General features: G+C 74.0%; 43 protein-coding genes and 1 tRNA gene (1 of these 44 only partly in view). 13 read left to right on the top strand and 31 right to left on the bottom strand.

The genetic code is table 11. From position 1 onward, the window contains the following. Window positions 1-225: 225 nt before the first annotated feature. A complete protein-coding gene (locus ACZ4K2_RS27945) occupies window positions 226-1881 on the top strand; it encodes a threonine/serine exporter family protein (protein ID WP_467467877.1) in 1656 nt (551 codons plus the stop codon). Between the two features lie 28 nt (window positions 1882-1909). Here the strand turns inward: ACZ4K2_RS27945 and ACZ4K2_RS27940 are convergent, their stop codons facing one another. Continuing rightward, a complete protein-coding gene (locus ACZ4K2_RS27940) occupies window positions 1910-3010 on the bottom strand; it encodes a DedA family protein (RefSeq protein ID WP_467467880.1) in 1101 nt (366 codons plus the stop codon). Window positions 3011-3156: 146 nt separating this feature from the next. On the opposite strand from ACZ4K2_RS27940, the gene ACZ4K2_RS27935 reads away from it, so the two are divergent. Beyond that, window positions 3157-3522 carry a YbjQ family protein gene (locus tag ACZ4K2_RS27935; RefSeq protein ID WP_467467882.1) on the top strand — a complete coding sequence of 122 codons (366 nt, stop codon included), beginning with the start codon at window positions 3157-3159 and terminating at the stop codon, window positions 3520-3522. A gap of 27 nt (window positions 3523-3549) precedes the next feature. Here the strand turns inward: ACZ4K2_RS27935 and ACZ4K2_RS27930 are convergent, their stop codons facing one another. Beyond that, on the bottom strand, window positions 3550-4314 hold the full coding sequence (locus ACZ4K2_RS27930; protein ID WP_467467885.1) for a MerR family transcriptional regulator: 765 nt from the start codon (window positions 4312-4314) through the stop codon (window positions 3550-3552). Window positions 4315-4425: 111 nt separating this feature from the next. Here ACZ4K2_RS27930 and ACZ4K2_RS27925 point away from each other — a divergent pair, with 111 nt between their 5' ends. Together ACZ4K2_RS27925 and ACZ4K2_RS27920 are read left to right on the top strand one after the other, a co-directional pair. Then, complete coding sequence (locus tag ACZ4K2_RS27925) at window positions 4426-5712, top strand: ion channel protein (protein WP_467467887.1); 1287 nt, start codon at window positions 4426-4428, stop codon at window positions 5710-5712. 28 nt (window positions 5713-5740) lie between these two features. Then, window positions 5741-7147 carry a glutamate decarboxylase gene (locus tag ACZ4K2_RS27920; RefSeq protein WP_467467889.1) on the top strand — a complete coding sequence of 469 codons (1407 nt, stop codon included), beginning with the start codon at window positions 5741-5743 and terminating at the stop codon, window positions 7145-7147. A gap of 33 nt (window positions 7148-7180) precedes the next feature. On the opposite strand, the gene ACZ4K2_RS27915 is transcribed toward ACZ4K2_RS27920, so the two are convergent. From ACZ4K2_RS27915 to ACZ4K2_RS27905, 3 genes are all read right to left on the bottom strand, one after another. Further along, complete coding sequence (locus ACZ4K2_RS27915; RefSeq protein ID WP_467467891.1) at window positions 7181-7822, bottom strand: PadR family transcriptional regulator; 642 nt, start codon at window positions 7820-7822, stop codon at window positions 7181-7183. A gap of 135 nt (window positions 7823-7957) precedes the next feature. Then, on the bottom strand, window positions 7958-9418 hold the full coding sequence (locus ACZ4K2_RS27910) for an aldehyde dehydrogenase family protein (protein WP_467467893.1): 1461 nt from the start codon (window positions 9416-9418) through the stop codon (window positions 7958-7960). Between the two features lie 95 nt (window positions 9419-9513). Then, a complete protein-coding gene (locus tag ACZ4K2_RS27905) occupies window positions 9514-10338 on the bottom strand; it encodes a helix-turn-helix domain-containing protein (protein ID WP_467468804.1) in 825 nt (274 codons plus the stop codon). 346 nt (window positions 10339-10684) lie between these two features. Between ACZ4K2_RS27905 and ACZ4K2_RS27900 the strand changes: the two genes are divergently transcribed. Continuing rightward, window positions 10685-11182 carry an ATP-binding protein gene (locus ACZ4K2_RS27900; protein WP_467769976.1) on the top strand — a complete coding sequence of 166 codons (498 nt, stop codon included), beginning with the start codon at window positions 10685-10687 and terminating at the stop codon, window positions 11180-11182. Window positions 11183-11311: 129 nt separating this feature from the next. Here ACZ4K2_RS27900 and ACZ4K2_RS27895 read toward each other — a convergent pair whose 3' ends face one another. Next, complete coding sequence (locus tag ACZ4K2_RS27895; RefSeq protein ID WP_467467897.1) at window positions 11312-11581, bottom strand: DUF397 domain-containing protein; 270 nt, start codon at window positions 11579-11581, stop codon at window positions 11312-11314. A gap of 594 nt (window positions 11582-12175) precedes the next feature. On the opposite strand from ACZ4K2_RS27895, the gene ACZ4K2_RS27890 reads away from it, so the two are divergent. Further along, window positions 12176-12628, top strand: a complete 453-nt coding sequence (locus ACZ4K2_RS27890; protein WP_467467899.1) for a hypothetical protein — start codon at window positions 12176-12178, stop codon at window positions 12626-12628. A 121-nt stretch (window positions 12629-12749) separates the two neighbouring features. Continuing rightward, on the top strand, window positions 12750-13265 hold the full coding sequence (locus tag ACZ4K2_RS27885) for a DUF4232 domain-containing protein (RefSeq protein WP_467467902.1): 516 nt from the start codon (window positions 12750-12752) through the stop codon (window positions 13263-13265). A gap of 13 nt (window positions 13266-13278) precedes the next feature. Here the strand turns inward: ACZ4K2_RS27885 and ACZ4K2_RS27880 are convergent, their stop codons facing one another. Further along, window positions 13279-14388, bottom strand: a complete 1110-nt coding sequence (locus tag ACZ4K2_RS27880) for a DUF2786 domain-containing protein (RefSeq protein ID WP_467467904.1) — start codon at window positions 14386-14388, stop codon at window positions 13279-13281. Between the two features lie 251 nt (window positions 14389-14639). Here ACZ4K2_RS27880 and ACZ4K2_RS27875 point away from each other — a divergent pair, with 251 nt between their 5' ends. Both ACZ4K2_RS27875 and ACZ4K2_RS27870 read left to right on the top strand, forming a co-directional pair. Further along, window positions 14640-15407 carry a Clp protease N-terminal domain-containing protein gene (locus tag ACZ4K2_RS27875; RefSeq protein ID WP_467467907.1) on the top strand — a complete coding sequence of 256 codons (768 nt, stop codon included), beginning with the start codon at window positions 14640-14642 and terminating at the stop codon, window positions 15405-15407. Between the two features lie 85 nt (window positions 15408-15492). Beyond that, window positions 15493-17181: a bifunctional 3'-5' exonuclease/DNA polymerase gene (locus tag ACZ4K2_RS27870; RefSeq protein WP_467467909.1), complete on the top strand. Its 1689-nt coding sequence runs from the start codon at window positions 15493-15495 to the stop codon at window positions 17179-17181. A 19-nt stretch (window positions 17182-17200) separates the two neighbouring features. On the opposite strand, the gene ACZ4K2_RS27865 is transcribed toward ACZ4K2_RS27870, so the two are convergent. From ACZ4K2_RS27865 to ACZ4K2_RS27815, 11 genes are all read right to left on the bottom strand, one after another. Then, window positions 17201-20773, bottom strand: a complete 3573-nt coding sequence (locus ACZ4K2_RS27865; protein ID WP_467468806.1) for an AfsR/SARP family transcriptional regulator — start codon at window positions 20771-20773, stop codon at window positions 17201-17203. Window positions 20774-21193: 420 nt separating this feature from the next. Then, on the bottom strand, window positions 21194-22087 hold the full coding sequence (locus ACZ4K2_RS27860) for a glycosyltransferase family 2 protein (protein ID WP_467467911.1): 894 nt from the start codon (window positions 22085-22087) through the stop codon (window positions 21194-21196). A 249-nt stretch (window positions 22088-22336) separates the two neighbouring features. Next, window positions 22337-23161, bottom strand: coding sequence for an aspartate racemase/maleate isomerase family protein (locus ACZ4K2_RS27855; RefSeq protein ID WP_467467913.1), 825 nt, complete (start codon window positions 23159-23161; stop codon window positions 22337-22339). Then, the gene (locus tag ACZ4K2_RS27850) at window positions 23161-24621 is read right to left on the bottom strand and encodes an MFS transporter (protein WP_467467915.1); all 1461 of its coding nucleotides are present in this window, start codon (window positions 24619-24621) and stop codon (window positions 23161-23163) included. Before ACZ4K2_RS27850 ends, ACZ4K2_RS27855 begins: the two co-directional genes overlap by 1 nt. Window positions 24622-24702: 81 nt before the next feature. Next, entirely contained in the window at window positions 24703-25401 is a 699-nt protein-coding gene (locus ACZ4K2_RS27845) for an HAD family hydrolase (protein WP_467467918.1), read from the bottom strand. Next, window positions 25398-26366, bottom strand: a complete 969-nt coding sequence (locus ACZ4K2_RS27840; RefSeq protein ID WP_467467921.1) for a pseudouridine-5'-phosphate glycosidase — start codon at window positions 26364-26366, stop codon at window positions 25398-25400. The genes ACZ4K2_RS27845 and ACZ4K2_RS27840 overlap by 4 nt, the downstream gene beginning before the upstream one ends. A gap of 73 nt (window positions 26367-26439) precedes the next feature. Continuing rightward, a complete protein-coding gene (locus tag ACZ4K2_RS27835; protein WP_467467923.1) occupies window positions 26440-27120 on the bottom strand; it encodes a transglutaminase-like domain-containing protein in 681 nt (226 codons plus the stop codon). Between the two features lie 15 nt (window positions 27121-27135). Continuing rightward, window positions 27136-28269: an acyl-CoA dehydrogenase family protein gene (locus tag ACZ4K2_RS27830; protein WP_467467926.1), complete on the bottom strand. Its 1134-nt coding sequence runs from the start codon at window positions 28267-28269 to the stop codon at window positions 27136-27138. Between the two features lie 47 nt (window positions 28270-28316). Further along, complete coding sequence (locus ACZ4K2_RS27825) at window positions 28317-28691, bottom strand: ectoine synthase (RefSeq protein ID WP_467467930.1); 375 nt, start codon at window positions 28689-28691, stop codon at window positions 28317-28319. Window positions 28692-28758: 67 nt separating this feature from the next. Next, window positions 28759-29025: an acyl carrier protein gene (locus ACZ4K2_RS27820; RefSeq protein ID WP_467467933.1), complete on the bottom strand. Its 267-nt coding sequence runs from the start codon at window positions 29023-29025 to the stop codon at window positions 28759-28761. Then, window positions 29022-30497 carry an AMP-binding protein gene (locus tag ACZ4K2_RS27815; RefSeq protein ID WP_467467935.1) on the bottom strand — a complete coding sequence of 492 codons (1476 nt, stop codon included), beginning with the start codon at window positions 30495-30497 and terminating at the stop codon, window positions 29022-29024. Before ACZ4K2_RS27815 ends, ACZ4K2_RS27820 begins: the two co-directional genes overlap by 4 nt. A gap of 394 nt (window positions 30498-30891) precedes the next feature. Between ACZ4K2_RS27815 and ACZ4K2_RS27810 the strand changes: the two genes are divergently transcribed. Further along, a complete protein-coding gene (locus ACZ4K2_RS27810) occupies window positions 30892-32100 on the top strand; it encodes an IS701 family transposase (protein ID WP_467467937.1) in 1209 nt (402 codons plus the stop codon). Here the strand turns inward: ACZ4K2_RS27810 and ACZ4K2_RS27805 are convergent. Continuing rightward, entirely contained in the window at window positions 32061-34070 is a 2010-nt protein-coding gene (locus tag ACZ4K2_RS27805) for a helix-turn-helix domain-containing protein (protein WP_467467940.1), read from the bottom strand. The genes ACZ4K2_RS27810 and ACZ4K2_RS27805 overlap by 40 nt on opposite strands. A gap of 252 nt (window positions 34071-34322) precedes the next feature. Here ACZ4K2_RS27805 and ACZ4K2_RS27800 point away from each other — a divergent pair, with 252 nt between their 5' ends. Then, window positions 34323-35054 (top strand): 50S ribosomal protein L11 methyltransferase, encoded by a 732-nt coding sequence (locus ACZ4K2_RS27800; protein ID WP_467467942.1) that lies wholly within the window; start codon window positions 34323-34325, stop codon window positions 35052-35054. Window positions 35055-35088: 34 nt separating this feature from the next. Then, on the top strand, window positions 35089-37224 hold the full coding sequence (gene pabB, locus ACZ4K2_RS27795; protein ID WP_467467944.1) for an aminodeoxychorismate synthase component I: 2136 nt from the start codon (window positions 35089-35091) through the stop codon (window positions 37222-37224). A 19-nt stretch (window positions 37225-37243) separates the two neighbouring features. Here pabB and ACZ4K2_RS27790 read toward each other — a convergent pair whose 3' ends face one another. The 12 genes from ACZ4K2_RS27790 to bldG form a co-directional block, all read right to left on the bottom strand. After that, the gene (locus ACZ4K2_RS27790; RefSeq protein WP_467467946.1) at window positions 37244-38146 is read right to left on the bottom strand and encodes a transaldolase family protein; all 903 of its coding nucleotides are present in this window, start codon (window positions 38144-38146) and stop codon (window positions 37244-37246) included. A 131-nt stretch (window positions 38147-38277) separates the two neighbouring features. Further along, window positions 38278-38351 (bottom strand) — tRNA-Thr (locus tag ACZ4K2_RS27785). Between the two features lie 106 nt (window positions 38352-38457). Further along, window positions 38458-40059 carry an alpha/beta hydrolase gene (locus ACZ4K2_RS27780; RefSeq protein ID WP_467467949.1) on the bottom strand — a complete coding sequence of 534 codons (1602 nt, stop codon included), beginning with the start codon at window positions 40057-40059 and terminating at the stop codon, window positions 38458-38460. A 98-nt stretch (window positions 40060-40157) separates the two neighbouring features. Next, window positions 40158-41363, bottom strand: a complete 1206-nt coding sequence (locus ACZ4K2_RS27775; protein WP_467467953.1) for a DNA polymerase III subunit delta' — start codon at window positions 41361-41363, stop codon at window positions 40158-40160. Window positions 41364-41531: 168 nt separating this feature from the next. Then, window positions 41532-44867, bottom strand: coding sequence for a dTMP kinase (tmk, locus tag ACZ4K2_RS27770; RefSeq protein ID WP_467467955.1), 3336 nt, complete (start codon window positions 44865-44867; stop codon window positions 41532-41534). 126 nt (window positions 44868-44993) lie between these two features. Next, window positions 44994-47852 carry a type I DNA topoisomerase gene (topA, locus tag ACZ4K2_RS27765; RefSeq protein WP_467467957.1) on the bottom strand — a complete coding sequence of 953 codons (2859 nt, stop codon included), beginning with the start codon at window positions 47850-47852 and terminating at the stop codon, window positions 44994-44996. 273 nt (window positions 47853-48125) lie between these two features. After that, window positions 48126-48323: a hypothetical protein gene (locus ACZ4K2_RS27760; RefSeq protein WP_467467960.1), complete on the bottom strand. Its 198-nt coding sequence runs from the start codon at window positions 48321-48323 to the stop codon at window positions 48126-48128. A gap of 488 nt (window positions 48324-48811) precedes the next feature. Further along, the gene (locus ACZ4K2_RS27755) at window positions 48812-50332 is read right to left on the bottom strand and encodes a DUF7059 domain-containing protein (protein WP_467467961.1); all 1521 of its coding nucleotides are present in this window, start codon (window positions 50330-50332) and stop codon (window positions 48812-48814) included. A 61-nt stretch (window positions 50333-50393) separates the two neighbouring features. Further along, entirely contained in the window at window positions 50394-51029 is a 636-nt protein-coding gene (locus tag ACZ4K2_RS27750) for a small secreted protein (RefSeq protein ID WP_467467963.1), read from the bottom strand. Between the two features lie 213 nt (window positions 51030-51242). Then, the gene (locus ACZ4K2_RS27745; protein ID WP_467467965.1) at window positions 51243-53651 is read right to left on the bottom strand and encodes a sodium-translocating pyrophosphatase; all 2409 of its coding nucleotides are present in this window, start codon (window positions 53649-53651) and stop codon (window positions 51243-51245) included. 380 nt (window positions 53652-54031) lie between these two features. After that, entirely contained in the window at window positions 54032-54463 is a 432-nt protein-coding gene (locus tag ACZ4K2_RS27740) for an ATP-binding protein (protein WP_467467966.1), read from the bottom strand. 261 nt (window positions 54464-54724) lie between these two features. Next, the gene (bldG, locus tag ACZ4K2_RS27735; protein ID WP_358780164.1) at window positions 54725-55066 is read right to left on the bottom strand and encodes an anti-sigma factor antagonist BldG; all 342 of its coding nucleotides are present in this window, start codon (window positions 55064-55066) and stop codon (window positions 54725-54727) included. 81 nt (window positions 55067-55147) lie between these two features. Between bldG and ACZ4K2_RS27730 the strand changes: the two genes are divergently transcribed. Beyond that, window positions 55148-55167, top strand: partial view of a DEAD/DEAH box helicase gene (locus ACZ4K2_RS27730; protein WP_467467969.1) — the 5' portion only. 2560 nt of this gene lie beyond the right edge of the window; 20 of the gene's 2580 nt are visible here — the first part of the coding sequence; it begins with the start codon at window positions 55148-55150; its stop codon lies off the right edge, out of view.

The following is a 55167-nucleotide window of genomic DNA, read 5'->3' as shown; positions in this document are numbered from 1 at the left end:
CAAGTGGGGGGGCCGCACGCAGGCCGAGGCGGAGTCGGAGCGGTCCAAAAAGCGCTGCGTGGCCCGGGGGGCCCACCCCCCCCCCCCCCCCCGGCGGGCCCCCCCGCCCCCGGGGGCGCCCCGTCCGCATGTGCGCACGCTCACCCCAGGCACGATTGCCGCCCGCCCGGGTACGTGTGCGCATACTGAGGCTTACGGAAGGCGTCATTCAGGGAGCGGTGCGAGGTGACGGAGGCGGAGGACCGCAAGCCCCGGTCGGACGAGGCGCGGTACGACCCGGAGATCACGTCCGAGTTCGCCATTCCCGCGGGTCTGGGCGTCGTCAAGAGCCCCGGTGAGCCGGAGACGACGTCGGAGTTCGCGGTGCCGCGGGGGCTGGAGACGCTCCAGCCGGCGAGCGCCGAGCCGGAGGGTTCGGCGTTCAGCGTGCCGAGCACCTACAGCGCCCAGAGCGCGCCGACCGCGTTCACACCGGCCGCCGGGGTGCCGCTGGTCAGCCTGGTGAAGGACGCGCCGTGGCAGGACCGGATGCGCACGATGCTGCGCATGCCGGTGACCGAGCGGCCGGCCCCGGAGGCGGTGCAGCGCGAGGATGAGGGCGGCCCGGCCGTCCCGCGCGTGCTCGACCTGACGCTGCGCATCGGCGAGCTGCTGCTGGCCGGCGGCGAGGGCGCGGAGGACGTGGAGGCCGCGATGTTCGCGGTGTGCCGGTCCTACGGCCTGGACCGGTGCGAGCCGAACGTCACCTTCACACTGCTGTCGATCTCGCACCAGCCGTCCCTGGTGGAGGACCCGGTGACGGCGTCCCGGACGGTCCGGCGGCGCGGCACCGACTACACGCGCCTCGCGGCCGTCTTCCGGCTCGTGGACGACCTGACCGATCCGGAGACCCACGTCTCCCTGGAGGAGGCGTACCGGCGGCTGGCGGAGATACGCCGCAACCGGCACCCCTACCCGGGCTGGGCGCTCTCCCTGGCCAGCGGGCTGCTGGCCGGCGCGGCCTCCGTGCTGGTCGGCGGCGACCTGATCGTGTTCTTCGCGGCGGCCGTCGGCGCGATGCTCGGCGACCGGCTGGCCTGGCTGTGCGCGGGGCGGGGGCTGCCGGAGTTCTACCAGTTCACGGTGGCCGCGATGCCGCCCGCCGCGATCGGGGTGGCGTTCGCGCTGGCACACGTCGACGTGAAGGCGTCGGCCGTCGTCACCGGTGGCCTGTTCGCCCTGCTGCCCGGGCGGGCGCTGGTGGCGGGCGTCCAGGACGGGCTGACGGGCTTCTACATCACGGCCTCGGCGCGCCTGCTGGAGGTCATGTACTTCTTCGTCGGCATCGTCACCGGAGTCCTGATCGTCCTGTACTTCGGCGTGAAGGTCGGCGGCAAGCTGAACCCGGACGCGGCGCTGATCTCCAGCGACCGGCCGGTGGTGCAGATCGCCGCGTCGATGCTGCTGTCCCTGACGTTCGCGGTGCTGCTCCAGCAGGAGCGGTCGACCGTGCTGTGGGTGACCCTCAACGGGGGCGTGGCCTGGACGGTGTACGGCGCGATGCAGAACGTCGCCGACCTCTCGCCGGTGGCGTCCACCGCCGTGGCGGCGGGGCTGGTGGGCCTCTTCGGGCAGCTCCTGTCGCGGTACCGGTTCGCGTCGGCGCTGCCCTACACGACGGCGGCGATCGGACCGCTGCTGCCCGGTTCGGCGACGTACTTCGGGCTGCTCAGGATGGCGCAGAACGAGGTGGACAAGGGGCTGGTGGGGCTGGCGAACGCGGCGTCGCTGGCCATGGCCATCGCGATCGGGGTCAATCTGGGCTCGGAGGTCTTCCGGCTGTTCCTGCGGGTCGGCTCCGCCGGGAAGCGCCGGGCCGCCAAGCGGACCCGGGGTTTCTAGGCGTCACCGGCCCGGTGCCCGGCGGCGGCTACTGCCCGCGCTGGTCGTAGGGGTACGCGTTCGGGTCGTACTGGCCCTGGCCGTACTGGTCCTGGGGGTACTGCTCCTGGCGGTACTGCTCCTGGGGGTACTGCTCCTGGGGGTACTGCTCCTGGCCGTACGGGTTCTCGCCGTGCGGGTGCCGGCCGGGCTGGTTCTGGCCGGGCTGGTTGTGGGCGGGCGGGTGCTGGCCGTACTGGTCCTGGGGGTACTGCTGCCGGTCGTAGCCCTGGTCCTGCCGGTCGTAGCCCTGGTTCCAGTCCTGCTGGTGCTGCTGGGGCCGGCCGCCCCCGTACCCGTGCCGGCCGTACCCCTCGCCGTACTGCTGCTCGTAGGGCTGCTCCGGGTCGATGCGGCGGAGCTGGGTCGTCGAGGTGTCCATGGCCGGCGGCTGCTGGAACCGGGGTGCCCGGGGCTGCTGCGGGGCCTGCGCGGCGGCCGGGGCGGGCGGCGCGGCCTGGGCGGCCTTCTTCTCCTTGCCGCGGGCCCGGAGGAACTCGATCGCGATCGGGATCACGGAGACCAGGACGATCAGGATGAGGATCGCCTCGATGTTCTTCGTGACGAACTCGATGTTGCCGAGCCAGGAGCCGAGCAGGGTGACGCCCGCGCCCCACACGACGCCGCCGATGACGTTGAAGAGAAGGAACGAGCGGTACTTCATGCCGCTGACGCCCGCGATGATCGGCGTGAACGTGCGCACGACCGGCACGAAGCGGGCCAGGACCAGGGACTTCGGGCCGTACTTCTCGAAGAACTCGTGCGCCTTGGTGACGTTCTCCTGCTTGAACAGGCGCGAGTCGGGCCGGTTGAACAGGGACGGGCCGACCTTCTTGCCGAACATGTAGCCCGCCTGGTCGCCGAGGACCGCGGCGAGGCAGATCAGGCCGATGGCGCCCCACAGCGGGAAGTCGAGCTGGTGCGAGGTGATCAGCAGGCCGCAGGTGAACAGCAGCGAGTCGCCCGGCAGGAAGAAGCCGATGAGCAGGCCCGACTCGGCGAAGACGATGAGCAGCAGGCCCCAGATGCTGTAGGTGTCGAGCAGGTAGTTCGGGTCCAGCCAGCTCGGGCCGAGGGCGAGTGTCATCACGGGTCCGGGCTCCTGAGGGGTGAGGCGGCTACGGCGGCTGCTCCGCGTGGAGGGCCGCCCCAAGCTATCAACGTGACGCGGCCGCCCCGGGTTCCACCGGTGGCTCCAGGATGCACTGCGGGACGACTGGGAGAAAGCTGTGACCCATGGGACTCGATGACTACGGCGGCGGCCAGGGGCCCCGGTCGGACGTGCTGGTCGTGACGACGAACGACGTACCCGGGTACCGGGTGCAGTCGGTGGTGGGCGAGGTGTTCGGGCTCACCGTGCGTTCGCGGCACCTGGGCAGCCAGCTCGGCGCCGGGCTGAAGTCGATGATCGGCGGTGAGCTGAAGGGCCTCACCAAGACGCTCGTGCAGACCCGCCACCAGGCCATGGAGCGCCTGGTGGAGCAGGCACGCGCGCGTGGCGCCAACGGGGTGCTGGCCTTCCGGTTCGACGTGACCGAGGCCGCGGACACCGGCACCGAGGTGTGCGCCTACGGCACGGCCGTGGTCCTGGCCCGGGAGTGAACCCCGCGCGCTCCCGGGCCAGGGGGGTCAGGCCGCGGTGTGCCGCGCCCTGTTAGCCATGATCGCGTCCCGCAGGTACACGGCCAGTCCGGGCCGGACGGCCTCGTACGTCGCGGTGAAGCGCTCGTCGGCGACGTACATCTCGCCCAGGCATGCGTGCATCTCGTGCCCGCAGTCGTAGTACGCGCCCGTGATGAAGCGGCGGTGCTCCTCGGCGACGTCCATGGCCGCCGCCGACGCGGCGGGCACGCCGTCGGCGGCCAGGGCGGCCATGCGCCGGTGGATCGCGTCCAGCTCCCCGGTCATCCGCTTCCAGTCCTCCTTGGTGTAGAAGGCGGTGCGCCGGCGCGACTGGCGGTAGGCCTCGGTGTCGCCCCAGCGCTCCACCACCTCGTCCGCGTACCGGTCCGGGTCGAAGTCCCCGAAGACCTCGAACTTCTCCTGCGGTGTCAGGTCGATGCCCATCGTGCGTGCCTCCATGGCGTGCTCCACGGCCGCGGCCATCCGCTGCAGCTTCTCGATCCGGGCGGTCAGCAGCGCGTGCTGGCGGCGCAGGTGCGCGCGCGGGTCCGCGTCCGGGTCGTCGAGCAGGGCCGCGACCTCGTCGAGCGGGAAGCCGAGCTCCCGGTGGAACAGGATCTGCTGGAGCCGGTCGAGGTCGGCGTCGCTGTAGCGCCGGTGCCCGGCGTGCGTGCGCTCGCCGGGCACGAGCAGCCCGATCCCGTCGTAGTGGTGCAGGGTGCGCACCGTGATCCCGGCGAACCCCGCGACCTGCCCCACGGAGTAGCTCACTTTCCGCTCCTTCGGTCGGTACGCCTCCACGGTGGCGCCTCACGTCACGTGAGGTGCAAGCCGGAATCCGCTCGGGATGTTGTGTGACTTTCGTCCGCTTATGGTGAGCCCGTGGCCCCGGAGACGACGCAGCAGGCGCCCCGCGGCGCCCCTACGGCGCCGGCGCGGGCCCTGCTGCCGTTCATCCTGCCCGCCGTCGCGGTGGGGGTGGCCGCGAGCCTGCTCTTCGTCGGCGTGAGCACGGCGGCCGAGCACCTCCAGCGGGTGCTGTGGGGGCCCCTGCCGGACGCGCTCGGTGTGGGCCGCTACTCGGTCCTGTGGATGTTCACCGTGCTCGTGGCGACCGGGATCGCCGTCGGGCTGGTGGTCTGGAAGGTCCCCGGTCACGCCGGCCCCGACCCGGCCACCCTGGGCCTGGAGGCACCCGTCCTGCCGCCGGCCGTGCTGCCCGGCCTGGTGCTGGCCACCGCGCTGATGCTGGCCGGCGGGCCGAGCCTCGGCCCGGAGAACCCGGTGATCGCCGTGAACGTGGCCCTGGCGGTCCGGCTCGGCGGCCGGCTCCTGCCCCGCACGCCGGGCGCCCTGTGGCCGGTGCTGGCCGAGTCGGCCACGATCGGCGCGCTCTTCGGCACGCCGGTGGCGGCGGCGCTGGTCATCTCGGAGGCGCTGGCGGCACAGCCGACGGCGGGCCGGCTGTGGGACAACCTGTTCGCCCCGCTGACCGCCGGGGCGTGCGGGGCGATCACGACGTCCCTGGTGGCCCGCCCGAGCTTCGACCTGGGCCTGCCGCCGCTGGGCCACCCCCGCGCCGGGGACCTGCTGGCGGCGCTGGTGATCGCCCCGGCGGCCGCGCTGCTCGGCATGGTCGCCGTCCTCGCCTTCCCGTACGTCCACGCCGTCTTCCGCCGGCTGCGGCACCCGATGCTCATGCTGCCGGCCGGCGGCGTCGTCCTGGGCGCGCTGGGGGCCCTGGGCGGTCATCTGACGCTGTTCAAGGGGCTGTCCGAAGTCGGTGAGCTGTCCCGCGATCCGGAGGGCTGGACGGCGGGCCGGTTCGCCGTGATGTCGGTGGTGAAGCTGGCCGCCCTGGTCGTCGCCGCGTCGTGCGGATTCCGGGGCGGCCGGATCTTCCCCGCGGTCTTCGCGGGCAGTTCCCTGGGGCTCGCCGCCCACGCGCTCGTGCCGGCCGTCCACCCCTCGCTGGGGGTGGCGACGGGGGTCCTGGGCATGCTCCTGGCGATCACCCGGCAGGGCTGGGTGAGCCTGTTCACCGCCGCCGTCCTCGTCTCCTCGCCCGGCGTCCTCGCCCTCCTGTGCGTCGCCTCGCTCCCGGCCTGGCTGCTGGTGACGGGCCGGCGGCAGATGCAGCTGCGCGAGGACGGCACACCGCTCCGCTGATCCGCCCGATCCCCCTGGAGGAAACACCATGGCGCTGCACAAAGGTCCCGCGAGGCACGAGGAGCGGACGGTGTCGGTCAACCCGTTCTTCGGGGAGGCCAACCCGGTCGGCGGCATGACCGAGGCCCCGCCCACGCACCGGCTCCCGGACGCCCCGATGCCCCCGTCCACCGCCTACCAGCTGGTCCACGACGAGCTGATGCTGGACGGCAACTCCCGGCTGAACCTGGCCACCTTCGTCACCACCTGGATGGAGCCGCAGGCCGGGGTGCTGATGGGCGAGTGCCGGGACAAGAACATGATCGACAAGGACGAGTACCCGCGCACCGCCGAGCTGGAGCGGCGCTGCGTGGCGATGCTCGCCGACCTGTGGAACGCGCCGGACCCGGCGGCGGCCGTGGGCTGCTCGACGACCGGGTCGAGCGAGGCGTGCATGCTCGCCGGCATGGCGCTGAAGCGGCGCTGGGCGAAGCGGAACGCCGACCGGTACCCGGGCGCGCGCCCCAACCTGGTCATGGGCGTCAACGTCCAGGTGTGCTGGGAGAAGTTCTGCAACTTCTGGGAGGTGGAGGCCCGGCTGGTCCCGATGGACGGCGACCGCTTCCACCTGGACCCGCAGGCCGCCGTCGAGCTGTGCGACGAGAACACCATCGGGGTGGTCGGCATCCTCGGCTCCACCTTCGACGGCTCCTACGAGCCGGTCGCGGAGCTGTGCGCGGCCCTGGACGGCCTCCACGAGGTCACCGGCCTGGACATCCCGGTGCACGTGGACGGCGCCTCGGGCGGCATGGTGGCGCCGTTCCTGGACGAGGACCTGGTGTGGGACTTCCGCCTCCCGCGGGTGGCGTCGATCAACACCTCGGGGCACAAGTACGGGCTGGTCTACCCGGGCGTCGGCTGGGCCCTGTGGCGGGACCGGGAGGCGCTCCCGGACGAGCTGGTGTTCCGGGTCAACTACCTCGGCGGGGACATGCCCACCTTCGCCCTCAACTTCTCCCGGCCCGGCGCCCAGGTGGTGGCGCAGTACTACACCTTCCTGCGGCTGGGCCGGGAGGGCTACCGGGCGGTGCAGCAGTGCACCCGGGACGTGGCGACCTCGCTCGCCGGGAAGATCGAGGCGCTCGGCGACTTCCGGCTGCTCACGCGCGGGGACCAGTTGCCCGTGTTCGCGCTGACCACGAACGAGGGCATCACGTCGTACGACGTCTTCGACGTGTCCCGGCGGCTGCGCGAGAGCGGCTGGCTGGTGCCCGCCTACACCTTCCCGGCCAACCGCGAGGACCTGTCCGTGCTGCGGATCGTGTGCCGCAACGGCTTCTCGCACGACCTGGCCGACCTGTTCGTGGACGACCTGGCCCGGCTGCTGCCGGAGCTGCGCCGCCAGCCGCACCCGCTGACCCACGACAAGGACGCGGCCACGAGCTTCCACCACTAGAAGGTTTCGTCCGGGGTGAGGCCGGCGCCGTCGTCAGCGGTCGTCCTCCGGGTGCCGCTCCCCCGTCGCGTACGGGTTCTCCCGGCCGTCGGCGAGCACCCCGACGAAGGGCTCGCCCTCGCCCGCGAAGGTGTACGCGCCCGCCTCCACGCGGGCGATCAGGCCCCGGGTCCAGGACTCGTCGGAGTCGGCCGTGTGCAGCCACATGCCCATGATCTCGCCGATGTGGCCGAGCTGTCCGGGGCCGCCCTCGGGGACGTAGTGCTCGGTGACGGAGGCCCGCCGGCGCTCGATGCGGCGGATCCGCTCCCGCAGCAGGGCGAGGACCTCGGCGCGGGGCAGGTCGACCATGAAGCCGAGGGCCGCCGTCTGGACGTCCGCCTCCTGGTCGTAGGAGACGAGGGAGTCGCGCAGCAGCCGGAAGTACTCCTCGGTGCCGCGGTCCGTGATCTCGTACTCGGTCCGCGGCGGCCCGCCGGCCGTGGACGGCGCGGTCTCGTGCGCGTGCAGCAGTCCCTGCCGGGCCATCTGCTTCAGGGCGTGGTAGACGGAGCCCGGCCGGGCGTGGGACCACTCGTGCGCGCCCCAGTACTCCAGGTCGCCGCGGACCTGGTAGCCGTGGGCCCGGCCGTGCTGGCGGACCGCGCCCAGCACGAGGAGACGGATCGCTGACATGCGGTCCAGGTTATGGCCGAGCCCGGCCCGGGCGGACGGCGGCGTCCGGGGCCGGGACCGCGGCGGTGCGCCGGGGACGCGACGGGCCCGGGCGGACGGCGGCCGTCCGCGCGGGCCCGGGCGGGGGCGGAGGGCTCAGAACGGGAATCCGCTGCGGCCGTGCTGCACCGAGATCCACTTGACCGTGGTGAACGCCTCCATCGTCGTCTCGCCGTTGAGGCGGCCGAGGCCGGAGTGCTTCTCGCCGCCGAAGGGCACGATCGGCTCGTCGTGGACGGTGCCGTCGTTCACGTGGAACATGCCGGTGTCGATCCGCTTGGCGAAGGCCACGCCCCGCTCGACGTCCCCGGTGTGCACGGCGCCGCTCAGGCCGTACGGGGTGCCGTTGACGATCCGGACCGCCTCCTCCTCGCCGTCGAACGGGACGAGGAAGACGACCGGGCCGAAGACCTCCTGCCGCAGCAGCGCGGAGTCGGCGGGCAGACCGGTCAGCACGCTGGGCTCGACGAGGTTGTTCGTCGTGGTGCCCCGCACCAGGGCGGTGGCGCCCTCGGCGACCGCCTGCTCGACGGTGCCGGAGACCGCGTGGGCCTGGGCGGAGTTGATCACCGGCCCGATCACGGTCTGCGGGTCGCGCGGGTCGCCCACCTTCAGGCTCCGCACCTTCGCCACGAACTTCTCGGTGAACTCCTCGGCGACCGAGCGGTCCACGAGGACGCGGTTGGCGGCCATGCAGACCTGCCCCTGGTGCACGAACCGGCTGAAGACCGCCGCGTCCACCGCGTAGTCGACGTCGGCGTCGTCCAGGACCACCAGCGCGCTGTTGCCGCCCAGTTCGAGGACGGAGCGCTTGAAGTGCCCGGCGCACACGGTGGCCACGTGCCGGCCGACCTTGTCGGAGCCGGTGAAGGAGATGACCTTCGGGACGGGGTGCTCGATGAACGCGTCGCCGATCTCGGCGATGTCGGTGACGACGACGTTGAGCAGGCCGCCGGGCAGCCCCGCCTCCTCGAAGATCTTCCCGATCAGGGTGCCGCCGGCGATCGGGGTGTTCTGGTGCGGCTTGAGCACCACGCCGTTGCCGAGGGCCAGGGCCGGGGCGACCGACTTCAGCGACAGCAGGAAGGGGAAGTTGAAGGGGCTGATCACGCCCACCACGCCGACCGGTACGCGGTAGACGCGGTTCTCCTTGCCCTCGGTCGGGGAGGGCAGGATCCTGCCCTCGGGCCGCAGCGCGAGGTGGACCGACTCGCGCAGGAACTCCTTGGCGAGGTGCAGTTCGAACCCCGCCTTCACGCGGGTGCCGCCGAGCTCCGCGATGATCAGGTCGGCTATCTCCTGCTCGTGGTCCTCCACCCACCGCAGCGCGCGCTCGAAGACGCCGCGCCGGGTGTAGGGGTTGGTCTCGGCCCACTTCCGCTGGGCGCGGGCCGCCGCCCGGTACGCCCGATCCACCTCGTCGACCGTGGCCACGGTGATGGAGGCCAGCTTCTCGTCGTCGTAGGGGTTGAAGTCGATGACGTCCCAGGAGCCCGTGCCCGGACGCCACTCGCCGTCGATGTACTGCTGGGCCAGGTCGGTGAACCAGGACGCCATGTCATCCCTCAATCGCTAGCGGACACCAGATCTACGCCAGGTCTGATCGGACGTCATGGTACGCGCGAGTAGGGCGAGTTGAGCGGGGATCCCGGTCAGAGGAGCTGCCGGAGACCGCGGAGCAGGTCCCGGCTCTCGTCCGGGCCCGGGCTGTCCTGCTGGAGCTCCTTCAGGGCCTGCTCGTACTGGGCGACGTCCTCGCGCTTGTCCAGGTAGAGCGCGCTGGTGAGCTGCTCCAGGTAGACCACGTCGGAGAGGTCCGACTCGGGGAAGCTGAGGATGGTGAAGGCGCCGCTCTCACCGGAGTGCCCGCCGAAGCCGAACGGCATGACCTGGAGCCGTACGTGGGGCTGCTCGGAGACGTCGATCAGGTGCTGGAGCTGTCCGCGCATCACCTCGCGGTCCCCGTAGGGGCGGCGCAGGGCGGCCTCGTCCAGGATGATGTGGAACTCCGGCGCGCTGTCGGAGCACAGGTGCTTCTGCCGCTCCAGGCGCAGGGCGACCCGGCGTTCGACGTCGGCGTCGCTCGCGCCCTTCATGCCGCGCCGGACCACCGCGCGGGCGTACTCCTCGGTCTGGAGCAGGCCGTGCACGAACTGCACCTCGTAGGCGCGGATCGAGGTGGCGGCGCCCTCCAGGCCCACGTAGGTGGGGAACCAGGTGGGCAGCACGTCGGTGTAACTGTGCCACCAGCCGGCCACGTTGGCCTCACGGGCGAGGGAGAGCAGCGCCTCGCGCTCGGCCTCGTCGGTGATGCCGTACAGCGTCAGCAGGTCCTCGACGTCTCTGGTCTTGAAGCCCACCCGGCCCAGCTCCATCCGGCTGATCTTCGACTCGGAGGCGCGGATCGAGTAACCCGCCGCCTCGCGCGTGATCCCCCGCGCCTCCCGCAGTCGCCTCAGTTGCGAGCCGAGCAGCATCCGCCGCACCACCGATCCGGGCTCTCCCGCGCTCACCTTCGCCAGCCTCCCCAACCGTCTCCAAGGGCCGAAGTCTGCCACTAAAACACTTCGAGCAGTACTCGTCCGGTTACGGAAACGGAAAGACCTCGGCCGATTCCGGCGGGTCCGGACCGGCCAGAGGTCCGGACCTCTGGCAAAGACCAGCGGGAAGATGGCAGAAAAAATGGCCAAGAAGCGGTACGGGAGGTGTCATTTCGGTCGCGTGCACGTGCATCTGCCCTTGCATCCGCTCTACGCATCCGAAACCATGGGAGTCGCGCCACCGCTGCATCGCAACGACCGCGAATTCCCGGGAGTGCCTCGCATGGGGACGAATGGATCGACCATGCTCAAGCCGTTACGGCAGGGCCTTCCGCCGCTGGATCCCGCGGCCGTGTCCGATGCCGCCTCCTGCGCCCTCCCCGCCCGCTACGAGGCGGTGCGCGAGGCCCGGCGCTTCACCCGGGACACCCTGGACGGCTGGAACGTCGGCGAGCGCTTCGACGACATCTGTCTGGTCGTCTCCGAACTCGTCACCAACGCCCTGCGCCACGCCGTGCCGTCCGAGCCGTGCCGCACCGACGCGCACCACGCGGCCGTGCGGCTGCACCTGCTGAGCTGGACCGGCCGGCTGGTCTGCGCGGTGCGCGACCCGAGCCACGAGACGCCCGTACCCCAGGACTCGGACGACTTCGCCGCCGAGTCCGGCCGCGGCCTGTTCCTGGTCGAGTCGTTCGCCGACAGCTGGGGCTGGCACCCGCTCCCGGGCCCGCTGGAAGGCAAGATGGTCTGGGCGCTGTTCCGGCTCAAGACCGTCGGCTGAGTGGTCTGCCGCGCCCGCGGCCGCCCGGGTCCTGAACGCGTACGCCCGTCTGCCGGCCGGATGGGCCGGACATGCCGCCGGGACGCCGTCCGACATCGTTGCCAACGGTCACGGGGCCGGCGCCGACGGTCAGCTCACGATCAGGTGGTCGAACTCGCCGTCCTTGACGCCGAGCAGCATGGCCTCGATCTCCGCGCGCGTGTAGACGAGCGCCGGACCGTCCGGGAAGCGCGAGTTGCGCACGGCGACCTCACCGCCCGGCAGTCGCGCGAACTCCACGCAGGAACCCTGCGAGTTGCTGTGCCTGCTCTTCTGCCAGGCCACGCCGTCCAGTTGCGTGGCAGCCATACCGTTGTACACGCCGTACCCCCTGTACACGTTGTCAACGTCGCGGTCCACAGGTCGCTCCCCGGTGGTGCACTGGCTGCTGAGGCCATGGATGCTGTGGTCAACTGACCCGGATCATAACTTGCTTCACGTGCAGGTACATGAGCAGATGCACGTGCACGGGGGGTGGTCCCGCGATTACAGCTTTGACGTGCCCTTTACCCGGTCCGCTCCAGCGCCTGCTCGAGAGCAGGCAGGACATGCGCCCGCCGGCCCTCGTCCATGATCATGCGCGCCGGCATCCGCGCCGGGGCGTCCGGGGTGAACCCCTCGTGTACTAGAGAGAGACGCGTACGACGCCGTTCCTGTTCCAGGGTTCGGGAGACCGTTCGCCTGGTGGGACCGGCCGGGCCGGCACCCGCCCGCCGGAGGGGCGGCTTCCGCCCGGTGCCGCGGTGCCGGACGGCTGCCGTACGGGGGCCGCCGCCGCCCGGAGGCGGCCGCGGGAGGCGGGTACCGCCGGTTCCGGCGTCACTCCTTCCGGTGGTCCCCGGGGTGACTGCTGGTAACTTGCGCTGCGGTGCCGCCCGGCCGGGCGGCCGGCCGCTACCGCTTGGGGGCTTTCCGGTGACGTGTGCGACGGCGAGAGCGCGGGGAGCGGCCCTGGTGGCCGCGGGACTGGCCGGCGCGCTGGCCCTGACGGCGTGCGGCGGTGGCGGCTCCGGGAAGGACGACGGTTCCCCGGTGGCGCCGAGCGCGCCCTCGGCCCCGCCGTCGGCCGCGGCCTCCGCGGCGGGGACCGGCGCCGCCGGGATCGAGGGGAGCTGGGTCAGCAGCGCCGGGGGCAAGATCCTGGCACTGGTGATCAACGGGGGCCGGGCCGGGCTGTTCGTGACCGGCGGGACCATGTGCAACGGGACCACGGACGCCGGGAACGGTACCTCGACCATCCGTCTGACCTGCGGCGACGGTAACGAGAGCCGGACCACCGGCACGCTCGAACCGGTCGGCGGCACGACCCTGCGGGTGACCTGGTCGGGCGCGGCCGGCCAGGAGACGTACACCAAGGCGGACGGCGGGAAGCTGCCCTCGGGCCTGCCGACGGCGCTCGGCCGCTGAGCCGCGGGCGGGGCCGGGACCCGCGCCGCGGCCGGCCGCCGAAGAGGGGTGCGCGAGCGGGGCCCGGGCGCACGCGCCATGATGCTGGGGCACCGACACCACCAGGACAGGGACACAGCTCATGCGCGTCATTCCGCTCACCGTCACCGCCCTCGCCGCCGCACTGCTGCTGACCGCCTGCGACGGTGGTGGCGGCAAGGCCGGGGACAAGGCCGGGTCGGCCTGCGAGATCGGCGGGGTCTCCGTGCAGATCGGCACGGCGAGCGTGGCCCCGGCCGCCGGGGACAGCGGCGAGATCCCGGTGAGCATCACCAACCAGAGCGCCCCCTGCACCCTGGACCACTTCCCCGCGGTCACGCTGGAGGCCGGCGGCGCCGGGAAGCCCGTGCCCGTGCTGAAGGGGGCGAAGGCGCAGTCCCTGAAGCTCGCCAAGGGCGACTCCGCGAGCTTCTCCATCGGCTACGTGCGCGGTAAGGACGGCGACCGGAACGCCGTGGCGGCCAAGACCGTGAAGATCAGCCTGCCGGGCTCGGACACCAGCCGGAGCTTCCCCTGGAGCTACGGCCCGGTCGCCGGCAAGGGCGACGGGAGCGGACCGGACGCCTCCGTGAGCGCCTTCCAGCAGGTCGGCGACTGACGCTCACCGGCGCTCACTCCAGTCCGGGACGGGCCCTGACCTGGGCACGGTCCGCCGCGCGCGCTCCTTCCGTCCAGCCCGCCGCGTCGCTGACGCCGCGCAGCCGGGTCGTGGTGGTCTCCGGGAACATGCGCTCCAGCCGCCCGGTGACGGCCGTCTCGCGCGTGGCCAGCACCGGCAGCAGGTCCCGGGTCACCTGGGTCTCGGCGGCGGCCGCGAGCCGGTCGCCGACGCGGTGGGCGTAGGCGGCGAGGAACGACTGCCGGAAGGTCTTGGTGCGCTTGCGCCCGCCGGCCCGCTGGGCCGCCTCGGCCCGGGTCATCGCGTGCGTGGCCTGGACCAGCAGCGAGGTGTGGAGCAGCTCGACCACCTCCAGGTCCGCCTCGAAGCCGACGACCGTGGAGAAGCCGAACGGTTCGTTCCACACCGCGCGGCAGTGGTTCGCCGTGGCCACCGCGTCCAGCAGGACCGCCTTGGCCTGCTCGTACGGCGGCTCGACCCCGATGCGGCAGGCGCCGGGCGCGTCCGGCGCGGGCGCTCCGGCGGCGAGCAGCGCCTCGTCGACGCTGTGCCGGGCCATCAGCTCCTGCGCCTTGGCGCTGAGCGCCTCCGCCTCCTCCGGGTAGCCGGTCGCCTCGGCCTTGGCGAGCAGGGCGCGGATGCGGGTGAGCGTGCGGGAGGCGGCCGGGCCGGGGGCGCGGCGCGGCTCCTCCTCCAAGGGCTCCAGGGCGGGCAGGCGCAACAGCAGGCGGTACAGCTCCAGGACGGCCGTGGCGTGCGAGAAGCGGTCGGCCGGGCGCCCGGGGGCGGGGGGCAGCGCCGCCAGCTGGCCGGCCCAGCGGCGCCCGCGCGGCCGGTCCCGCCCGGCCTGGGCCCGGATCAGCGCGGCGGCCAGAGCGGCGTGCGCGTCCTCCAGCTCGCGCCGCACCAGCCGTACGACGTCGGCGGGCTGCCAGCCGCGCCGCCAGGCCGTCGCCATGAAGTCCTCGCCGCGGCGGGCGAGTTCGCCGTCGGCGGCCGGGTCGGCGGCGAGCAGGGAGGCACCGGTGTCGAGGCCGGCGTCGGAGTCGTCGTAGAGGGCGGCCCGGAAGGCCTGCTCGACGGTGCTGGCGGTACTGGTCACACCGCCGATCGTGCCACGTGCCGCCGACACCGGGCGGCGGCCGTCCACAGCCTGTGGACAACCGGGGCCCGCGGCTCCTCCGACGCACGGGCGCGCGGCCCGTCCGAGAGGGGCGCGCGGCTCGTCAGCGGGTCGGTGTTCGCCGGGCTCGTGGTACGGCCGGCGGCCACGCCCGAGTAGGCGCCGAGGACACCTGGGGGGCATGTCAACCAGTGGTTGACAGAGGAGGGGTGGCAACCTACGGTTGACGCATGGCGAGCAACCGGAAGAGCACGGCATCCGTGCGCCTCGACGACCTCATCGAGGCCATCAAGAAGGTCCACCCCGAACCCCTCGACCAGCTCCAGGACGCGGTGATCGCCGCGGATCACCTCGGTGACGTGGCCGATCACCTGATCGGTCACTTCGTCGACCAGGCCCGCCGCTCGGGCGCGTCCTGGACCGACATCGGCCGCAGCATGGGGGTCACCCGGCAGGCGGCGCAGAAGCGGTTCGTCCCCAAGGAGTCCGCCGACCTCGACCCGAGCCAGGGCTTCAGCCGCTACACCCCCCGCGCCCGGAACGTGGTCATGAGCGCGCACAACGAGGCCGTGGCCGCCGGCGGCGCCGAGGGCCGCCCCGAGCACCTGGTCCTCGGCCTGCTGGCCGAGCCCGACGGCCTGGCCGCCAAGGCGATCACCGCGCAGGGCGTCACCCTGGACGCCGTGCGCCGGTCGGCCGCCGCCGCGCTGCCGCCCGCCGCGGACGACGCCCCCGAACTCGTCCCCTACGGCCCCGACGCCAAGAAGGTCCTGGAACTCACCTTCCGCGAGGCCCTCCGGCTCGGCCACAACTACATCGGTACCGAGCACATCCTGCTGGCCCTGCTGGAGCACGAGAACGGCGAGGGCGTCCTCAGCGGCCTCGGCATCGCCAAGGAGGCCACCGAGGAGAGGATCACCGAGATGCTCGCCCTGCTGCGGGACGTCGCGCCCGAGGGGGACGGCTCCCGGGAGCGGGCGGAGGGCACGGCTCCGTGACACCGTGCGAGCAGGCGGCAACGCAGGTGAGCGCGGGTGACCGCGGGCCGGAGCCGTTGTCGGACCCCCCTGCCACACTCGCACCATGACCGACCGGTGGGCGCTCGCACCGGCCGAGGACGCGGGCGTCGACGTCGCCCCCCTCGGCCGCGACGGGCTGCCCGCCGGACCGGTGCGGCGCGAGCGCGACGCCGCCGAGGCGGTGCGCGGCCGCCCGGAGGTGACGCGCTGGGTGTGGCGGTCGACCGCCGAGGTCTATCCGCGGCTGCTCGCCACGGGGGTGCGAGTGGAGCGGTGCTACGACGTCGAGGACGCCGAAACGCTCCTGCTGGGCCACGAGGGCCGGTACGGCGAGCCGCACTCGGCCGCCGCCGCCCTGGCCCGCCTGCGCGGCGGCCCCGTCCCGCCCGACCCGCCGCAGCGCGCGGCCGCGCCGGGCGCCCAGTCCCCGCTGTTCGAGCCGGCCGGCCACCACCTGCCCCTGCCGGACCTGCTCGCGGTCTACGCCGAGCAGTTGCGGCGGCACGAGAGGACCGCCCACCCCGAGCGGATGCGGCTGCTGACCGCGAGCGAGTCGGCCGGGATGCTGGTGGCCGCCGAGATGAACCGCGCGGGTCTGCCGTGGAGCGCCGGGGTCCACCGCGAGCTGCTGCACACGCTGCTCGGCGAGCGGTACGCGGGCGGCGGTGAGCCGCGCCGCCTCGCCGAACTGGCCGACGAGGTGTCCGCCGCCTTCGGCCGCCGGGTCCGCCCCGACCTGCCCGCCGACGTGATCAGGGCCTTCGCGCAGGCCGGGATCAAGGTGAAGTCCACCCGCCGCTGGGAGATCCGCTCCGTCGACCACCCGGCCGTCGCCCCCCTCCTGGAGTACAAGAAGCTGTACCGCATCTGGGTGGCGCACGGCTGGTCCTGGCTCCAGGACTGGGTGCGCGACGGCCGTTTCCGCCCCGAGTTCCTGGCCGCGGGCACGGTCACCGGACGCTGGGTGACGAACGGCGGGGGCGGCCTGCAGATCCCCAAGGTGATCCGCAGGGCCGTGGTCGCCGACCCCGGCTGGCGGCTGGTGGTGGCCGACGCCGACCAGATGGAGCCGCGCGTGCTGGCCGCGATCTCCCGCGACCCCGGCCTGATGGAGGTGGCCGGCCGCGAGGACGACCTCTACCAGTCCGTCTCCGACCGCGCCTTCTCCGGCGACCGGGACCAGGCCAAGATCGCCGTGCTCGGCGCGGTGTACGGCCAGACCTCCGGCGACGGCCTGAAGAACCTCGCCGCGCTCCGCCGCCGCTTCCCGAAGGCCGTCGCCTACGTCGACGACGCGGCCCGCGCGGGCGAGGAGGGCCGGCTGGTGCGCACCTGGCTGGGCCGCACCTGCCCGCCGGCCGCCGGTGCGGACGAGGACGCGACGGAGGAGGCGGGCATCCCGGGCGGCGAGGACGAGCCGGAGGGCCAGGCCGGCTGGGTCCCGGGGTACGCCTCCACGAACTTCCGCGCGCGAGGCCGCTTCGCGCGCAACTTCGTCGTGCAGGGCAGCGCCGCCGACTGGGCCCTGCTGCTGCTCGCCGCGCTGCGCCGGGCCTGCGCGGGCCTTGCGGCCGAGCTGGTCTTCTTCCAGCACGACGAGGTGATCGTGCACTGCCCCGCCGAGGAGGCCGACGCGGTCGTCCGGGCCGTCCGCGAGGCCGCCGACCTCGCCGGCCGGCTGTGCTTCGGCGAGACACCGGTGCGGTTCCCGTTCACCACGGCGGTGGTGGAGTGCTACGCCGACGCCAAGTGAGCGCCGCCCGCCACCCCGGTCAGCCGCCGAGGAGGTCGCGCAGCTCCGCCACGACCGCCTGCTCGTCCGTGCCGTCCAGGGCCGCGCGGGCCGCGCGCCAGGCGTCGTACGCCTCCGCCCGCCGCCCCTGCTCGCGCAGCAGGAGGCCGTGCTGGTGCAGGGCCAGCCCGCCGGTGTAGCGGTCGGCGCGGGCGTCGGCCCGGCGCAGCAGCTCGGCGCACTCGTCGGCCGCCCGGGCGGTCCGCCCCAGCTCCCGCAGCGCGCGGACCAGGCCGAGCCGGGTCTGGGACTCCCCGTGCCAGTCGCCGTGGCCGCCGAGGACGCGCAGGCTCTCCTCGAAGTGCCGGGCGGCCGCGTCCGGTTCGCCGAGGGTGAGGTGGGCGTACCCGATGTTGCAGAGCGCCGAGTGGCGCAGGATGACGGCGCCGATCCGGTCCCCGATCGCCAGTGAGCGCCGGTGCTGCTCGATGGCGGCGCGCGGGTCGGTGTGCTCGTAGAGGTTGCCGAGGTGGCTGCGGGTGACGGCCTCGCCGTAGGGGTCGTTCAGCAGCCGCGAGTAGGCGAGGCTGCGCCGCAGCGCCTCCCCCGACTCCTCGAACCGGCCGAGCCCCTCCAGCAGCAGCCCGCGGTTGTTCAGGCAGCGCCGGATCCGGGAGGCCGTGCCCAGCCGGGTCCAGATCTCCAGGGACCGGTCGGTCAGGGCGAGCGCGTCCTTGTGCCGGCCCGTCAGGAAGTGCAGGCCGGCGAGGTCGCCCAGCGCGTACGCCTCCGCCGCCGGGTCCCCGAGCAGCCGCGCGGTGCCGAGCGCGGCCCGTCCCAGCACCTCCATCTCGGCGACCCGGCCGCCGCGCTGCGCGTAGGGGAACAGCAGCCGTGCGAGCACCGAGAGGTGGGCGGCCGTGTCCGCGTCGGCGGTGCCCGCGTTCCGCGCCACCAGCGCGACGACGTTCTCCAGCTCGACCTCGCCCCAGGCGAACGCCTCCTCGGCCGACTCGAAGGGCGCGAGGGCGGCCACGTCCGCCGCGTGCCCGGCCGGCTGGGCGGCGGTCGGCCGCCGCCGGTCGTCCTGGTCGAGCCCCGGCCCCACGACCGCCACCAGCACCCGCTCGGCCACGGCGGCGTACCAGCGCAGCGCGACGAGATCGGCGGCGGCCGGGGTGACCGCGGGTGCCGGGGGCGTGGGCGGGGCGGCGGGGCGCGGTTCGGTCTCCGCGAGTTCGCGGGCGAAGTCACGGACCAGGTCGTGCGGTGTGTAGCGGCCGTACGCCGTCTCCTCCAGCAGGGCGACGTCCACCAGGCGGTCCAGGGCCGCCTCGGCCCGCCGCTCGTCGGTGCCGGTGAGGCGGGCGACCAGCGGGGCGCCGTAGGTGGGCAGGTCGAGCGCGCCGATGCGGCGCAGCGCCAGGGCCGCGTCCCGGTCGGCCTCGCGCGCGGCGGCGGCGAGCGCGTCGTGGGCCACGGCCAGGGAGCGGCGGACGCTCAGGTCGTCGTACTCCAGGTGGTGCAACCGCCCTCCGGTGGCCGCGAGCTGGCCGGCCAGGACGTCCGGGGTGAGGGCCCGGCGGGCGGCGAGCCGGGCGGCGACCACGCGCAGCGCCAGCGGGAGCCGGCCGGTCAGCTCGACCAGCGCGTGACCGGCGTCCAGCTCGTCGCGCCCGCTGACCGCGCGGAGCAGGGCGGCGCTGTCCGCGCCGGTCAGCGGGGAGAGCGGGAAGCGGCGGACGCCGTCGAGCGCCGTGAGCGGCGAGCGGCTGGTGACGATCACCGCGCAGCCGGGTCCGGCCGGCAGCAGGGGCCGTACCTGGGCCGCGTTCGCCGCGTCGTCCAGCACCAGCAGCAGGCGGGCGGGGGCGAGCAGGGTACGCAGCAGCGCCGACGCGGCGTCGGGGTGTTCGGGGATGTTCCGGGGGTCGGCGCCGAGGTCGCGCAGGAGCGCGGTGAGCGCCTGGGTGGCGGTCAGCGGTGCCATGCCGGGGGTGGCGCCGTGCAGGTTGACGTAGAGCTGACCGTCGGGGAAACGTTCCCTCATGGTGTGGGCGGCGTGCAGGGCCAGGGCGCTCTTGCCGACCCCGGCCATGCCGCTGATCACCGCGATCGCGGGTGCCGGGGCGGACGCTCCGGTCAGCGCCCGGCACAGCTCGCCGCAGACGTCGTCCCGGCCGGTGAAGTGGGCGGGCGGGGCCGGCAACTGGGCCGGCCGCGGGGTCTGCCGCGCGGCCGCCACGGCGGCGCCCGGCGGGGAGCCGGGAGGCTCGGGAGGAGGCGGAGCGGGAGCCGCCGGAACGCCGGGCACCTCGGAGACGGCCGGAACGCCGGGTGCCCCGGAAGCCGCCGGGACGCCGGAGCCCTTGGAAACCGCCGGGACGCCAGGTGCCCCGGAAACGGCCGGGACCTCAGGTGCCTCGGAAGCCGCCGGGACGCCAGGTGCCCCGGAAGCCGCCGGGACGCCGGGTGCCTCGGGAACTGTCGGTGCCACCTGGGCGGCGTGTGCCGTGGGCGCCGTGTGGGAAGCGTGAACCGTCCGCGCCGCGCGCGCCGCGTGCGCCAGGTGGGCCGCGTAGGCGGCGTAGGCCGCGTGGGACTCACGGGTCTCGTGAGCCGCCGCGTACGCGTCGGCCGTGGCCGGCGCACCGGACGCGGCGGGTGCGGCGGCCGGGCGGGGCGGGTCCGGCGCGGGGTCCGCGGTGGGCGGTGAAGGGGCCGTGCCGTCCCCGCCGCCGGCCGCCCACCCGGAACCGCCGTCCCCGGGTGCCGGGTGCGGAGCGCCGGGCGTCCCGTCCCGCTCCGGCCCCGCGCCGCTCCCCCGCAGCACCTCGACGTGCGCCTCCCGGACCGCCGCGCCGGGTTCGATGCCGAGCTCCTCCACCAGGCGGGCGCGCAGATCGCGGTGGACGGCGAGGGCCTCGGCCCGGCGCCCGCTGCGGTGCAGGGCGAGCATCAGCTGGCGGTGGAACGCCTCGCGCAGCGGATGCTCGGCGACCAGCGCCGCCAGCTCCGGGACGAGCGCGGCCGGCCGGGCGCCGCCGAGGGCGAGTTCGGCGTCGTGGCGCCACTCCAGCAGGAACAGCCTGGCCTGCTCCAGGCGCCGCACCAGGGCGTGGCCGCCGAGGTCGGCGGGGAGTCCGCTCAGCGGGGTGCCGCGCCACAGCGCCAGCGCCGAGGCGGCGGCCCGCACCACGCCGGCCCAGTCCCGCCGGGCGTGCGCGGCCCGCGCCTCGGCGACCCGGGTGTCGAAGACGTGCACGTCCAGCTCGCCGTGCTCGACGCGCAGCACGTAGCCCGGCGGCACGGCCCGGAGCCGCTCGGGGTCGTCCAGGAGCCGGCGCAGCCGGGTGACGTGGTTGTGCAGGGACGCCCGCGCGGAGACGGGCGGCGCACCGCCCCACAGCGCGTCCTTCAGCGCCTCGACCGACACCACCCGGCCGGGCTCCAGCAGCAGCGCGGCGAGCAGGGCGCGGACCTTGGGGCTGCCGATGGCCCGGACGCCGCCGCCGGGAACGTCGTCGGGGACGTCGTCGGGGCTGCCGTACGGCGCCCGGTCGTGGAGGACCGGCGGTCCCAGCAGTCCGAAGCGCAGCTCGCACCGCCGCATCACGCCGTTCCACAGCCTTCCCGCGCGGTCGGGGCCGACCGCGCTCCGCAGCGGGCGCGTACCCACCGTCGCCTGGCGGGAACCCGCCTTCTCCACGACGGTTTCCCGCCACCTTCCACCTGTCGGTCCGGTGGCGCGAACCGTTGCCACCGAGGGCCGTTGCCGTTACCTTCGGACGACTTCCGGCCAACCGGTGCCCGGTCCGCCGACGAACCGTTGGCCACATGTTAGCGATCCGTTGGCGCCTTCTGATGTGATCATCACATCGGATCCGGCTCGACGGCGCGCGCGGTCGCGCAACTCGGGGGAGTGTCGCCGCAGGCTGGATCCGGGGACGACAAGGGCCCCGGCCGGCGGAGGTGAACGACCGGGGCCCCGTCCCGTCCCCGCCTCCCGGGCCCGCCGCGCCGCGACCGCCGCTCAGATCACCGGCGGCCGCCCCAGCCGGGTGAGCCGCCACACCGTACGCCAGCGCATCGGCCGCCGCTCGCCGGCCGGTTCCCGCAGCCCCTCCGCGAACCCGCCGAACCACGCCCTGAGTCCCGCGCCGGACCGGGTCCGGGCGAGCGTGAGCAGCGTCCACACCGCGAGGTGCACCGGGACGAGCGGCAGCGGCAGCCGGCGCCGCGCGAGCCAGACGCGGTTGCGGGCGTTGACCCGGTGGTAGATGGCGTGCCGGGCCGGTGACGTCCAGGGGTGCCGCAGGAGCAGCTCGGGCGCGTAGAGGATCCGCCAGCCGGCGTCGGCGGCCCGCCAGGCGAGGTCGGTCTCCTCGTGCGCGAAGAAGAACTCGGCGGGCCAGTCCCCGGTCTCGGCCAGCATCGACATCCGCAGGGCGTGCCCGCCGCCGAGGAACCCGGTGACGTACCCGCCGCGCAGCGGATCGGACGCGCCCACCCGGGGGACGTGCCGCTGCTGGGTCCGGCCGCGCTCGTCGGCGATGCGGAAGCCGACGATGCCGAGGCGGGGGTCGGCGGCGTACAGGTCGCGCACCCGGCGCAGCACGTCGGGGTCGACGAGCAGGCCGTCGTCGTCCAGCTCCACCACCACGTCGACGTCCCCGAAGGCCCGCAGCCGGGCGAGGGCGACGTTCCGGCCGCCGGGGCAGCCGAGGTTCTCCTCGACCTCGACGGCCGTCACCTCGCCGGGCAGGGACAGCCGGCGGGCGAACTCGGGCAGCCGGCAGCCGTTGCCGACGATCACGATGCGCGCCGGGGCGAGGTCCTGCCCGGCCACGGATGAGAGCAGGGCGTCGACCTCGGCGGGACGGTTGCCCATCGTCACCACGGCGACGGCGATCCTCGGTTCCGTCACGTCCCTCACCCCGTTGCCCCGTTCCGCCGGCGGCGGCACCGCTCCCTGCCGCGCGCTGCCCACCGTTCACCAAGATGTCGCCTCGGGGCCGCGGGTTCATCCGACGCCGAGCCACTTTGCCGCCTCTTTGATCCGGTTTCACGGTCGCGTTCCCCGGGCGGCCCGGCCGGTGCGGCCCGCCGGACGGCGCGAGGCCACCCGGGAGGAGTTCCCGGGTGGCCTGGGCGGTGGAGCCGCTCGGGGCCGGCGTCACGGAAGCCGGCGGGTGAAGAGGCTCCCGTGGACGGCCGCCCCGGCGTCGGGCGCGGGGACGGCCGCCCCGGCGTCGGGCGCGGCGTGGCGCAGGCCGTACCAGAGGACGGCCTGGTTCGACGTGAGGACCGGAACGCCCAGTTCCTGCTCCAGGGGGACGACGGCGCCCCGGGCGGGGAAGCCGCTGCCCGGCACCAGGACGCCGTCCGGACGCGGGTGGTCCGGGTCGTGGAACGCCTTGACGACCTGCTGGTGCACCTCGGCGGGGTCGATCGTCCAGTGGGCGCCCTCGTCGAAGGCGTTGTAGCGGGCCACGCCGGACCAGTCCGGGCCCAGCTCGAACTGGACCAGCCGCGTCCGCTCGACGCCGACCACGCTCAGGTACTCCTCCGTGGCCCGGAACGTCGGCTCGGTGAACCACGGCGGCATGACCAGCAGCGGCCGCCGTACGCCGGACGCCCGCACGGCCGCCGTGATGGCCGTCGCCGCCGTGTACACCGGGACGCCGTGGGCGTGCGCGCCGGCCGCCGCGACGAACTCCGCGTCGAACGCGGGCCCCCCGAAGAAGCTGCTCGAACCGAAGCAGAGGGCGATGCTGTGCGCGCCCAGCCGGCCGAGCTGGTCCAGGCCGCGCACGACGTCGGGCGCGTTCGCGAGGGCGCCGGCGGGGCTGCCGACGTACTCCGTGTCGGCGGGCCGGGGGCACTCGAAGCGCGCGGTGTGCACCGAGACGCCTTCGGGGGCCATGCGCCAGATCTCGGTCTCGGGCACGGGGTCGTTGTGGATGACGAGGATGCCCAGCCGGGCCGCGGCCGCGGCCATCAGCACTCACCCGCCGCGGCCGTGGTCCGCACACCGTCCGCCGGCCCGGCGTCCCGGTCCGCGGCGACGGCGGCGGTCCGGCCGCCCGGCGCGAAGCCGAGCCACGCGAGTGCCGCGCCGGCCACCGCGATCCCGCCGGCCAGCAGGAAGCCGGTACGGAACGCCCCGTCGCCCGGGTCCGTGCCCAGGACGATGACCAGGGCCGCCACCCCGAGGGCGCCGCCCGCGTACTGGGTGGTGGTCATCAGCGCACCGGCCACGCCCTGGTTGCGGTCGTCCACGTCACGGGTGCCGCCGACGAACATCGAGGTGTAGATCATGCCGTGCCCGAGTCCGCTGACGACCAGGCCGGGCAGCAGCGCACCGGCGTAGTCGTGGTGGCGGGCGGAGAGGCCCAGCAGGACGAGCCCGGCCGCGCCGACCACGAAGGCCAGCGTCAGGCAGCGGCGCACGCCGATGCCCCCGACCAGCTTCCCGGCGATCATGTTGCCGAAGGTGATGCAGGCGGCGAGCGGGAGGAACGCGATCCCCGCGGCGAGCGGCGCGTACCCGCGGCCGTCCTGGAGGACCAGCGTCACCAGGTAGAACTCGACGCCGGCCACGCTCGCCATGTAGAGCGCGGAGGAGCAGCAGCCCATCACGAGGCTGCGGGTGCGCCGCAGCACCGGGTCGACCAGCGGCTGCCCGCTGCCGCGCTCCCGCAGCGCGAACAGCACCAGCAGGACGGCCCCGGCGAGGAAGCTGCCCAGCGTCAGCGGTTCGGTCCAGCCGATGTCGGCGGCCAGGGTGAGGCCGAGGACGGAGACCAGGACCATCGCGGTGCACAGCACGGCGTTGAGCACGTTGAGGGCGGCGTGCCGGCCCCGCTCCGTCTTCCCGGGCAGGAAGCGGGGGGCGGCCAGCGCGCAGACCACCGCGAACGGCAGGTTCACGAAGAACGTCCAGCGCCAGGACAGGGTGGTCAGCAGTCCGCTGACGACCACGCCCGCGGCCAGCCCGCTGGCGCCGACCGTGCCCCAGACGGCGAGCGCCCGGGTGCGCTCCCGGCCCGCCGGGAACGTGGTGTTCACCAGGGCCAGGATGGACGGCTGGAGGCAGGCCGCGGCCACGCCCTGGGCGCCGCGGGCGACCAGCAGCAGCGCGGCGTTCGCCGCGAGGCCGCCCAGCAGGGAGGCGACGCCGAAGAGCACCAGCGCGGCCATGAACAGCTTGCGGGCGCCGACCCGGTCGCCGACCCGGCCGCCGACGATCAGGAAGCCCGCGAAGAACACGGAGTAGGCGCTGACGACCCACTGCATGGCGCTGCCGGACAGCGACAGGTCGGAGCCCATGTCGGGCAGCGCGACGAAGATGACGGAGAAGTCCAGCGCGATGAGGAACTGGGCCGCGGAGAGGGTGATGAGGCCGCCGACGGGACTGCGGGACGCCGTCGGTGCGGAGGTTGCGGTCGGATGAGACATGGTGTGGATGACCACCTGATTCTTGTCGTCCCGTAGGGGGCTGAACCGTGCGGGGAGGGAGGGGCCGGGCGGGCGGACCGGTCAGGAGAGCGCCGGGGTCGTCGACGGGACGCGGCCCAGCGCGTGCCCCAGCGCGCCGACCGTGTCCGCCACCAGCCCGGCGCCCGCCTCTGTCAACTGCGACGCCGAGGCGACGCCGTAGGAGACGCCGATGGCGGGGATGCCGGCCGCCGCGGCCATCCGCATGTCGTCCACGGAGTCCCCGACGACCACGCACCGCTCCGGCGCGGTGCCGGCCGACCGGGCCGCGAGCAGCGCCAGGTCGGGGTGGGGCTTGCCGCGCGGTGCCATGCCGTGGCAGACGACGGCGTCGAACTCCCCGGCGAGACCGGCGGGTTCGAGGAGTTCCAGGGCGCTGGCCCGGATCTTGCTGGTGCAGATCGCGGTCCTGATCCCCGCGGCGCGCAGCTCGCGCAGCAGTTCCGGCACCCCGGGGAAGACCAGTGCGGCGGCCTGGGGCACGACCTCCCGGCGGAACCGTTCCCGGAAGAGGGCGACCGCGTCGGCCACCTCCGGGTGGTCCTCGGGCAGTCCGGTGAGCTCGGCGAAGACGGCCACGAGCGGCCTGCCGACGGTGGCGCGCACCCGGTCCGCCGGCACGTCCGGGCGGCCGGTGTGCTCCAGTACCCGGTGCAGGACGCCGGCGATGGCGCCCGGGGTGTCCAGCAGGGTGCCGTCGAGGTCGAACAGGACGGCGGCGGGCGCGTCGTGGGCCGTCATGCCCGGGCCCCCGCGTACTCGGCGAGTTCGAGGGAGAGCTGGACGGCGAACTCGCCGGCGAAGGCCGCGGTCGACAGCAGCACGGACCGGTTGGCGGCCGAGGTACGGCCCCGGGTCGCCTCGGCGATCGCCTTCAGCAGGTACGGCGTGATCGCGGGACCGGTGACGCCCGCGGCCTTCGCCCGGGCGGTGGCGCCCTCCAGCGCCGCCTCGATGTCGGCGGACGGGATGCCGTCCGCCTCCCGGATGGGCTGGGTGACCAGGGTCGAGGTGGCGTTCCCGGCCCGCCAGTGGGCGAGGGTGACGGCGGCGATCTCGCGCAGGTCGTCGATCCGGTGCGGGTTGGGCACGCCGCTGCTGACGCTCAGGTAGGCGGGGAAGTCGTCGCAGCGGTAGCCGATCACGGGGATGCCCGCCGTCTCCAGCCACTCCAGGGTCCACGCGGGGTGCAGCATCGACTTGGCCCCGGCGCACACCACGGCGACCCGGCTGCGGGTGAACTGCACGAGGTCGGCGGAGATGTCGAAGCTGTGCGGGGCGTCGCGGTGCACGCCGCCGATGCCCGCGACGGCGAACACCGGGATGCCCGCCAGCTCCGCCGCCACCAGCGAGGAGGACACGGTGGTGGCGCCGAGGCCGCCGCGGGCCAGGGTGACGGCCATGTCCCGGGTGCTGACCTTGGGCACGTCCGGGGAGGAGGCGAACAGCTCGATCTGCTCCTTGGTCATGCCCACCCGGATCCGGCCGTCCAGCAGCGCGACCCGGGCGGGGACCGCGCCGGCCGCGCGGACCTCGCCGTCGATGTCGAGCGCCAGGTCGAGGTTGGCCGGGTACGGGAGCCCGTGCGGGATGGCCGAGGACTCCAGCGCGACGACCGGCCGGCCCTCGTGCAGTGCCTCGCGCACCTCTTCGTCGATGTCCAGCAGGTCGGGGTCGGCGGCGAGTGCCGCGGTGGTGGCGTTCATGGAAGCTCCTCAGCGCATCGGCGGGTCGGTGGTTCGCCGGGTCGGCGGGTCGGCGGGTCGGCGGGTCGGCGGGTCAGCGGTTCAGGACGGGCGGGGGGACGGCCTCGGAGATGAGCGAGCCGCCGGAGACGGTGCCGGTCCCGTCGAGGAACCGCGGGTGCCGGCTGCGCATCGACTCCGTCACGAACTCGTACGGCAGGTCGTCGAAGGAGCCGTGGTCCCTGAGGAACTCCATGGCGCCCCCGCTGCCGTGCGGGTGGTAGAGGCTGTCGGTGCGCCCGTCGAACTCCAGGGGCCGCATGCCGTAGAGCCGGCACAGCAGTTGGTTGAAGACGGGGGTGGCCTTCACCCAGCGGCCCTCCAGGTGGACCTGGGTGAGGCCGTGGAAGAAGACGTCACCGCCGATGTGCTCGATCAGGCGGGGCGAGGCGAGGTGGTTGCGGACGTCGCCGTACACCAGCCGGGAGGGGATGCCCAGGGCGCGGACGGCGGCGGCGAACAGGACCGACTTGTGCAGGCAGAAGCCGGACTTGAGGGTGGCGGTGCGGGACGCCGTCAGGCCCTCGCGGGACAGGTCGGCGCCGTACACCTCGTAGTGGACGGTGTCGCGGACCGCGTAGTACAGCTTGACGGCGTTGGTGCGGCGGTCGGCGGAGCGGTCGTCGACGACGTCGTCGATGAAGGTCTGCACCGCCTCGGACTCGTAGTCGAGGAACTCGGTGGGGGCGGTGAGACTGCTGGGGACAGTGGTCATGGGCTCGTTCCCTGGTCAGAGGCCGAGGAGGCTGGCGATCCGGGTGCGCTGGATCTCGCTGGTCCCGGAGTAGATGGTTCCGGCGACGGAGTCGCGCAGCGCGCGCTCGACCCCGTGCGCGGTGAGCACCCCGCGACCGCCGTGGATGCGGACCGCGTCGAGGGCGTTCTGGACGTTCGCCTCGGACACGACGGTCTTGGTGGCGGCGAGGTCGACGGCGGCGTCCTCGCCGGACTCCACCTTCCTCCCGGTGTCGTGCAGCCACTTCCGGGCGGTCTCGGTGCGGATCTTCATGTCGGCGATCTGGTGGGAGATCGCCTGGTACTTGCCGATGGGCCGGCCGAACTGGGTGCGGTCCTTGGCGAACTGGACGGTCTCCGCCAGCCGGCGGGTCATCTCGCCGAGCGTGATGGAGAAGGAGAACAGCACCTCGCGCTTCATCACGTGGTCGAGGACCAGGAACCCGGCCCCGTCCCCGCCGACGCGGTGGGAGACGGGCACCCGCAGCTCCTCGAAGCGGAGCGTGCCGACCGGGCTGGTGCGCAGCCCGATCTTGTCCATGGCCGGGCCGACCACCAGGCCGGGGGTGCCGGCCTCGACCAGCAGGCAGGTGAGGCCGAACGGGCCGGGGGCGCCGGTGCGGACGTAGAGCAGGAAGAGGTCGGCGACCGGGGCGTTGGTGATGAACATCTTCCCGCCGTTGACCACGTAGTGGTCGCCGTCGCGGACGGCGGTGGTGGAGATGTTCATGGCGTCGGAGCCGCCGGACTCCTCCGTGATGGCGTGCGCGGTGATCAGGTCGCCGGAGACGATCTTCGGGAGGTAGCGCTCCTTCAGGTCGTCGCCGCCGAACCGCTGGAGCGGCACGCCCACGGACACGATCTGGGTGGAGGCGGAGAAGGACAGGCCGGAGTCGGTCGACACGCGGCCCAGTCCTTCCAGGGCCCGCATGGTGTCGGTCAGCGACCGGCCATGTCCGCCGTAGGCGGCGTCGAAGGGGATGCGCAGGATCCCGGACTCCTGGACCGCCGACCACTTGGACCGGGAGAACTCGGCCCGGCCGTCCAGTGCCTCGATGTCGGCGCTGAGCTGCTCGGCCCATGGGGTCATCAGGTGCAGGAGATCGTGCTGCGGTGGTTGCTCGGACATGGCTGTACTCCTCGAAGCGGGGCCGCTGCCGGTGGCTCGGTGCCGGGTCAGTACTGCGAGAAGCCGTCCTCGGACAGGGTGTGCCGCTCGGTGCCGGCGATCGGCGGGTTGAAGACCGACACCAGGTGCAGGTCCTCGTAGTCGGAGGCGACGAGGTAGTGGGGGTCGTGGTCGTCGAGGGCGTAGAGCGTGCCCGGGAGGATCTTGTGCCGGGTGCCGTCCTTCTCGACGACCTCGCCGGAGCCCGCGACGCAGAAGCACGCCTCCAGGTGGTTGCGGTACTGCAGGGCGCTCGAGGTGCCCTGGCGCACGAGGGTCACGGCGAAGGCGAAGCCCATGCGGTCGGCCTCGACCAGGAGCCGGTGGCTGGTGCCGTTGCCCCACTCGACGGGGACGACGTCGTCGACGCTGCGGGTGAACACAGTGCTGCTCCTTTGCGGAAAGGGGTGGGGAAGGGGTGGGGAGGGACGCGGGGTGGCCGGTGGCGCGTCAGGCCGTGACGGCGGCGGAGTGCTCGCCGATCAGGCCGACGATCGCGGCGATGGTGCGGAAGTTGTCCGGCGTGATGTCGATGGTGTCCATCGGCACCCGGTAGGCGGTCGCGATGTGCGAGACCAGCCGGACCAGGCCGAGGCTGTCGATCACTCCGGAGGAGACGAGGTCGTAGTCGTCGGTGAGGTCCGAGGCGTCCTCGCCCGCGAGGAACTCGGCGGCGATGAAGGCGCGGATCTCGTCTGCCGTGGCGTGGGCGGTCATGCGGTACGGGTCTCCTTCATGCGGTGGGCCTGGATGCGGTTGCGGTCGGGCTTGCCCGTGGAGGTGCGGGGCAGCGGCTGGTCGGTGATGTGGACGGACGCCGGGATGGCGTGCCGGGGCAGCCGGGCGCCGGCGTAGCTGCGCAGGCCGAGGCCGGTCAGCGCGGCGGCGGGGCGCCGGGTCACGGCGGCGTGCAGCCGGACCCCGGCCTGCTCGTCGGGCAGGGCGACGACCACCGCCTCGGCGACGTCCGGGTGGGTCGCGATGACGGCCTCGACCTCTTGCAGGTTGGTGCGGATGCCGCGCACCTTGACCTGCCAGTCGGCGCGCCCTTCGAGGCGGACCAGGCCGTCCGCGGACCGGGTCACGAGGTCACCGGTGCGGTAGTAGCGGCAGCCGTCGATCTCGGTGAACCGCTGCTCGTTCAGGGAGCTCTGGAGGTAGCCGTCGGTCTGGAACGGCGTCGACACCAGCAGCTCGCCGCCGCCCGCGCCCTCCAGCGGGGTGCCGTCGGCGCCGACGACCAGGGCGCGCACCCCGGGCAGGGGGCGGCCGATCGGCATCCGCTCCCCGGTCCCGTCGCGGGACACCTCGTGGACGAACGAGTCGTTGGTCTCGGTGCAGCCGAACACGTTGTGCAGCCGCGCCGCGGGATAGGCGGCGAGGACCGGGGCCAGCAGGCCGGCCGGCATCGCCTCACCGGTGAGGACGGCCCGGCGGACCGCGGGGTACACGCCGCCGGCGTCCTCGGCGAGCAGCCGGTGCAGCATGGGGACGCCCTGGACGAAGCTCACCTCCCGCCCGGCGACCAGTTCCCGCAGCCGGCCCGCGTCCGTGGCCTGCTCCTTGCCGACCAGGACGACGTGCGCGCCGAGCCGCAGGAACGTCCACACGTCCAGCAGCGCGAGGTCGAAGTTGAGCGGGGCGTAGGAGAGGGCGACGTCGTCGCCGGTGAGGCCGAAGGCGTCCACGGCCCAGTCGGCGAAGGCGGTGAAGCCGTCGACGGGGATGGGCACGATCTTCGGGGTGCCGGTGGAACCGGACGTGGTGAGCAGCAGGCGGGTGCGGGCCGGGTCGGGGACCGCGAACCCCGCCGCCTCGGCCTCGTCCGGCTCGATCGGCTCGGCCGACAGGCCGCCCCGCTCGTCCGCGCCGAGCAGGTGCGAGGCCCGGGCCCGGCTGCTCAGCCGGGCCAGCGCCTGCGCGCCGAGGTCGGGCGAGGGGACGAGCGCGACCAGCCCCTGCCGGAACACCGCGAGGAGCAGGGCGACGGTCTCCGGCGACTTGTGCGCCGGTACGCAGACGGTGGCGCCCGGCGCGAGGGGCAGCCGCGCCAGCCGGCCGGCGAACGCCTCGGTGAGGGCGTCCAGTTCGCGGTAGGTGACGCTGCGGTGGCAGCAGGACAGGGCCACCCGGTCGGCGTGTTTCTCGCGGTGTGCGCCGACTGCGTCGGCTAGGTGCGGTGACGGCATGCGACTACCCCCCGGACAGTGGGACGAGGACTCGGCTCGCTGCGGGGCTCCCGCTGTCGGGGCCCGGCGCCGAGCGCTGATCACGGGCATCACTGTGCGGAGCGGGCCGGGGGCGTCACAAGCGCCGCCCCGCATCCTCATCAGGTCCGGGACAGTCCGTCAGGTCGCCCCCGGACGAGCAGAGCCGTGGAGCCGGGTCGTGGGCCCGTGGTGGTGGCCGGCCCACCCCCCGGGGCCCGGTTCGACCTCCGAAAAGCGGTGATCCACGACCGCGGGTGATGGTCCGGCCACCATCGAGCGGCCCGACAGGGTTCCCGCACCACCTCCTCCGGGAGCCGGCGACTCGTCAGTGTGGAACGGGTCAGGAGTCAGCGGGCGAGAGGCAGGCGTGACCATGAGCAGAGCCGTCTTCGGCGGCCCCTGGGCGGACCCCGGGTGGGCGGCCGTCCACCAGTCGGCGGACATCGTCGCGGACCTGTCCGCCGCCCTGTTCCCCCGGGCCCTGCGCCGCAAGGACCAGCGCTGGTGGGCCGAGCAGTACGTACGCGGGCTGCTCGCCGCCGACGGCCGCAAGTCGGTGCGCCGGATCGCCTCCGCCGTCGGCGGCGGGGCGGCCGAGCAGAGCCTGCACCACCTCATCGCCGCCTCCACCTGGTCCTGGTCGCCGATGCGGGAGGAGCTGGCCCGCTACCTCCAGGACGCCGTGCCGCCGTCGGCCTGGGTGGTGCAGCCGATGGCCATCCCCAAGGTCGGCGAGCACTCGGTGGGCGTCGGCCGCCACCTCGCGCCGCGCCCCGGCGGGGCGGACCACGGGCAGCAGGCGTTCGGCCTCTGGTTCGCCTCCGAGCGGTCCAGCGCCCCGGTCAACTGGCGGCTGCACCTGCCGGGCGGCTGGATCCGCGACCCCGAGCGGCGGCGGCGGGCCGAGATCCCCGACGGCGCGGGCGAGGAGACGCTGGAGGAGTGCGCGGCCGCGGTGGTGCGGTCCACGCTCGCCTGGCGGGTGCCGCGCCGGCCCGTGGTGCTGGGGGCGGCGGGCCCCGACCTGGGCGCGACGACACGGCGGTACCGCGACGCCGGGGTGCCGCTGCTGGTGCGGGTCTCCGGCGCCACCTGCGTGACCGTGCGCGAGCCGGCGCTGCCCGGCTTCGGCGCGGGGCCGCTGAGCGTGGCGCGGATCGCCGACTCGGTCAGGGCGCTGCGCCGGCCCGTGCCGTGGGCCGATCCGCCGGCCGGTCCGGCGGCCGTGCGCCAGGCGCTGGTGGTGGGCGTCCCGGTGGCCCTGCCCCACGCCGGCCGGGGCGACGAGCGGTGGCTGCTGGTCGGCGAGTGGAGCGATCCCCGCCGGCCGCCGACGGAGTTCTGGCTGACCGACCTGGACCGCACGCCGGTGCCGGCCCTGCTGCGGCTGACCCGGCTGGCCCGGCGGGTCGCCCGGGACTGCGCCACCGCCGGGGAGCAGGCCGGGCTGCGGGACTTCGTGGGCCGCTCGTTCAAGGGCTGGCACCGGCACACCACGCTGGCGTCGGTCGCCTATGCCGCGCGGGCCCTGGCCGACGCGGACTACGACGCGTTCGACGCCCTGGAGGCACGCAGCGCCTGAGCGGGGGGCGGCACGCCGTCACCTTCCGCCAGCAGGTGCCGGGTGCGGTGCAGCCGGAGCGCCAGTTGCACTTCGAGGGCCTGGGCGGGCTCCTGCCAGTGCGGGCCCAGCAGGTCGGTGATCCGCTCCAGCCGCCGCGAGACGGTGTTCGGGTGGACGTGCAGCAGCTCGGCCGCCCGTGTGGGACTGCTGCCGGAGGCGAAGTACGACTCCAGTGTCCGCAGCAGCTCCGTCGACTGCTGGTGGTCGTACTCCAGCACCGGGCCGATCGCCGAGCCGACGAACCGTGTGACGTCCTGCCTCTCGGACAGCAGCAGTCCCAGGAAACCCAGTTCCCTCGGTGACGCCGTACCGCCCGTGCCGTCCAGCACGGTGAGCGCCTCCAGGCACCGCTGGGCCTCCCGGTAGATGTGCCTGACCTCCTCGGGAGCGCAGGCCGGTCCGGCGGCGCCCCCGGTCACCGGGTGCCCGAGCACGGCGGACAGCTCGCGCTGCACCGCCCGTGCGGCGCCGGCCGGATCGTCGCCCGGCAGCAGCAGCACGATGTGGCCGCCGTCGACGTACTTCAGCCCCGACAGCCGGTGCGCGTACGACGCCGACCAGGCGTTGGCCCGGCTCTGCGAACCGCCTTCGGGCCGGACCACGACGATGACGTGCGGTGCGCCGAGGTCGACCGCGAGCCGGCGGCCCCGCGCCGCGAGCTGACCCGGCGGAAGCTGGGAGACGTGGAGGAGGTCGTGCAGCAGTTCGTCCCTGACCTGGCCCTCGGCCACCGCCGTGCTGCGCTGCATCAGCAGGTGGACGGCGATGGCCTGGGCGGCCAGGCCCAGCAGTTGCCGCTGCTCCTGCGACGGGGCCCGCCCACCGCACCACACCAGGGTGCCGAGGTTCTCCGTGCCGCCGGTGACGGGGCTGGCCAGCAGCACGCCGTCCGCTCCGTCGTCGCACTGCGCGAGTCCGCCGGCGGCCTGCGCGTCCAGGCAGATCCGGTCGACCAGGGCAACCACGTCTACGCGGGTGGACTCCACGCCCGGAAAAAGCCCCGGGAAACCGTCCGTGTGCGCGAGGTCCTTGCTGACGGTGTCGCGGCACAGCAGGGGCCCGCCCAGTTCGGCGGCCGCCCGCTCCACCAGGGCGGCCAGATCGCCGCCGCGGAGCGCCAGGTCGAGCAGGCCGCGGTGGACCCCGTGCACCCGGCGCGCGGCGGCGGAGGCGTTCATGGCCTGCGACACGTCGTCCGCCAGCTCCGCGACCTCGGTACGGGTCCGCTCCAGCAACCGGGTGCGCTCGATGGCGACGGCCGCGAGGTCGGCCAGCGAGGTCATCAACGAGATCTCGTTGGGCAGGAAGTGACGGATGTTCCGGTCCGCGACGTAGAGCACGCCCAGCGTCGAGTGCTCGTGGCGCAGCGGTACGGCCATGACGGCGCGCAGCCCCTCGGAGCGCACGACGTGGTCGATGGCCTCGTCGTGGACGAACGTTTCGTCTTGCATGTAGTCGGGCGTCCAGAAGGGGGCGGACCGCTGGTGCGCCTGCCGGCCGACCCCGCCGTCGCCCGGCACCAGGAACCCCACGGTGATCGCCGAGGCGTGTCCGTCCGCGGCCCGGACACAGGACATCCCGTCGTCGCCGGGCAGGCTCACCCACGACATGTCCAGGCCCATCAGCAGGCGCGCCCGGCGGGTGATGACGGCCAGCAGGCTGTCCAGGTTGTACCGCTGGGTCAGGTCGCGGGCGGTGTCGACCAGCGCGGACAGCCCGGCCTCGCGCTGCTGGCGGCGGGCGAAAAGCTGCCTGACCTCCAGGGAGCGGTTCTTGGCCGCGACCACCGCGGCCAGCTCGGCCTCGGAGGCGCCCTCCTCGGCCGTCCGCCGGACCAGTTCCTCGAAGTGCTCGACGGGCGCCTCCCGCGCCAGCAGTTCGAGCATGGCAAGCGCGTATCCGTCGAGCGGTCCCCCACTGGTCGGCACCCTGCGGCTCCCCCCGAGCAAATGTGCGAGATCCAGGGAAAGCTAAATCACGTTCTTGTCACCGGTCAACAAGTCCCCGACCGGTGGTCGGATAAAAGGCCAGTTCACGACCCTTGACGGTGGCGCCGCCACCCTTCGGCAACCAAGCGTTGTTGTCGGAGCACCTTCCGTCACCACCGCACCGCCCGCCACGCTCGGTACCACGCGCATCGCACACCGCGACGCACCAGCCGATCGGAACAGGTGGGATCCATGCCGTACACATCGCAGGTACAGGACTACCGGCGTTCGCTGGAGCGCAGCCGCCGGTCCCTCGGCCGGGCGGACCGCCCCTCCGTCTTCCCCCTCGCCGGACGGCAGTGGGACCTCCTCGACGAGGTCTTCGCGCCGCTGTACTCGCCGTCGACCGGGGTCGCCCTCGACCTGCTCGGGCTCACCGGGACCGCCGACGCCCCCGCGCGCCGGGGCTCGTTCCTGGAGATCGGCTCCGGCACGGGCGTCATCGCGGTGACCGCCGCGCTGGCCGGCCACGGACCGGTCGTCGCCTCGGACATCAACCGCCAGGCGGTGCGGAACACGGCCGTCAACGCCGCCCGCCACGGGGTGACGGACCGGGTCAGACCCGTGCACGGCGACCTGTTCTCCGGGCTCGGCGACGGCGAGCGCTTCGACACCGTCTTCTGGAGCTCGAACTACGTCCTCGGACCCGACCACTACCGGTACGAGTCGGACCACGAGCGCGCCTACGTCGACGCCGGGTACCGGTCGCACCGCGGCTACCTGACGGAGGCACCGCACCGCACGACCCCCGGCGGGCGGGCCCTGCTGCACTTCAGCAGCCGCGGCGACTACCCGTACCTGGCCCGCATCGCCGCCGAGACCGGCCGCGAGCTGCACCCGCTGGGCCGTTGCACGGTCCGGGAGGGGGAGTACGGCGACGACCTCGTCGAGCACCTGCTCCTGCAGATCCTGCCCACCGCCTGACCGGCCCGGCCGGACGAGGAGAGACCAGACGTCCATGCGCACCCTGCTCGTCGACAACCACGACTCGTTCACCTACAACCTCGTGCACCAGATCGCGCGCGTCACCGGAGTGGAGCCGACGGTCGTCCGCAACGACGATCCGCACTGGCACCCCGCGCTGCTGGCGGACTTCGACGGTGTCGTCGTCTCACCGGGACCGGGCACCCCGGAGCGCGCCGCGGACTTCGGCATCTGCCGGGAGATCGTCGAACGCACCGGCCTCCCGCTGCTCGGCATCTGCCTCGGCCACCAGGGCATCGGGCTGGTGCACGGGGCGAGCGTCGGCCGCGCCCCGCGGCCGCGGCACGGACAGACCTCGCCGGTGCTGCACGAGGGCGACGGACTGTTCAGGGGGCTGCCGTCGCCGTTCTCGGCGGTGCGCTACCACTCACTGGCCGTGACCGGCCTCCCGGAGCATCTGGAGGTCACCGCCTGGACCCCGGACGGCGTGGTCATGGGGCTGCGGCACCGGACCCGGCCGCAGTGGGGCGTGCAGTTCCACCCGGAGTCGATCTGCTCCGAGTACGGCGACGAACTGCTGGCCAACTTCCGCGACCTGGCCCGCTCCGGCGCCGGCCGCCACCGGGAGACCGCCCGCCTCCGGCCGCCGTCCACCACGGCCACCGCGGCGGACCCGACCGCCCAGGCCACCCCGGCTCCCGCCCGCCGCCCCCTGCGGGTGCTGACCGCCCGGGTCCCCACCCCCTGCGACGACGAGACCCTCTTCGAACGGCTCTACTCGGGCGCGGACCACGCGTTCTGGCTGGACAGCAGCCGGCACGACGCCCAGGGCCGGTTCTCGGTCATGGGTGACGCCGGCGGGCCGCTGGCCCGCGTGGCGACGGCCGATGTCGCCACCCGCACCGTCACCGTACGGTCGGCGGCCTCCGAGGAGACCGTCGAGGGACCGTTCCTCCAGTGGCTCGAACGCGACCTCGCCTCCCTCGACGTCGACGTGCCCCCGCTCCCCTGCGACTTCGCCCTCGGCTGGACCGGCTACCTCGGCTACGGGCTCAAGGCCGAGTGCGGCGGCCGGGCCGGGCACCGCGCCGAGGAGCCCGACGCCGTGCTGGTCTTCGCGGACCGCGCCCTCGTCCTCGACCACGAGACGGGCACCACCCACCTGCTGGCCCTCGCCCCGGCCGACGAGAGCGCCGACGGGACCCGCGCCGCCCGCGACTGGCTCGACGGCACCGCCCGCCGGCTCACCGCACTCGCGGGCGCCCCCGCCGGCGGGCCGCCCGCACCGCACGCCGCGTTCGACGGGGTACGGCTGCGCCACGACCGCGCGGCCTACCTCCGCCTCGTCGAGGAGTGCCAGGAGGAGATCGCCGACGGCGAGAGCTACGAGATCTGCCTCACCAACATGGCCGAGGCCGCGGGCGACCTGGACCCCTGGCAGGGCTACCGCTTCCTGCGCCGCACCAGCCCCGCCCCGTTCGGCGCCCTGCTCCGGTTCGGCGGGCTGTCGGTGCTCTCCACCTCCCCCGAGCGGTTCCTGCGGGTCTCGGCCGACGGCGTCGCCGAGTCCCGGCCCATCAAGGGCACCCGCCCGCGCGGCGCCACCCCCGCGGAGGACGCCGCCCTCGCCGCCGACCTCGCCGGCCACGAGAAGGACCGCGCCGAGAACCTGATGATCGTCGACCTGGTCCGCAACGACCTCGGCCGGTGCGCCGAACCCGGCACCGTGCGCGCCGACCCGGTCTTCGCCGTGGAGAGCTACGCCACCGTGCACCAGCTCGTCAGCACGGTGACCGCCCGGCTGCGCCGCGACAGCAACCCGGTGGCCTGCCTGCGCGCGGCCTTCCCCCCGGGGTCGATGACCGGCGCGCCCAAACTGCGCACGATGGAGATCATCGACCGGCTGGAGAACGGCCCGCGCGGGGTGTACTCGGGCGCCGTCGGCTACTTCTCCCTGTCCGGCGCCGCCGACTTCAGCGTCGTCATCCGCACCGCCGTCGTCACCCCCGGCCGGCTGCGCTACGGGGTGGGCGGCGCGATCGTGGCGCTGTCCGAACCGGCGGCGGAGTTCGAGGAGACCGTCGTCAAGGCGGCCCCGCTGCTCGCGCTGACCGGAACCGGCCGCTCGGACCTCGTGGCACCCGCACCGGTACCGGTCTCCGCACGGTGACGCCGCGGGCCCGGCGCGGTCAGCCGTACCGGGCCCGCAGCAGTGCGGCGCCGACCGCCTCCACGTCCACGCTCCGCTCCGCGAGCAGCCCCAGGTCCCGTGTGGACTGCTCGTGCCGCCCCAGCAGCGTGTCGCCTTCGAGCGCGGCCCCGCGGGCCGCCGCCTCCACCGTCTCCACCGTCAGCACGTGCGCGGTGTTCCAGCTCACCAGGGACCGCACCTGCTCGGGCCGGGTCCCGGACCACAGCAGCATCGGCGGCCGGGCACCCGAGTCGCGCAGGCTCCGCCAGCCCTGGCAGGCCAGCGCCTCCTCGCGCGTGCGGTACAGGAGCCGGGCGGTGGCCAGACCCGCGGTGTCGCGCAGCCGGCCCGCCTCCCCGGGCAGCCGGTCGAGGCGGGCGTTCACCTCCGCGTCGAGCGCCCCGAGATCGCAGGACGTGGCCACACCCAGCGCCGCCAGGTCCACCCCGCGCGCCCTGGCCCGCTCCAGCCCGGCGCGCTGGGCGTCCAGCACGGCGCGGTACTGGCGCACCGAGTACACCGCCGCGGACTCGACACCGATGCCCTCGGCCAGGCACTCGGCCACGGCGTCGGTCCCGGCCCGGCTCGCCGGAACACTGACCAGCAGGTTGGGCCGGTCCACGACGCTGTGCGTCACCCGCGCCGCCGCCACCCACGCCGCCGGATCGTCCGCCCCGTCGAAGGCCGCCGCGGCGAGCGCCACGAAGCCGCCGCTCGTCCCCAGCGCGTCGCACGCGGCCCGGACCACGCCGTTCGGCGCCCCGAACGGCATCCGGATCCCGCGGAACCCGCACGCCACGAAGTCGGGCACCGCTGGCTGCTCCCCCGGACAAGCCGCCCACCAGGGCGAGACCCCCTCGTCGGCAAGCTCCTTGAGGAGTCTCATAGCTTCAGCCGTCATCACCCCTCGACGCTATGCCCGGCGGGCCAGGCCGGTCGACCGCGTAACCCAGACACTGTCAAGTCACCCCGGCCCCCGCGCGGCCACAGAAAAAGGCCAGGTCACGGGCTACGTGACCTGGCCTTCCGCGGAGCCGCTTTCGGGATTCGAACCCGAGACCTACGCATTACGAGTGCGTTGCTCTGGCCATCTGAGCTAAAGCGGCGCGCTGCCCGCACCATGGTGCGATCGGCAACGTCCGTAAGTCTACACAGTTCCCGGGGGTGCTTCGTACCCGCCCCGGAGCGGCCGGGTTCCGGGGCGGGAGGGCGTTACGAGCAGCGCTTCCCGGTGGCCGGCGGGGTGCCGCGGAGCAGGTACGCGTCGATCGCCGTGTCGATGCAGGCGCTGCCCCGGCCGTACGCGGTGTGGCCGTCGCCGTCGTAGGTCAGCAGGCGGCCCGAGGCGAGCTGGCCGGCCAGGGCCTTGGCCCAGCGGTACGGCGTCGCCGGGTCGCGGACCGTGCCGACCACCACGATCGGCGCCGCTCCCCGCGCCTCGATGCGGTGCGGCTCGCCCGTGGCCCGCACCGGCCAGTACGCGCAGTTCAGGGAGGCCCAGGCCAGCCCGGTGCCGAAGACCGGCGACGCCTTCTCGAAGGCGGGCAGGGACGTGTCGACGTCCTCCGGACCGGTGAAGGCCGGCGCCAGGTCCAGGCAGTTCACGGCGGCGTTGGCCATCATCAGGTTGCTGTAGTGGCCGCTCGGGTCCCGCTCGTAGTAGCTGTCGGAGAGGGCCAGCAGCCCGGCGCCGTCGCGCTCCTTCATCGCCGAGGTCAGCGCGGCGCGCAGCTGCGCCCAGGACGCCTCGTCGTACATCGAGGCGATCACCCCGTTGGTGGCGAGCGACTCACCGAGCCTGCGGCCGTCCGCGTCGCCCGCGGGAACGGGGCGGGCGTCCAGCTCGCGGAAGAACACCCGCAGGCGCTCGCCGGCCCGCGCGGGCGTCGTGCCCGGCCCGCCGAGGGGGCAGTCGGTCCGCCGCGCGCAGTCCTTCGCGAACGCCCGGAACGCCGTCTCGAAGCCCGCCGTCTGCTCCAGGTTCAGCCTGCGGGCGTCCAGCGAGGGGTCCATGGCGCCGTCCAGCACCAGCCGGCCGACCCGCTCGGGGAACAGTCCGGCGTACGTCGCCCCGAGGAGCGTGCCGTACGACGCCCCGACGTAGTTCAGCCTCCGGTCGCCGAGCACGGCCCGCAGGATGTCCATGTCCTTCGCGGCCTCCACGGTGGAGACGTGCCGCAGCAGCCGCGCGGAGTGGGCGCCGCAGGCCTCCGCGAACTTCCGGTCCGCGGCGACCACCGCGTCCCGCTCCTTGCGGTCGTCGGGGGTGAGGTCCGTCTGCGTGAACGCGTCCATCTGCCTGCCGTCGAGGCAGGTGACGGGCTCGCTGCGGGCGACGCCCCGCGGGTCCACGGCCACCATGTCGTAGCGGGCGCGGACCTCGGCGGGGTAGCCGACGCCCGCGTACTGCTGGAGGTACCCGACCGCGGAGCCGCCCGGGCCGCCCGGGTTGACCAGCAGCGAGCCGAGGCGCCGGCCCTCGCCGGTGGCCTTCTTCCGGGCGACGGCCAGCCGGACGGTGCCCTTGCCTGCGTCGGCGTAGTCGAGCGGCGCCTTCATCGTGGCGCACTGGAAACCGGGGGCTCCGCAGTCGCGCCAGCTCAGCCGCTGGTCGTAGTACGGCGTCAGTGCCGCCGGGGTCGCCCGCGGCAGCGCGGCGAGCGCCGCCTGCACCGTCCCGGCGGCCGTGCTCCCGGAGGAGCAGGCGGACACGAGCAGCGCGGTGGCGGCGAGGAGGGCGGCCGTGAGGCGGGCCGGGGTCCGGGTGCGGTCGCCCCGGGTCCGGCGGGAGCGGGGGGTGGGCCTGGTGTGCATCAGCCGAGAGTAACGCTGCGCGACCGCGCGGGTGCGGTGCGTGGGCTCGGGTGCCTCCTACGAGGGACCCGGGCCGGCCCGCCCACGGCGACCGGGCCTCAGCCCGCCCGCAGCGCCATCGTCATCGCCTCCACGGCCAGCAGCGGGGCCACGTTGCGGTCCAGCGCCCGCCGGCACGCGGAGATCGCCTCGATGCGGCGCAGGGTCGACTCGGGGCCGCTGCCGCGGGCCAGCCGGTCCAGGGCCTCCTGCGCGTCGGCGTTCGCGAGCGCCACGCGGGTGCCGAGCTGGAGGGCGAGGACGTCGCGGTAGAAGGCGGTCAGGTCGCCGAGGGCCACGTCCAGGCTGTCGCGCTGCGTGCGGGTCCTGCGGCGCTTCTGCATGTCCTCCAGGTCCTTCATCACGCCCGCCGTGCCGCGCGGCAGCCGACCGCCCTGGGCCGCGCCGAGCGCCGCCTTCAGCTCCTCGGTCTCCTTGCCGTCCATCTCCTCGGCGAGCTGCTTGGCGTCCTCGGCGGCCGCGTCGACCAGCTCCTGGGCGGCCCGCAGGCACGCGCCGACCTCGTCCAGCCGCAGCGGCAGCTTCAGCACCGCTGCACGGCGCTCGCGGGCGGCCGGGTCGGTGGCCAGCCGCCGGGCCCGGTCGACGTGGCCCTGGGTGGCCCGGGCGGCGGACTCGGCGATCACCGGCTCGACGCCGTCGCGCCGTACGAGCATGTCGGCGACCGCCTCGACGGACGGCGTGCGCAGGGTGAGGTGGCGGCAGCGGGAGCGGATGGTCGGCAGGACGTCCTCGACCGAGGGGGCGCACAGCAGCCACACCGTGCGCGGGGCGGGCTCCTCGACGGCCTTGAGGACCGCGTTGGCCGATTTCTCGTTCAGCCGCTCGGCGTCCTCGACCAGGATGATCTGCCAGCGGCCGGTGGCCGGGGCGGTGAACGACTTGCGGACCGTGTCGCGCATGTCCCTGACCAGGATCTCGGCGCCGACCGCGGCGACCGTCGTGACGTCCGCGTGGGTGCCGAGCAGCGCGGTGTGGCAGCCGTCGCAGAACCCGCAGCCGGGGCCGCCGCCGAGCGCGCGGTCCGGGCTGACGCACTGGAGGGCCGCGGCGAAGGCCCGCGCCGCCTGGTTCCGGCCGGCGCCGGGCGGGCCGGTGAACAGCCAGGCGTGGGTCATCTTCGACGCCTCGGGCGGCGGCTGCCGCGCCGATACGGCCGTGACGAGGGCGTCGGCGTCCCGCGCGGCGCCGTCGAGCACCGCGCTCACCTGCTCCTGCCCGACGAGGTCGTCCCACACGGTCATGGGTCACGCCGCCCTTCCGTCACACTCCGCGTACCGCCCTCCATTGTGCGGGTGGGCACCGACAACGACGCCCGCCGCCGTGCGGTCCCGGCGGCGGGCGGGGCTCCCCGACGCGGCACCGCCGCCACGGGCCCCGCCGTACGCGGGGCCCGGGGCGGCGGTCACACGTCAGCTTCGGCGGCCCCGGCCGCGGCCCCGGCGGTCCTGCCGGTCCTCGTCGTCGTCCCGGTGGCCGCGCTCCGCCTCGCCGTACGACCCCAGCAGCTCGTCGGCGAGCGTCGGCAGGTCGTCCAGCGGGGTCTCCTCGGCCCAGTCCGAGCGCGGCCGGCGGCGGGGCGTGCCGTCGGCGTCGAGCCGGGGGATCTCCCGCGTGCGCGGCTCGGAGCCGTCGGGACCCGGCGCGGGCCGCTCGTCGCGGAAGTAGCCGGGCGGCACCCGGTCCGCCACGTCGTCGTCGCGCACCGGCGGCAGTACGGCGGTCTCGTCGGCCGCCCCGTCGCGGTCGCGCACCGGCAGCAGCACCGCGGTCTCGTCCCCGGCGTCCAGCGGCACCCGCGGCAGCACCGCGGTCTCCTCCGCGGACGACTCGGAAGCGGCCGGCGGCTGCGGCAGCTCGGTGGTCAGCTCGTTGTCCGCGGAACGGTGCCCGGCGGCGGGACCGCCGCGCTCGTCGCGCACCGGCCGCAGCACCGCGGTGTCCTCCGTGCTCCGCGCGTCCGGTGACACCACCGGCGTGGGGACGGTCTCGTCGGCGGCCCGCGCCGGGCCCTGCGGGGCGGCGGGGGTCCGGTCCGCGGCGGCGTCGGCGACCACGCCGGGCGCCGTGGGCCGGGGCGCGGCGGGCCTGCGGGCCGCCGCGTCGGCGGCCGACGCGGCCTCGGCGGCCTGCCGGCGGGCCTCCTCGGCGCGCACCAGCGCCTCCTCGGCCTTGCGCTGCGCCTCCAGGCGGCGGGCCTCCTCCAGCGCGCGCCGCCGGGCCTCGTCGGCCTCCTCCTCGGCGCGGCGCCGGGCCTCCTCCTCGGCCTCCCTGCGGCGGCGCTCCTCATCGGCCTTGCGGCGGGCCTCCTCCTCGGCGCGCGCCTTCTCCTCGGCGAGCAGCCGCTGCCGCTCCTCCTCGGCACGCCGGGCCGCTTCCTCGGCCCGCTGCCGGGCCTCCTCCGCCTGCCGCTCGGCCTCGCGGCGCTGCGCCTCCTCCAGCTCGCGCCGCTTGCGCTCCTCCTCCTCGGCGCGCAGCTTGGCGAGCTGCTCCTGGCGCTCGCGCTCCAGGCGCTCCTCCTCCGCCTTGCGCGCGGCCTCCTCCTCGGCCTTGCGCCGGGCCTCCTCCTCGGCCTTGCGGCGGGCTTCCTCCCGGGCCTTGATCTCGGCCTCGGACAGCGGCAGCACGGTGTCGAGCCGGTGCCGGATCACGGTGGTGACGGCCTCGGGCTCCTGCCCCGCGTCCACGACCAGGTAGCGGCCGGGGTCGGAGGCGGCCAGGGTGAGGAAGCCGGAGCGCACGCGCGCGTGGAACTCCGCGGGCTCCGACTCCAGCCGGTCCGGCGCCTCGGTGAACCGCTCGCGGGCGGTCTGCGGCGAGACGTCCAGCAGCACGGTGAGGTGCGGGACCAGGCCGTCGGTGGCCCAGCGGTTGATGCGGGCGATCTCGGTCGGGGACAGATCGCGGCCGGCGCCCTGGTAGGCGACGGAGGAGTCGATGTAGCGGTCCGAGATGACGACGGCGCCGCGCTCCAGGGCCGGGCGTACGACCGTGTCGACGTGCTCCGCGCGGTCGGCGGCGTACAGCAGCGCCTCCGCGCGGTGCGACAGGCCCGCCGAGGACACGTCCAGCAGGATCGAGCGCAGCCGCTTGCCGACCGGGGTGGCCCCGGGCTCGCGGGTGAGCACGACCTCGTGGCCCTTGTCGCGGATCCACTCGGCGAGCGCCTCGGCCTGGGTGGACTTGCCCGCGCCGTCGCCGCCCTCCAGCGCGATGAAGAAGCCGTTCGCCGCCGGGACGGTGTCCGGGTCGTCGCCGCCGAGCAGCGCGTCCCTGAGGTCCTGGCGCAGCGGCACGCCGGACCGGTCGTCGACCTTGGCGAGCACCAGCGCGGCCACCGGCAGCAGCAGCGCGCCGACCAGCATCAGCGTGAAGGCCGCGCCGCCGTGCGCGAAGACGAACCTGCCGTTCTCCAGCCGGTGCGGGCCGATCAGCGCCGCGACGAGCGGCGCGACCAGGACACCGAGCGCCGTGCTGACCCGGACCACGGCGTGCAGGTGCTCGGTGGTGCGCGCCCGGCGGTACTCCTCGGTCTCCTGGTCGAGCAGGGTGTGCCCGGTGTTGGCGGCCACGCCCGCGGCGGCACCGGCCAGCGTGACGACCAGCAGGACAGTGGTGGTGTCCGGGACCAGTCCGGCGGCCAGCAGCGCGATGCCGGTGACGGCGATCGCCAGGGCGAGCAGCCGGCGGCGGGAGAGCGAGGGCAGCAGCGCGGGGGCGGTGCGGATGCCGGCGGCGACGCCGCCGATCAGGCCCAGCACCAGCAGCCCGTACAGCACGGGGCCGCCGTCCAGGTCCTTGGCGTGCAGCACGCTCACGGAGACGGCCGCCGCGATCGCCCCGGCGACCCCGGCGCAGGCCGGGACCAGCAGCGGGACGGCGCCCGTGCGGCCCTTGTCCACACCGGTGCCGGTGCGCGGGCGGCGCAGGCCCTCCAGCGGGGACCGCGGGCGCGGGGTGCGGGTGCCGGGCAGGTCCAGGTTGACCAGCACGGACACGGCGGCGGCGAACAGGCCGGCGGCGGCATACGACGCGAGGGCCGCCTGGTGCTGGTCGAACCAGGCCACACCGGTGCCCAGCAGGTTGTTCAGCAGGCCGGCGACGACGAGTGCGACGGCGGCCAGCGGGATCGCGAGGAAGCCGGTGCGCAGCGCGAGGCGGCGCAGGGCGTCCTGGTGGTCCGGCAGGGGCCGCACGGTCGCGCCCTCCGGGGGCGGGGCCGGCAGCAGGGCGGGCGCGGCGCTCTCCCGGCAGACGCTCCACAGCCGCTCGGCGACGCCGGTGAGGAAGGCGGTGACCAGCAGGACGGCGAGCGCGTCGCCCGGCGTCCAGTCGATCCACAGGGGCGCGACGATCAGCAGCGCGGCGCGCACGCCGTCGGCGCCGACCATGGCCCAGCGCCGGTCGAGCGGTCCGTCCTGGGCGATGAGCGAGGTCAGCGGGCCGAGGAGGACGGCGCCGAAGAGCAGCGTGGCGAGGATGCGCGCGCCGAAGACCGTCGCCACCGCGAACGCCACGCCCCGGTAGCCGCCGCCGAAGGCGCCCTCGGAGATCGCCGCCTGGAGGACCAGGACGACGAGGACCAGTACGGACAGGGCGTCACCGACGCCGCTCACCAACTGCGCGCTCCACAAGCGCCTGAGCTGCGGTCGTCGCAGCAGGGAACGTACGGCACGTTCGCGGGAGTCCGCGACCAGGGCGTCGTCCGGTGCTGTGGGGTGGGCCGTTGGCTGCTCGGCTCGCGTCATGCGTTCAGCCTATCCGCAGCCGGAGGCAGCACACCTGGCCCACCCTGACATGCGCACGCCCCGGCAGCGAGGTGCTGCCGGGGCGTGCGGTGCGCGGAGCCGCGGTGGCCGCGGTCCGGCGGGGCGTCAGTCGTCCGCGCCGGAGGCCGCCGTCTTGGAGGCCGTGGCCTTCTTGGCGGTGGTCTTCTTGGCGGTGGTCTTCTTGGCCGCGGCCGTCGTCTTCTTCGCGGCCGTCTTCTTGGCGGCGGTCTTCTTCGCCGGGGCGGTCTTCTTGGCCGCCGCCTTCTTCGCGGTCTTCTTGGCCGCCGCCTTCTTCGCGGTCTTCTTGGCCGGGCTCTTGGCGCGCTTCTCGGCGAGCAGCTCGAACCCGCGCTCGGGAGTGATCGTCTCGACGCTGTCACCGGAACGAAGGGTGGCGTTGGTCTCGCCGTCGGTGACGTACGGGCCGAAGCGGCCGTCCTTGACCACGACCGGCTTGCCGGAGACCGGGTCCTCGCCCAGCTCCTTCAGCGGCGGCTTGGCGGCGGCCCGGCCCCGCTGCTTGGGCTGGGCGTAGATCGCCTGCGCCTCCTCCAGCGTGATCGTGAAGAGCTGGTCCTCGGTCTGCAGCGAGCGCGAGTCCGTGCCCTTCTTCAGGTACGGGCCGTAGCGGCCGTTCTGCGCGGTGATCTCCGCGCCGTCGGCGTCCGTGCCGACGACCCGCGGCAGGGACATCAGGCGCAGCGCGTCCGCCAGCGTCACCGTGTCCAGCGACATCGACTTGAACAGCGAGGCCGTCCGCGGCTTGACCGCGTTCTTCCCGGTCTTCGGGGTGCCCTCGGGGAGCACCTCCGTGACGTACGGGCCGTAGCGGCCGTCCTTGGCGACGATCTGGTGGCCCGTCTCCGGGTCGGTGCCCAGCTCGAAGTCGCCGCTGGGCTTGGCCAGCAGTTCCTCGGCCAGCTCGACGGACAGCTCGTCGGGTGCCAGGTCGTCCGGGATGTCGTGGCGCTGGTGCTGCTCGCTGTCCTTCTCGCCGCGCTCGATGTACGGGCCGTAACGGCCGACGCGGAGCACGATGTCGTTGCCCACCGGGAACGACGACACCTCGCGCGCGTCGATCGCGCCCAGGTCGGTCACCAGTTCCTTGAGGCCGCCGAGGTGGTCCCCGTCGCCGTTGCCGGCTTCGGCGGCGCCGCCGGTGGCCGTGCCCTCACCGAAGTAGAAGCGCTTGAGCCACGGCACGGCCTTGGCCTCGCCGGCCGCGATCCGGTCGAGGTCGTCCTCCATCCTGGCGGTGAAGTCGTAGTCGACGAGCCGCCCGAAGTGCTTCTCCAGGAGGTTCACCACGGCGAAGGAGAGGAAGGACGGCACCAGGGCCGTGCCCTTCTTGAAGACGTAGCCGCGGTCGAGGATGGTGCCGATGATCGACGCGTACGTCGACGGGCGGCCGATCTCGCGCTCTTCCAGCTCCTTGACCAGCGACGCCTCGGTGTAGCGGGCCGGGGGCTTGGTGGCGTGGCCGTCGACCGTGATCTCCTCGGCGGACAGCGCGTCGCCCTCGGCCACCTGCGGCAGCCGGCGCTCGCGGTCGTCCAGCTCGGCGTTCGGGTCGTCGGCGCCCTCGACGTACGCCTTCAGGAAGCCGTGGAAGGTGATCGTCTTGCCGGAGGCGCTGAACTCGACGTCCCGGCCGTCGGCGGCGGTGCCACCGATCTTCACGGTGACGGAGTTGCCGGTCGCGTCCTTCATCTGGGAGGCGACGGTCCGCTTCCAGATCAGCTCGTAGAGCCGGAACTGGTCGCCGGTCAGACCGGTCTCGGCGGGCGTGCGGAAACGGTCGCCCGAGGGACGGATCGCCTCGTGCGCCTCCTGCGCGTTCTTGACCTTGGCGGCGTAGGTGCGCGGCTGCGGCGGCAGGTAGTCGGCGCCGTAGAGCTGCGTGACCTGGGCGCGGGCCGCGGAGATCGCGGTGTCGCTCAGCGTCGTGGAGTCCGTACGCATGTACGTGATGTAGCCGTTCTCGTACAGCTTCTGGGCGACCTGCATCGTCGCCTTCGCGCCGAAGCCGAGCTTGCGGCTGGCCTCCTGCTGGAGCGTCGTCGTACGGAACGGGGCGTACGGCGAGCGGCGGTACGGCTTGGACTCGACGGAGCGCACGGAGAAGCGGGTGTTCTCCAGGGCGCCGGCGAGGGCGCGGGCGGTCGCCTCGTCGAGGTGGAGGGTGTTCTCGCTCCTGATCCGGCCGAGGGAGTCGAAGTCGCGGCCCTGCGCGATCCGCCTGCCGTCGACGGTCTGGAGGCGGGCCACCAGCGAGGACGGATCGGACGGGTCGCCCGCGCGGCCGGTCGCGAAGGTGCCGGTCAGGTCCCAGTACTCGGCGGAGCGGAAGGCGATGCGCTCGCGTTCCCGCTCCACGACGAGCCGGGTGGCGACGGACTGCACGCGGCCGGCCGACAGCCGCGGCATGACCTTCTTCCACAGCACCGGCGAGACCTCGTAGCCGTAGAGGCGGTCGAGGATGCGGCGGGTCTCCTGGGCGTCGACCAGCTTCTGGTTGAGCTGGCGCGGGTTGGCGACGGCCTCGCGGATCGCGTCCTTGGTGATCTCGTGGAAGACCATCCGCTTGACCGGGATCTTCGGCTTCAGGACTTCCTGGAGGTGCCAGGCGATGGCCTCGCCCTCCCGGTCCTCATCGGTGGCGAGGAACAGCTCGTCGGAGTCCTTGAGCAGGTCCTTGAGCTTCTTGACCTGCGCCTTCTTGTCGGCGTTGACCACATAGATGGGCTGGAAGTCGTGTTCGACGTCCACACCGAGGCGGCGGACCTCGCCGGTGTACTTCTCCGGCACCTCCGCGGCGCCGTTGGGAAGGTCGCGGATGTGCCCGACGCTCGCCTCGACGGTGTAGCCGGGGCCGAGGTAGCCCTTGATCGTCTTCGCCTTGGCAGGCGACTCGACGATGACGAGTCGGCGACCGCCCTGTGCGGTCTCGCTGGTCGGGGACAACTTCGCTCTTCTCTCCGGTCGACGCTGGGGCCTCCCCAGGCCTTGTTCCCGGGGTCGCGGCGTACTGCTGGCACGGCGTACTGCTGGCACGTGTGACGCTGCGGAGTGTGACGCTACATCCCGCCCCCGTGTCAAACGGGAAAAGCCCACAACGGCCACTCGAACGGTAACCCGACTACCGGCATTCCTGCCGCCCGGACCGCCCGCTCCCTTTCGAACCCCTGTCCGGAGCGTGACGCTCCCCTTGCGCCGCGGGCACGGCGCCCACCCGGCTCAGGGCCGGATCAGGCAGTACGCGCCGAGGGCCAGCGAGGCCGCCCCGGCGACGCCCGCGACGGTGGCCGATGCGACCCGGCTCACACCGAGGGCGACCGCCTCCCGGCGCCTGACCCGCGTCCCGGTCCAGGCCAGCAGACCGGCCCCGAACAGGGCGAACACCACTCCCGCGAAGATCGCCGGTCCGCTCTCCATGGCCCGTCCGCCCCTTCCCTGCCGTCGGCTCCGCCCAGCGCCCGGAGAGTGGCACGCGCGGGCGTCCGGCGGGCGACATCACGGTGAACGGAAGGCCGACGGGTATTCGAACGTAGGTCCGAATGCAGGGGGTCGGACCCACGGCCCATATTTTTCCGGCCGTTTTCCGAAACCGGACCGCGGCGGGCCCGCGCCGGACCGGGACCGGGCGCCATGGACGGCCGGCCGCCGCCGGGCACCCGGCCCGGCGGGGTCCCGCGGCGCGGCAGGGTCCCGCGGCGCGGCGGGCGTGCACGACCGGTCGACAACCGGTCGGCATCCGCTCAAAAGATGCGCACGCTCAGGCGGTCGCCGCCCGTACCGCGCCCGGTGGTGACCGGCTTGGCCGGACGGCTGACCGCGGGGCGCCCCGGCCCGGCGCCCGGCTCGGCCCTCCGAGCGCCCCGCAAGCGCCCTGCAAGCGCCCTACGAGCGCCGTCCTGCGCGGCTCAGCCCGCCGGCTCCAGGAAGCCCTGCTCCACCAGCAGCCGGATCTGGGCGGGGGTGCGGTCGCGGAGCAGCACCGCGTCCTCGCCGACGAGCTGCGCGATGGCGTCCAGGATGCGGCCCGCGCTCAGTGTGCCGTCGCACACGCCCGCGAACCCGGCGCCGACCGTGTCCACCTTCGTCGCCCGGCGCATCCCGCGGTGCTGGCGCAGCACCACGTGCTCCGGGTCCTCGGCGCCGGGCAGCCCGACCTGCTCCTGGACCACCTCGGCGGTGAGCCGGAAGTGGCTGTCCAGCAGCGCCGCGTCGTCGTGCTCCCGGAGGTAGTCGAGCCGGTCGAAGTGGGCCCGGATCGTCTCCCCGAGCGGCTGCTCCACCGGGTGCGGCCACTCCTCCACGGTGATCACGGGCTCGGCGGACCCGGTCCGGCGCAGGGTGATCCAGCCGAAGCCGATCGCCCGGACCTTGCGCGCCTCGAACTCGTCGAGCCAGGCGTCGTAGCGCGCCTGGTACTCGGCCTGGTCACCGCGGTGGTCACCGGCGTCCCTCAGCCACAGCTCGGCGTACTGCGTGACGTCCTGCACCTCGCGCTGCACGATCCAGGCGTCGCACCCGCGCGGCACCCACGACCTGAGCCTGTCCTGCCAGTCCTCCCCCGCCACGTGCTGCCAGTTCGCGAGGAACTGCGCGAACCCGCCCTCGGTCAGCCGCTCCCCCGCCTGCCGAACGAGCGAGCGGCACAGGTCGTCCCCGCCCATGCCGCCGTCCCGGTAGGTCAGCCGGGCGCCGGGCGAGATGACGAAGGGCGGGTTGGAGACGATCAGGTCGAACCGCTCGTCGTCCCGGACCGGTTCGAACAGCGAGCCCTCGCGCAGGTCGGCGGCGGGTGCCCCGGAGAGCGCCAGCGTGAGCGCCGTGATGTGCAGCGCGCGCGGGTTGAGGTCGGTCGCCGTCACGCGCGTGGCGTGCTGGGCGGCGTGCAGCGCCTGGATGCCGGAGCCGGTGCCGAGGTCCAGGGCGGACGCCACGGGGGTGCGGACGGTGATGCCGGCCAGGGTCGTGGAGGCGCCGCCCACGCCCAGGACGACCCCTTCGTCGCGCTGCCCGATGCCGCCGGCACCGCCGACCGCGCAGCCGAGGTCGGAGACGATGAACCAGTCCTCGTCCGCGGGACCGCCGTACGGCCGGACGTCCACGGTCGCGGCCACCTCGTCGCCGCCCACGCGCGTGAGCCAGCCGGCCGCCAGCGCCTCCTCCACGGGCAGAACGGCCGCCACGCGCGCGTGGGGCACCGGTTGCTGGAGCAGGAACAGCCGTACGAGCGTCTCCAGCGGTGTGTCGCCGCGGGTCGCCCGCAGGGCGGGCACGGTCTCGCTGCGGGCCAGTGCCGCGTACGCGGGGGCGCCGAGCAGGTCGAGCAGCCCGTCGGCCGTGAAGGAGGCGGCCAGCAGCGCGTCCCTCAGGCGCGCGGCGGTGTCGGGCCGGTCGGAAGCGGGCAGGGGGGCGGGTCCGGAGTCAGTCACGCCCCCATTGTGGCCCGCGGGGGCCGGGCGGGACCGACCCCGCGCGGACCGTACGCCGACGTCAGCCGGTCGTCACCGCCCCGGTGGGCTGGTCCGTCGCCCCGCCGGCCGACGGCGCCGCCGGGGACGCGGCCACCTTGCAGCTGGGCTGCTCGGCCATCGCCGCCTTGACGTCGCCCTGCTCCAGCCGCTTCAGCGCCTGGGTGCCGTTGTCGCCCTGCTTGCCGACCTCCTTGGTCTGGAGGGCGACGCCCTTGAGGCCCGTGGCGAACTTGCCCTGGTCCTTGGTGTCGAGCCCTTCGACCTTCTTCTTCAGGTCGGCGTACGACGTGGAGAGGCCGGCGAGGTTCTTCGCGGCGTCCTGCTGGAGCTTGGCGCCGCCTTCCACGCCGGGCGGGGTCCCCGCGCCGTCCAGGGCGCCCGCGAGCGCCTTGTAGCCGTCGGCCAGGTCCTGGAACGCCTCGACGTACGTCTTCTGGGCGCTCTTGGGCGGGAGGTTGCTGTCCCTGGCGATGGCCGCGATCGACGCGTTGGCGGCATTGATCTTCGCGCTCTGCGCGGGCACCGCGTCGCACACCGTCTTGGCCCAGGACACGAGCTCGGGGTCGGGCCCCTTGTCCTCGCTGCCGCTGCACCCCGACACCGTCACCACCAGTACCGCACCGCCGGACAGTGCGGCCGCGAGCTTCTTGTTCACCGGATCGGTCCCTTCCATGGCTCTCGGCCCCCGGAATCTACACGCGGACGGACCGCCTCCCCGAGCCGGAGGAGGCATCGGTCAGCTTTTATGACCTTTTGTGCCATGGGAGAGAAGGCTCACCACGTGGGTGATCACACATGGAGAACGGGCGGACGGCGCGTGGTCTCACGCACCGTCCGCCCGCTCGCCGGCCGGGTCTTTCGCCCCGCCCTACGAAACCACCGCGGCGTCGGAGGAGTTGGCCACCCGCTCCGCGGCCTCGTCGTCGTCCCCGACGGCGATGCCGCGCCGCTTGGAGACGTACACGGAGACGACGATCACCAGCAGCGCGAGGATCGCGATCCCGATCCGCACGCCGAGGTTCTTGTCGTCGCCGTAGGAGAACCTGATCACCGCGGGCGCGATGAGCAGCGAGACCAGGTTCATGACCTTCAGCAGGGGGTTGATCGCGGGCCCGGCGGTGTCCTTGAAGGGGTCGCCGACCGTGTCGCCGATCACCGTGGCCGCGTGGGCGTCGCTGCCCTTGCCGCCGTGGTGGCCGTCCTCCACCAGTTTCTTGGCGTTGTCCCAGGCGCCGCCGGAGTTGGCGAGGAACACCGCCATCAGCGTGCCGGCGCCGATCGCCCCGGCGAGGTAGGAGCCGAGCGCGCCGACCCCGAGCGTGAACCCGATGAAGATCGGCGCCATGACGGCGAGCAGACCCGGTGTGGCCAGCTCCCGCAGGGCGTCCCTGGTGCAGATGTCGACGACCTTGCCGTACTCGGGCTTCTCGGTGAAGTCCATGATCCCGGGCTTCTCGCGGAACTGCCGCCGTACCTCGAAGACCACCGAACCGGCCGAGCGTGACACGGCGTTGATGGCGAGTCCGGAGAAGAGGAAGACGACCGCGGCGCCCGCGACGAGGCCGACGAGGTTGTTGGGCTGCGAGATGTCCAGGGAGAGGCTGAGCGGCGAGCCGGGCCCGGACAGCTTCTCCCCGACGTCCTGCACGTTGGTGGTGATCGCGTCGCGGTACGACCCGAACAGCGCCGACGCGGCGAGGACGGCGGTGGCGATGGCGATGCCCTTGGTGATGGCCTTGGTGGTGTTGCCGACCGCGTCCAGGTTGGTGAGCACCTGGGCGCCCGCCCCCTGGACGTCGCCGGACATCTCGGCGATGCCCTGCGCGTTGTCGGAGACCGGTCCGAAGGTGTCCATGGCGACGATCACGCCGACCGTGGTGAGCAGGCCGGTGCCGGCCAGGGCGACCGCGAACAGCGCCAGCATGATCGACGTGCCGCCGAGCAGGAACGCGCCGTACACGCCGAGCCCGATGAGCAGCGCCGTGTAGACGGCCGATTCCAGACCGACCGAGATGCCGGCCAGCACGACGGTGGCCGGGCCCGTGAGCGAGGTCTTGCCGATGTCCCGCACCGGGCGGCGGGTGGTCTCGGTGAAGTAGCCGGTCAGCTGCTGGATGACCGCGGCGAGCAGGATGCCGATGGCCACCGCGACCAGTGCGAGGATGCGCGGGTCGCCGTCCTTGCCCCTGATCGCCGCGTCGGTGACGCCGTGCAGGCCGGAGTACTTCGACGGCAGGTAGACGAAGACCGCCACCGCCACCAGCGCGAGCGAGATCACCGCGGAGATGAAGAAGCCGCGGTTGATCGCGGACATGCCGCTGCGGTCGGCGCGGCGCGGGGCGACCGCGAAGATGCCGATCATCGCGGTGAGGACCCCGATGGCGGGCACCAGCAGCGGGAAGGCCAGTCCGGAGTCGCCGAAGGCGGCCTTGCCGAGGATCAGCGCGGCCACCAGGGTGACGGCGTACGACTCGAAGAGGTCGGCCGCCATGCCGGCGCAGTCGCCGACGTTGTCGCCCACGTTGTCGGCGATGGTCGCGGCATTGCGCGGGTCGTCCTCCGGAATGCCCTGCTCGACCTTGCCGACCAGGTCGGCGCCGACGTCGGCGGCCTTGGTGAAGATGCCGCCGCCCACCCGCATGAACATCGCGATCAGGGCGGCGCCTAGGCCGAAGCCCTCCAGCACCTTCGGCGCGTCGGCCGCGTACACCAGCACCACGCAGGAGGCGCCCAGCAGGCCGAGCCCCACCGTGAACATGCCGACGACACCGCCCGTGCGAAATGCGATCTTCATCGCGGTGTGCGAGACGGCGGTGAGATCCTTTTCCGGTTCGCCCCGCGCGGGGGTGGCTTCCCGGGCCGCCGCGGCGACCCGCACGTTGCTGCGCACCGCGAGCCACATGCCGATATAGCCGGTGGCCGCCGAGAAGCCCGCTCCGATCAGGAAGAACACCGAGCGGCCGATCCGCTGATTCCAGTCGTCCGCGGGCAGCAGCAAGAGCAGGAAGAACACGACGACGGCGAATACGCCGAGTGTGCGCAACTGCCGGGCGAGATAAGCCTTGGCGCCTTCCTGGACCGCCTCGGCGATCCGTTTCATGCTGTCGGTGCCCTCGCCCGCGGCGAGCACCTGTCGCACCAGGATCCCCGCGACCACCAGCGCGGCCACGGCGACCGCGGCGATGACCGCCACGATGATCCGGTTGTCGTCGGTCAGGACCGCGGCCGCGAGGGAAGTCGGGTGACCCGACTGATGAGGGTTAGAAAGCCCCGCCATTCGTCCTCCTTGACGCTTGGGCTGAGCTCAAGATGTGGACGGATTGTAGGTACCCGCGAGTGATCTAAACAGGGGACGGTAAACGGATTCGGCCTTCCCGTGCCTCTTCAGCAAATGATCGAGCTGACAGACGGAACCTGAAAGAGGTAATGCCTCAAAAGCATTGACGGCCGCATTGGCGCTTGATCGAATTATCGGGCTATTGATCGTGAATTTCTTCACGTATTCCGACGGACTCCGGAAAACACGGAGAGGGCCCTGCTGAGCAGGGCCCTCTCACGGGTGTACGACGGCCCGGGGGCCGGGACGCGGGCGGGTCGGGGGCCAGGACTCGGGCGGGTCCCGGACCAGGACGCGGCCGGGTCGGAGAAGCGGAGCGGTCAGAGGAGCGCCGTGGCCGGCGGGGCGGCCGGCCAGGACATGCGGATCAGGCCGCCGTTCTGCCCGGTGGTCACCTGTACGTCGTCGACGAGGCCGCTGATGACCGCGAGGCCCATCTCGTCCTCCTCGATCTCGGCCTCGCCGTCCTGCGCGCCGGGCGTGTCGCCGTCCGGCACGGCGTGCGGCGCCTCGTCGCCGACCTCGATGGAGAACTGCTTCTCCTCCTCGATCAGCGCCACCTTCACCGGTGCCGTGACCCCGCTGTTGCGGTGCAGTCCGACGGCGCGGGAGCACGCCTCGCCCACGGCGAGCCGGACCTCGTCCAGGACCGCCTCGTCCACCCCGGCCCTGCGCGCCACCGCTGCCGCCACCAGCCGGGCGGTCCGGACGTGCTCGGGGAGCGCGCTGAAGCGGAGTTCGACGGTGGCCATGCATCCCCCTCGCGACTACGGGCGTGCGGTCGGGGGCGGGGCCGGGTGGCCGCACCCCCTGGTGTCGTTCTGTACCCCGGCCGCGGCACCTGCCCGGGGCCGGGCCGTTCACCGGTCCGGCACGCGGGACGGTCGTCCGTACGGCTCGGGTCGGTCATCGGCCCGGAAAGGAGCGGTTGCCGCCCCTGCCGGGACCGGCCGGCCCCCGGGCGCCGGACGGAGCCCGGCGCCGGCGGCCGGTCATCGGTCGGTGGCCGGCCGTCAGTCGGTGGCCGCCACCGCTTCGTCGACCGAGGTGTGGATCGGGAACACCTTGGTGAGTCCGGTGATGCGGAAGATCTTGAGAATGCGCTCCTGGTTGCAGACCAGGCGCAGCGAGCCCTCGTGGGCACGCACCCGCTTCAGGCCGCCGACCAGCACGCCGAGTCCGGTGGAGTCGAGGAAGTCCACGCGCTCCATGTCGACGACGAGGTGGAAATTGCCGTCGTTCACCAGCTCGACCAACTGCTCGCGCAGCTTGGGCGCGGTGTATACATCGATTTCGCCACCGACCTCGACGACCGTACGATCGCCGACGGTACGGGTCGACAGGGACAGGTCCACGGATCCTCCAGCACCTTGCTATCGAGCGGTCGCCCCTCGGGCACCTCGGCTTACGGCCCTCAGGACGCTTCGCCAGCCGCGATGGCATTCAATCACTTACC

This window comes from Streptomyces sp. NPDC025833, assembly GCF_055558055.1.
The sequence above is the reverse complement of the archived record's forward strand: the minus strand, read 5'-3'. Positions and strand labels throughout refer to the sequence as shown.

Coding starts and splice junctions, on each gene's coding strand:
- ACZ4K2_RS27935 (WP_467467882.1), top strand. CDS start 3,157: ATGGGACTCGATGACTACGGCGGCGGCCAGGGGCCCCGGTCGGACGTG.
- ACZ4K2_RS27920 (WP_467467889.1), top strand. CDS start 5,741: ATGGCGCTGCACAAAGGTCCCGCGAGGCACGAGGAGCGGACGGTGTCG.
- ACZ4K2_RS27915 (WP_467467891.1), bottom strand. CDS start 7,822: ATGTCAGCGATCCGTCTCCTCGTGCTGGGCGCGGTCCGCCAGCACGGC.
- ACZ4K2_RS27910 (WP_467467893.1), bottom strand. CDS start 9,418: ATGGCGTCCTGGTTCACCGACCTGGCCCAGCAGTACATCGACGGCGAG.
- ACZ4K2_RS27905 (WP_467468804.1), bottom strand. CDS start 10,338: ATGCTGCTCGGCTCGCAACTGAGGCGACTGCGGGAGGCGCGGGGGATC.
- ACZ4K2_RS27900 (WP_467769976.1), top strand. CDS start 10,685: ATGGGGACGAATGGATCGACCATGCTCAAGCCGTTACGGCAGGGCCTT.
- ACZ4K2_RS27885 (WP_467467902.1), top strand. CDS start 12,750: ATGCGCGTCATTCCGCTCACCGTCACCGCCCTCGCCGCCGCACTGCTG.
- ACZ4K2_RS27875 (WP_467467907.1), top strand. CDS start 14,640: ATGGCGAGCAACCGGAAGAGCACGGCATCCGTGCGCCTCGACGACCTC.
- ACZ4K2_RS27870 (WP_467467909.1), top strand. CDS start 15,493: ATGACCGACCGGTGGGCGCTCGCACCGGCCGAGGACGCGGGCGTCGAC.
- ACZ4K2_RS27865 (WP_467468806.1), bottom strand. CDS start 20,773: ATGCGGCGGTGCGAGCTGCGCTTCGGACTGCTGGGACCGCCGGTCCTC.
- ACZ4K2_RS27855 (WP_467467913.1), bottom strand. CDS start 23,161: ATGGCCGCGGCCGCGGCCCGGCTGGGCATCCTCGTCATCCACAACGAC.
- ACZ4K2_RS27850 (WP_467467915.1), bottom strand. CDS start 24,621: ATGTCTCATCCGACCGCAACCTCCGCACCGACGGCGTCCCGCAGTCCC.
- ACZ4K2_RS27845 (WP_467467918.1), bottom strand. CDS start 25,401: ATGACGGCCCACGACGCGCCCGCCGCCGTCCTGTTCGACCTCGACGGC.
- ACZ4K2_RS27840 (WP_467467921.1), bottom strand. CDS start 26,366: ATGAACGCCACCACCGCGGCACTCGCCGCCGACCCCGACCTGCTGGAC.
- ACZ4K2_RS27835 (WP_467467923.1), bottom strand. CDS start 27,120: ATGACCACTGTCCCCAGCAGTCTCACCGCCCCCACCGAGTTCCTCGAC.
- ACZ4K2_RS27830 (WP_467467926.1), bottom strand. CDS start 28,269: ATGTCCGAGCAACCACCGCAGCACGATCTCCTGCACCTGATGACCCCA.
- ACZ4K2_RS27820 (WP_467467933.1), bottom strand. CDS start 29,025: ATGACCGCCCACGCCACGGCAGACGAGATCCGCGCCTTCATCGCCGCC.
- ACZ4K2_RS27815 (WP_467467935.1), bottom strand. CDS start 30,497: ATGCCGTCACCGCACCTAGCCGACGCAGTCGGCGCACACCGCGAGAAA.
- ACZ4K2_RS27810 (WP_467467937.1), top strand. CDS start 30,892: ATGAGCAGAGCCGTCTTCGGCGGCCCCTGGGCGGACCCCGGGTGGGCG.
- ACZ4K2_RS27800 (WP_467467942.1), top strand. CDS start 34,323: ATGCCGTACACATCGCAGGTACAGGACTACCGGCGTTCGCTGGAGCGC.
- pabB (WP_467467944.1), top strand. CDS start 35,089: ATGCGCACCCTGCTCGTCGACAACCACGACTCGTTCACCTACAACCTC.
- ACZ4K2_RS27790 (WP_467467946.1), bottom strand. CDS start 38,146: ATGACGGCTGAAGCTATGAGACTCCTCAAGGAGCTTGCCGACGAGGGG.
- ACZ4K2_RS27780 (WP_467467949.1), bottom strand. CDS start 40,059: ATGCACACCAGGCCCACCCCCCGCTCCCGCCGGACCCGGGGCGACCGC.
- ACZ4K2_RS27775 (WP_467467953.1), bottom strand. CDS start 41,363: ATGACCGTGTGGGACGACCTCGTCGGGCAGGAGCAGGTGAGCGCGGTG.
- tmk (WP_467467955.1), bottom strand. CDS start 44,867: ATGACGCGAGCCGAGCAGCCAACGGCCCACCCCACAGCACCGGACGAC.
- ACZ4K2_RS27760 (WP_467467960.1), bottom strand. CDS start 48,323: ATGGAGAGCGGACCGGCGATCTTCGCGGGAGTGGTGTTCGCCCTGTTC.
- ACZ4K2_RS27745 (WP_467467965.1), bottom strand. CDS start 53,651: ATGGCGGGGCTTTCTAACCCTCATCAGTCGGGTCACCCGACTTCCCTC.
- ACZ4K2_RS27740 (WP_467467966.1), bottom strand. CDS start 54,463: ATGGCCACCGTCGAACTCCGCTTCAGCGCGCTCCCCGAGCACGTCCGG.